This window comes from Methylobrevis pamukkalensis (assembly GCF_001720135.1).
Lineage (GTDB): Bacteria > Pseudomonadota > Alphaproteobacteria > Rhizobiales > Pleomorphomonadaceae > Methylobrevis > Methylobrevis pamukkalensis.
Genome location: NZ_MCRJ01000023.1, coordinates 1 through 42,435 on the forward strand (window position 1 = coordinate 1; position 42,435 = coordinate 42,435).

The following is a 42,435-nucleotide window of genomic DNA, read 5'->3' on the forward strand; positions in this document are numbered from 1 at the left end:
TAGACCGCCGAGGAATTGTAGTTACCGGCGTGTCCGAGACCGAGCGCGTGACCGATCTCGTGGATGTAGGTCTGATAGGAATACGATGTCAGGCTCGTGCCGTACTTCGTGATGACATTCTTGGAAATGTTGACCGAGGACTGGATGATCTCGCCACCTGCGACGGTCGAATTCGCATAGGCCTTGGGCGCCTCGTCGTCGAAGCGGATCTTCGCGGAGCCGCTGATCACGAAGGTGAAGGTCAGGCCGGACACGGCAGTCCATTCCTGGAGCGCGGCGGTTGCCAGTTTCTGTCCGGCGGCCGTCAGTTTCGAGATGTCCACCGTCAGCGGCTGTCCGTCACTGACGTCGAATGTCCGTTGCGTCTGCTGGCGCGCGGTCCAGAAATCCGTCGTGAGTTGCCTGGCGATCTGCTGGACACTGTAGACCGGCAGGGCTGAGGTCGTCGCCAGCCCGGACGCAGACCCCGCATTGAAGACGATGGCGTCGCGCATGGATTTGTTTATCCGACGAAGGCGGCCGCGGGACGATGCCGGCCTGCAATTTTCGCACACTGATCTCGGACCGGGTGAAAATCAACACTTGCCGACGTCCCCCGGACCTGCCCGGTCATCTGCGGTTTTCCCCGGGGGAATTGGCGAAGACAGGGTCTCCAGCTTCGGAAGACGTGCCCCGGCCGCGTCTGCCCGCTCCGCGCGATGTCGCCGCGGTGCACGCACATGCGATCTCCGCTTGACGCCTTCCGCCCCTCGGCTACCGTGACACTCAGTCCGGCCGCGGCCAAACAATTGTGCCGCAGCAGAAAAAACGAGCCGGATCGGGATTTTCGGGATCGACTTCGGAATCCAGGGAGAGGGACGGAAACATGAGTCCACTGTATCTGATCGTGTTCGCGGGGTTGCTTTCCATCGCCTATGGCGTGTGGGCAACCGGCTCGGTGCTGGCGATGGACGCCGGAAGCAAGCGCATGCAGGAAATTGCCGGCGCCATCCAGGAAGGTGCGCAGGCCTATCTCGCCCGCCAGTACACCACGATCGCGATCGTGGGCGTCGTGATCTTCTTCCTCCTGATCTGGCTGCTGTCGCTGCCCGTGGCGATCGGCTTCGTGATCGGCGCCGTGCTGTCGGGTCTTGCCGGCTTCATCGGCATGAACGTCTCGGTGCGGGCCAACGTGCGCACCGCGCAGGCCTCCAGCATCAGCCTCGAGAGCGGCCTCGGCGTCGCCTTCAAGGCCGGCGCCATCACCGGCATGCTGGTGGCGGGCCTCGCACTGCTCGGCGTCGCCGTCTACTTTCTCGTCCTCACGCAATTCATGGGCTACGCGAGCAACGACCGGCTCGTGATCGACGCGCTGGTGGCGCTCGGCTTCGGCGCCTCGCTGATCTCGATCTTCGCCCGCCTCGGCGGCGGCATCTTCACCAAGGGCGCCGACGTCGGCGGCGATCTCGTCGGCAAGGTCGAGGCCGGCATTCCGGAGGACGATCCCCGCAACCCGGCGACCATTGCCGACAACGTGGGCGACAACGTCGGCGACTGCGCCGGCATGGCGGCCGACCTGTTCGAGACCTATGCGGTGACGGTGGTCGCCACCATGGTGCTCGCCGCGATCTTCTTCTCCGGACAGGCGGGTCTCGAGGCGTCGATGATCTATCCGCTGGCGATCTGCGGCGCCTGCATCGTCACCTCGATCATCGGCACGTTCTTCGTGAAGCTCGGCGCCAACAATTCGATCATGGGCGCGCTCTACAAGGGCCTCATCGTCACCGGCGCGCTGTCGGTCGCCGGCCTTGCCCTTGCCACCCACACCACCATCGGCTGGGGCGAACTCGGCACGGAGAAGGGCGTCGTCGTCTACGGCAGCAGCCTGTTCGTCTGCGGCCTCGTCGGCCTGCTCGTCACCGGCCTCCTGGTCTGGATCACGGAATACTACACCGCCACCGGCAAGCGGCCGGTGGTCTCGATTGCCCAGGCCTCGGTCACCGGCCACGGCACCAACGTGATTCAGGGCCTTGCGGTCTCGCTGGAGTCCACCGCGCTGCCGGCAATCGTCATCGTCGGCGGCATCATCTCCACCTTCCAGCTCGGCGGCCTCTACGGCACGGCGATCGCGGTCACCACCATGCTCGGCATCGCCGGCATGATCGTGGCGCTCGACGCCTTCGGCCCGGTCACCGACAACGCCGGCGGCATCGCCGAAATGGCCGGCCTGCCGCCGGAGGTGCGCCACACCACCGACGCGCTCGACGCGGTCGGCAACACCACCAAGGCGGTCACCAAGGGCTATGCGATCGGCTCGGCCGGCCTCGGCGCGCTGGTGCTGTTCGCGGCCTACTCCAACGACCTGGCCTATTTTTCCGCGAACGGGGCGACCTATCCCTATTTCGCGGACATCGGCACGGTCTCCTTCGACCTCTCCAACCCCTATGTGGTGGCCGGCCTGATCTTCGGCGGCCTCATTCCCTACCTGTTCGGCGGCATCGCGATGACCGCCGTGGGCCGCGCCGCCGGCGCGGTGGTGGAGGAGGTGCGCCGGCAGTTCCGCGCCGATCCGGGCATCATGAAGGGCACCAGCCGTCCCGACTACGCCCGGGCCGTGGACATGCTGACCAAGGCCGCGATCCGGGAGATGATCATCCCGTCGCTGCTGCCGGTGCTGGCGCCGGTCGTCGTCTACTTCGGCGTGCTGGCGATTTCCGGCTCCAAGGCCTCGGCTTTTGCCGCGCTCGGCGCCTCGCTGCTCGGCGTGATCGTCAACGGCCTGTTCGTTGCCATCTCGATGACCTCGGGCGGCGGCGCCTGGGACAACGCCAAGAAGAGCTTCGAGGACGGCTTCGTCGACAAGGACGGCGTGCGCCACATGAAGGGCTCGGAGGCGCACAAGGCGTCGGTCACCGGCGACACCGTCGGCGATCCCTACAAGGACACGGCGGGCCCCGCCGTCAATCCGGCGATCAAGATCACCAACATCGTGGCGCTGCTGCTGCTGGCGATCCTCGCGCACTGAGCCGGTCCGAAGCCCCGACCCGTCGGGGCTTCGGAGCCTTCACGCAGCCCTCGAAACGACGACGGCCGGCGAGATCCTCGCCGGCCGTTTCGCTGTCTCTGCGGGGTCGCCGCTGGTCCGGTCAGAAGCCGATCGAGGGCGACGAGCCGAGGATCTGGCCGACGAGGGTCAGGTCCTGGCCGCTGGTGCGGGTGCGGCGGCTGATGAAGTCGAACACCTTGCCGTCCTGCAGGCCATACTGGGCGATCTCGCGCACCGCGCCGCTCTCGTCGAAATAGACGGCGAGCACGCGCTGGTCGGTGATCGAGCGGCCCATCAGCGGGCTCTCGTCGATCACCTGGGTGATGTAATAGTAGGTCTTGCCGCTGAGGGTCGAGGTGGTGGACGGCGTGCCGAGCACCAGCAGCACCTGTTCCTCGCTCGATCCGACCGGAACCTGTTCCAGCGCGTTTTCCGGCATGACGAAGCCATGTTGCCTGGGCGGCGAGCCGCAGGCCGCAAGCGACATCGAGAGGACGAGAGCGAGCGCGGCAACCTTGAGCCCGCCTGCGGTCGAGTCCTTCACCAAGCCACGCTTCGTCATTCCTGTCTCCCGCCCGTTGATCCGGATATGCAGCTTGGCAATCTGCCTAGCCTGCGTTACGTCACAAAGCAATCTCATCGACCATCGACAAGGCCCGTGTACGGCCTCGCGAGTTATCCATGATTCTTGCTTTTTGCGCCGCCCCAGAACCTCGGCTACCGTTGAGCGCCTCTATGGCGCGATCATGACGGCAACCCGGCTTCCGCGCTTCTACACGGATTTCGGTGTGGCCGACACGGTGGAGGGCCGTTTCGATCTGCTGATGCTCAACGTCAGCCTCGTCGTGCGCCGCCTGAACCGGGAGAACGGGGGCGACCGCGAGGCGGCCCGCGAACTGACCGAGGCGTTCTTTGCCGACATGGATCGCACCATCGAGAGATGGGAATCGGTGACCTGTCGGTGCCCAAGCGGATGAAGAAGATCTCCGGGGCCTTCTTCGGCCGCTTCACGGTCTACGACAAGGCGCTCGCCGCCTCCGATGGGGCGCGCTGTCCGAGGCGATCGCCCGCAACGTCTTCGACGGCGCGGACGCCGGCACGCACGCGCCGGCCCTTGCGGCCTATGCCGCCGAGGCCGCGGCACGGCTCGATGCGATGGGGCCGGAACGGATCCTTTCGGCCGATTTCGTGTTTCCCGTACCGGGGCCAGAGGCCGACGGGGTCCGGTCGTCCGGGCTGCCGGGCTCCTGATCCCGAAGCGAGTTCTCCAAGGTGACGACAATGAAGCGTCCGACGCGATTTCCCTTTTCCCGGCCCGTCTCCGTGGCAAACCTGCCCGGCAAGGGCCAGCGCGTCCGGATCGAGGCCAGCGCGGACGAGGGCGCGGCGCTGGCCTCCGATCTCGGAATCCTTGGCGTCTCGGCCCTGTCGGCCGAGCTCGAAGTCTATCCGTTTCGCAGCAGCGGCGTCAGGGTGAGGGGGCATCTCTCCGCCCGCGTCACCCAGAGCTGCGTGATCACGCTGGAGCCGGTTGACCAGACCGTCGAGGAGGACATCGACCTGCGCTTCCTGCCGGAGAGCGAGATCAAGGCGACGCCGGTGGAGATCGACATCGATCCGGAGGCCGAGGATCCGCCGGAGCCGCTGCCCCACGGCGATTTCGACCTCGGCCAGATCGTCGCCGAACACCTTGCGCTGGGTCTCGATCCCTATCCCCGCAAGGAGGGGGTGGCCTTTGCCGAGGGCGACGGCGAGACAGCCGGCGAAGAAGAACCGCCGAAAGCGTCGCCCTTCGCGCGGCTCAAGGCGCTGCGCGACACGCCGGACGAGGCGTGAGGCCGAACATGGCCGCATGTGACCCCAGGGTGATGATGAGTTTCGAAGGGCTATTGTGTCCCGGCGCGAAGCTTGTATCTTCGCGGCGCCTTTCGAGGGCGGTGTGCATTCAACGGACAACTGGCAGGACATGGCGCAGACGATGATGATTTCCGTCGACGCCATGGGCGGCGACCACGGTCCGCCGGTGGTGATCGCCGGATGCGAGCAGCTGCTGCTGCGACGTCCGGACGTGCGCTTCCTGCTGTTCGGCGACGAGACGGCGATCGGGGCCGTGCTTGCGGCCCATCCGAAACTTGCCGCCGCGTCCGAGGTTCGTCACTGCACCGTGGCGATCGCGATGGACGACAAGCCGAGCCAGGCGCTGCGCGCCGGCCGCGGCAAGTCCAGCATGTGGCGCGCCGTCGACGCGGTGAAGATCGGCGATGCGCAGGTCGCCGTCTCGGCCGGCAACACCGGCGCGCTGATGGCGATGTCGAAATTCTGCCTCAGGACCCTGCCAAGCATCGAGCGTCCGGCGATCGCGGCGATCTGGCCGACCCTGCGCGGCGAATCCATCGTGCTCGATGTGGGCGCCACGATCGGGGCTGATGCCCAGCAGCTCGTCGACTTCGCCGTGATGGGCGGGGCGATGGCGCGGGCGCTGTTCCACATCGAGCGCCCGTCGATCGGCCTGCTCAACATCGGCGCCGAGGAAGTGAAGGGGCTCGACGAGGTCCGCACCGCCGGCGCCATGCTGCGCGATGCCAATCTCACGACGATCGCCTACGGCGGTTTCGTCGAGGGCGACGACATCGGCCAGGGCAAGGTCGACGTGGTCGTCACGGAAGGATTTGTCGGCAACATCGCGCTGAAGACCGCCGAAGGCACGGCGCGGCAGGTCGGTTCCTATCTGCGCGCCGCCATGAGCCGCACGCTGATGGCGAAGATCGGCTATTTCTTCGCCCGCGACGCCTTCAACCGGCTTCGGGCCAAGATGGATCCCCGCAAGCTCAACGGCGGCGTGTTCCTCGGCCTCAACGGCATCGTCATCAAGAGCCACGGCGGCACCGATGCCGAGGGCTTTGCCAGCGCGCTCGATCTCGCCTACCAGATGGCGCGCAACGACCTTCAGTCCAAGATCAGATCGGATCTCGAGGACTATCATCGTGGAAAGTTCGGCGGACTTGGGGCCGAACCTGAGAGGATGTCTTGAACTCTTTGAAAACCGTCGTTCTCGGGACGGGAAGCTATCTCCCCGAGCGGGTAGTCACCAATGACGATCTGTCCAAGATCGTCGAGACCTCCGACGAGTGGATCGTCCAGCGGACCGGCATCCGGGAGCGTCATATCGCGGCCGAGGGCGAGACGACGGGCGATCTCGCCGTCGCGGCGGCGATGCAGGCGATGGAGGCGGCGGGCGTCACGGCCGCGGACATCGACCTCGTGATCCTCGCCACGTCGACCCCCGACAACACCTTCCCCTCGACGGCAACGCAGGTGCAGGCCCGGCTCGGCATCACCCGCGGCGCGGCCTTCGACCTCCAGGCAGTCTGCTCGGGCTTCGTCTATGCGCTGACCACCGCCGATTCCATGCTGCAGACGGGTGTTGCCACCCGTGCGCTGGTGATCGGCTCGGAAACCTTCTCGCGCATCGTCGACTGGACCGACCGGACGACCTGCGTCCTGTTCGGCGACGGCGCGGGCGCCTTTGTGGTCGAGGCCCGGGCGGACGCGGACAATCCGGAGGGGCGCGGCGTCGTCTCCTGCCACCTGCGCTCCGACGGACGTCACAAGGACAAGCTCTACGTCGACGGTGGTCCATCCTCCACAGGGACGGTCGGTCACCTGCGCATGGAGGGCCGCGAGGTCTACAAGTTCGCGGTCGCCGCCGTCACCGACGTGATCGAGGACGCCTTTGCCGCCACCGGCGAAAGCGCCGAGACGATCGACTGGTTCGTGCCGCACCAGGCCAACCGGCGCATCATCGAGGGCTCGGCCAGGAAGCTCGGCATCGCGCCGGAAAAGACCGTGCTGACCGTGGACCGCCACGGCAACACCTCGGCCGCGTCGATCCCGCTGGCGGTGGACACCGCCGTGCGCGACGGTCGGATCCGCGAGGGTCACATGGTGCTGCTCGAGGCCATGGGCGGCGGCTTCACCTGGGGTGCCGTTCTCGTTCGCTGGTGAACAATCAAGCAGGATTGCTGCGGGCCGACCACATGTGCCGGCCAGAGGCAACGTATTTCCGGCACCGGCGAGCGGTGGCGGTATGTAATTGATGATGTTGACCTAGACCGCGGGGCGTCATACCGTTCGGCCACTGGTTCTGCGACCAGGAAGCGGCAATTCCAACGAAAAGTGAGTGGCGCAATGGGGGGCAAGACCGTCACACGTGCCGACCTCTGCGAAGCCGTCTACCAGAACGTCGGACTCTCGAGGACCGAGTCCGCCGAACTCGTGGAAGCGGTCCTGCGCGAGATCTCGGACTGCCTGGTTTCGGGCGAGTCGGTGAAGCTGTCGTCCTTCGGCACGTTCAACGTGCGCTCGAAGACCGAACGCATCGGCCGCAACCCGAAGACCGGCGAAGAGGTGCCCATCCTTCCGCGCCGCGTGCTGGTGTTCAAGCCGAGCAACGTGCTCAAGGATCATGTCAACGGCATCACCGGCAGCGAAGCTGCCGGCGAAGACGACTGAGTCGCGGGCGGGACATCGGCGGCCCCGACCATGTTGACGCCGGAACGCCCGGCATTCCGCCTGCGATCATCGACGAATTCTGTGGATAGACTTTGGAAAAGCGACCGGACGCGTTCCGAACGATCAGCGAAGTCGCCGAGGAACTCGATCTTCCTCAGCATGTCCTGCGCTTCTGGGAAACCCGTTTCAGCCAGATCCGCCCGCTCAAACGCGGCGGCGGGCGACGCTATTATCGGCCCGAAGACCTCGACCTCCTGCGCGGCATCCGCCATCTCCTCTACGGTCAGGGGTTTACCATCAAGGGTGTTCAGCGCATCCTGAAGGAACAGGGCGTGCACTACGTCATGGAGATCTGGCGCAACCCCGGCGCGATCCTGCCGGCGGGGGCCGCCGACACGGACGAGGCAGAGGATGCTGGCGCCATGAAATCGCCGTCCGCGCCGAAAGGCCAGGGAGCGGCTCCTGCCGTGCCCGAACGACCGGCATTCTCCGAGCGGCGGATGTCGTTTCCCTCCGCCGACGACGACGAGCCCGAGGCGCAGACCTATCCCGAACGGCCGGACTCCGACCGTCCCTCGTCGGAGCGTGATCTTCTCGGCTACGCCAAGCCCTCGCGCGTCGACACGGGGCGAGGTGCCCCGGCGGCGGCGGCGCAGCCGGTTTCCGTTCCGTCCCCGGCCGACGACGAGCCGCTTCCCGCCGGCATCCTGCCCGACGATGCGCCGGTGCGCTCCGGCTTCCGCTTCATGGACCGCCTGCGCGGCGGTGGCAGTGGAAATGTCGGCTCGGAGCCCCAGGGCAGCGGTGCCCTGTCGCGCGACGACATCCGCCGGCTGCAGTCGACGCTGTTCGAACTGCTCGAGTGCAAGCGGGTGCTCGACCAGACCCGCTGACCTTTCCGCCCTTCGGGCCGGATCGCGGGGCAGGGCGGCACGTGCCTGGGATGGCCTTGCGACCTGGCCGGTTGGGCGCCCGTGCGAGGAACCTCCCCATGACCGATCTTCCCGTGTCTTTTTCCGACGAGCTGCGCAACCTCTGCGCGGACGACTGGCGCGCGGCGACGGAGCACCGCTTCGTCGACGAGCTTCTGGCCGGCACCGTCGACCCCGACGTGATGCGCGCCTATCTCGTCCAGGACTACCAGTTCATCGACGGCTTCGTGGCCCTCCTGGGTTCGGCGATCGCCAACGCCGACCATTTTGCTTCGCGGCTCGCCATCGCCCGCTTTCTGGCCATGATCACCAGCGACGAGAACACCTATTTCGTGCGCGCCTTCGATGCGCTGGGCGTCAGCGAGGCCGACCGCTTTGCCCCGCAGCTGGCGGCACCCACCGCCGATTTTCAGGCGCTGATGGCGCGGGCCACCGCCGGCGGGTCCTATGTCCGCTGCCTCGCCGTGCTGGTGGTGGCCGAGTGGCTGTACATGAGCTGGGCGCAGCGCCGGACCGGCCCGCTGCCCGCCGATTTCGTCCATGCCGAGTGGATCACGCTGCACGACAACGCCTATTTCAACGAGGTCGTCGGCTGGCTGCGGTCCGAACTCGACCGGGCCGCCGGCAACGCCAGCGAGGCCGAGCGCGAGATTGCCGCCGCGCTGTTCACCGAGGCGGTGGCGCTGGAGCGCGCCTTCTTCGATCACCTCTACGCGTGAGGGTTGCCTGCACCTGATCGCCGCGCCATGCAGCCTCCCGGCTGCTGCATGATCACGAAATCGTGTGCCGCATCGCGGCCACGGGCGGGGCTATGACGGGTGCGGCTGCGACATGGCAGCGCACCTGGGACGCAAGAGGGGCTGGCGCATGCAGATCGGCATCATCGGACTTGGACGCATGGGGGGCAACATCGCCCGCAGGCTGATGCGGGGCGGCCATGAGCCGGTGGTCTACGACCGCAATGTCAGCGCGACGGCGGCGGTCGTCACGGATGGCGCGATCGGCGCCGAGGGCCTTGCCGACATGGTCGCGCGGCTGGCCAAGCCCCGCGCCGTGTGGGTCATGCTGCCGGCCGGCGAGATCACCGAGCAGACGGTCATCGATCTTGCCGAGCTGCTGGAGCCGGGCGACATCATCATCGACGGCGGCAACAGCTTCTACAAGGACGACATCCGCCGCGCGCGGACGCTGGCGGCCAGGGGCCTGCACTATGTCGATGTCGGCACCTCCGGCGGCGTCTGGGGTCTGGAGCGCGGCTACTGCATGATGATCGGCGGCGAGGCCGACGTGTTCGCGCATCTGTCGCCGATCTTCGAGGCGCTGGCGCCCGGATACGGCGCGATCGAGCGCACGCGCGGCCGGGAGGACACCCACGTCACCCGCGGCTATGTCCATGCCGGCCCGGCCGGCGCCGGCCATTTCGTCAAGATGATCCACAACGGCATCGAATATGGCCTGATGCAGGCCTATGCCGAGGGCTTCGACATCCTCTATCGCAAGAACAACGAGTCCCTGCCGGAAGACGAGCGCTACGACCTCGACATCGGCGACATCGCCGAGGTCTGGCGGCGCGGCAGCGTGGTGTCCTCGTGGCTGCTCGACCTCATCGCCGAGGCGCTCGCCCGCGACGAGGACCTGAAGAGCTTCAGCGGCCAGGTGGCCGACAGCGGCGAGGGCCGCTGGACGATCGAGGCCGCCATCGAGGAAGCCGTGCCGGCGCCGGTGCTCGCTGCCTCGCTGTTCGCGCGTTTCCGCTCGCGCACCGACCACGCCTATGCGGACCGTCTGCTCTCGGCGATGCGCTTCGGCTTCGGCGGGCATGTCGAGGGCGGGCATGTGGAGGTGACGTTGCCTCAGGAGGCGTCGCGGTAGAATCCATCGATCTTTTCGGCGATCCAGTCCCAGGCCTCGCGTTCCGCGGGGCCTGCGGTCTTTTCCACCGCGGTCCGGTGCAGCGCCATCTCGGTCTCGATCTTCGCGCGCGGCAGCATGGTGAGCCGCGTGGAGAGGATCGCCGCCTCCAGCACCGCCGCCTGCGCCCGGTTGTAGCCGAGGAAGGGCCGGTGCGCGGCCTGATGCACGACCCGGCAGCGGAAGGCAGGGCGAACCTCGTCGTCGGTGAAGCTGGCGACTTCCAGTTCCATGTGGCCGAAACAGTCGGCCAGACGCACGCCGTCCACCCGGTCGGCGGCAACGCTTGCAAAGTCGGTGCGCCCGGTCAGGAAGCCGGCAAGGATCCGTACGTCGGCAGGCGCCGAGACAACCGCAAAGGGATGCCGCTGCAGATTGCCGATCGCCGGCGAGGGGCGGAACGGCAGGAACAGCCAGTCGTCGCCGTCGCGGTGCAGGCCGTAGGGGCGGATGTGGAAGCTGCCGTCGGCATTCTTGGTGGCGACGATGGTCTCGAGGACGAAGGGCATCAGTCGTCCGCCTTCCTGTCCACTGGCGCCTCGTCAGGTCCGCGCACGATCTCCTCCAGCTCCGCGTCCTTGCGCTGCTTGCCCTTCAGGGTGTGGCCGGCCTCCTGGAGGCGGGTCGTGTCCTCCGTGCGCTTGTCGGCGGCGGCCCCCCAGTCGAGCGGGTTGTCCTGCGCATAGCGCTTGCCGAGGGCGAAGGCGATCTCGGCGCGGGCGAGTTCCGCCCCGAGGTAGAAGGCATGGCCGCCGTCGGTCTCGACGCCGAGGTCGGGAAAGAAGTCGAAGGCGTCGGTGTGCACGAGATGGCGGTCGCGGTTGTAGACGTGGATGCCGTCCTCGACCACTTCGATGCGGTAGTTCGGATCGCGCACCTCGCCGGCCGCCGTGCGCACGCCCTCCGGGGTGTTGGCATAGGGCGCGCGCTCGTGGAGCGAGGCGAGGGCGCCGCTGTAGCCCTTCGGCAGCGCGTGATCGCGCCTGGCCGCGAACATGATCCGCCGCGCCGCGTCATGCTCCTCGATGGTCCGGCGGGTGTGGGGACTGACCTGCACCACGAGCACGTTGCCGATCGAGAGTTCCGAGCAGACGCCGAGCAGCATCGCGGTGATTCCCGACGTGTCGGCCTCGGTGAGTTCGGTGAGATTGCCCGTCCCCATCAGCATCCGAGCCTCCGGGACCTTGCGCGAAACGCGTGGTAGCGCGCCAGCGAGGCGGTAAAGCCGAAGTGGATCGGGTCGAGAATCGGGTCGGCGAGATAGGGCAGGCCCCAGTCGTCCATCTGCGCGGCCGCGCGGAACAGCGAGTCGAGATCGCCCTGGCGGAGCGGCACCAGCACCGGCACCACGGCCGGGAATTCGCGGGCGAGCGGCAGCGTTTCCTCATTGAGGCTGAGCAGGAAGTCGCAGCCGGCCTCGGCGCCGGTGCGCAACTCGTCCACGTTGAACGAATCGACGCTGACCCGGAAGCCCTCGGCCTTCAGCGCCCGCACGGTCTCGCCAAGATGTGGAAACGGCGTGTCGGGCAGGCCGCCGATGTCGATCACGTCGGCGCCGGCCGCCCGCAGCCGGTGGGCCTTGGCCACGGTCTCGGCGACGGACAGTTCCGAGGCTTCCGTGATTTCGGCGAAGATGTTGAGGTCGTGGCGCGACAGGTCCGGCGGGCGCATGCCCCGGCCGAAGTAGCGCGGCAGGTCGACGATCTCGTCGGGTCCGCGTTCGACGGGGACCGCGAAATGCTCGGACAGCGCCGCAAGATCGGCGCGGCAGCGGCCGGGCAGGACGACGCGGGTGATGCCTTCGGGCAGCGCAACGCGGCGGCGGATGATCTTCTCGGTCATCAGCGCCGCGACCTTCACGCCGACCTCGACAATCGTCCAGTCGAAGGCGTCGCGGCCGATCTCTTCCATGGTGCGGGCAAGCCGGGCCTCGGCCAGCTGGCCGGTGAGGAGGGCGATGTGTTCGCGCCTCGCCTCTGTCATGCCACCGCCTCGCCGATCTCGGCCATGCGGGCAAACAGCGCCTCTTCCAGTTCCGGCAGCGTCTCGACGACGGTGGTGTAGCTGAAGGCCTTCAGCTTCTCGGTGTTCTCGAGATCGACGGGCCGCGGATAGACCTTGAACCACCCCGACGGCGCCTCGGTGTCCATGATCGGCCGGGTGTCGCAGGCAAACACGATCGCCGGCACCCGCTGCTTGCCGGCCTGGGCGAAGACGTTGGTCGGCAGGGTGTCGGAGATCCCGACCACGCATTTGGCGACCGTGTTCGAGGTCGCCGGGCCGAGAATCAGCGTGTGATAGTGGCCCTTGTAGAAGTTGCCGACCGGCGGCGCGCTGGCGGCACCGTCGCGGAAGATGCGGGTGCCCTCCTGCATGCCGGAGAGGTCCTTGCCATACTGGCGCAGCACCTCGTCGGCAGCCTTGCTGAGGAAGATGTCGAGCTTCGGCATCCGCCGCATCAGGTCGATCGTCTCCTGCACATAGTGGCCCGAGCCGGTGAGCGCCCAGCCGAGCCGCGGAAGGGGAGCGCGGGTGGTCATGCGGCGAGGTCTCCGGCCGGCAGGAAAGCCGAAAGGCGGTCGTAGTCGGCCGGGCCCACGAAGCGGACGGTGCCGGAAAAGGCCGAGGCGTGGAGGGCGAAATCCGCGTCGACATAACCGGCGCGGCCAAGAGCCGCGAAATCGGCACCGGCCGGCGGTTCGGCGGACTTGACGAGGATGAGGTCGGTCGCGGCGACGTCGCGGGCGAGCACGGCACCGAGGCTGTCGCTGGTGACGGACCAGCCGGCGGCGATCTCCGGCCGGTCGAGGAAGCAGCCGAGCCCGCCCCAGACCGGCGTCAGGCCGCGGCGAATCATCCGCAGCGCGGCCTCCGCGGCGCTTACGGCCCGGCAGTCCGGGTAGAGGTTCTCGAGAATTTCGGCGCTGCGGGCCATCGCGTCGATCGCAAGCCGGTGGGCGAGGGCATCGGAGAAGCCGAGGTCGGTCTGGGCGACGCGCACCGCGTCCGCAAGCCGGCCGCCGCCTGCGAGAAGAATCACCGACCGTCCGGCGAGTGCGCCGACGAGGCGGTCGAGGTCGGCGCGGCGCTCGAAGACGCTGCCGCCGATCTTCACGACGGCAAGGGGAGCCGGACGGCTGCGCATGGTCAGCCGGCCTGCGCGGCGCAGGGCATGGCGCGCAGGCGGGCCGCGGCCATGCGGACGAGATCAGGATCGAGCGCGGAGGTGCGCCGTCCGCCGCGGCAGACGCCGCCGCGCATGCCGACGAGGTCCGGCCCGAAGCCGGCCACGGCCGGCAGGTCGGCGATGCGGACCGAGCCGGCAAGGCCGCTGATCAGGCCGCAGGTCCGTGCCGTGGAGACGAAGCCGAAGATGCGCATGGTCGACAGATGGCTGAGCAGCCCAGCGGACTTGCCCGACGTGTCGAGCATCACGCCGTGGAATCCCGCCTCGGCCAGCACCGGCACGAGGCCGAAATCCGGGACGAGGTCGGCAAACAGCACGGCGACGAGCTTCGTGCGCGTGCCAAGCAGGCGACCGGCGGCGCGGATGACGCGGGCATCGGCAAGGTCCGGAACGAAGCCGATCTTGACCATGTCGACGCCGGTGGCGGCCATCGCCTCGGCGCTGTCGAGCAGCGTCTCGGCCCGGAGGTGGTCGCCGCAGACGGCGGTGACGGTGGCCCGGCCATCGACGGCGGCGACGATCTCGGCGACCGTCGCCGGGGTCAGCGCGCCGAGCGCGCCGGCGGCCGGATCCTTGGCGTCGATCAGGTCGGCGCCGGCCTCGACCGCGAGGTGGGCCTCCTCTGCATTGGTGACGCTGACCAGCAGGAGTGTCATGGCCGCGGCTCCAGCCGCACGATGCCCGACGAATCCATGGCCGCCGCGGCCTCGGCCACGCGCACGCCGCGCACGACCAGATCGGGCGCGATCTCGGCCAGCGGCACCAGCACGAAGGCGCGGTCGAGCATGTAGGGGTGGGGCACGTTCAGCGCCGGGAAGGACGGATCCTCGATCACCTCGTCCTCGTAGGCGAGCAGGTCGATGTCGATGACGCGCGGGCCCCACTTCTCGATCCGGATGCGGCCCAGTTCGCGCTCGGTGTCGAGACAGAGCGCGAGCAGGCCCTTCGGCGTCAGGTCGGTCTCGACCAGCGCGCAGGCGTTGACATAGGGCGGCTGGTCGAGCTTGCCCCACGGAGGGGTCTCGTAGTCGGACGAACGGGTGACGACGGTGACGCCGGCGTCCGCCAGCATGTCGAGGGCCGCCGCGATCGCGCGCGGGCATCGCCGAGATTGCCGCCGAGACCGAGATAGGCCTTAGCCATGACGGAACCTCTCGATTTCGACCGCGACGCTGTCCAGCGCATAGGGAACGGGAGCGGACGGCTTTTCCACGCGCACGACCATGGAGTCGATCGCAGCAAAGCGACCAAGACACTCGGCCGCGATCGCCTCGGCCAGCGCCTCGATCATCTCGAAGCGGCGGGCGGTCGCGATGTCGTGGGCAATGGCGGCGAGATCGGCGTAGCTGACGGTGCTGGCGAAATCATCGCCGCGACCGGCCGGCGACAGGTCCATGCGCACCTCGACCGAGATGTAGAAGCGCTGGCCGAGCACCGCCTCTTCGGGCAGCAGCCCGTGATGGCCGAAGACCGCAAGGCGGGTGAGGAAGATGCGGTCGGTCATCGGGTGCCCCCGAGGCCCGAAGTCGTGAGGCCCGACGTGCTGAGACCCGCCTTCATGATCGCCTCGGCGACCCGGGCGGCCTCCACATGGGCGCGCACGTCGTGGACACGGACGATGTCGGCGCCGAGCATGATCGCCGCGACGTTGGAGGCGATGGTACCGTAGAGGCGGTCCTTCGGCTCCAGCTTGTGGTCGGCGAGGATGCCGAGCAGCGATTTCCGCGAGGTGCCGATCAGGATCGGAAAGCCGAGCGTGCGGATCTCCGGCAGACGGCCGACAGCCTGGAGATGCTGGGGAAAGGTCTTCCCGAAGCCCACGCCGGGGTCGAGGATGATGTGCCGCTCCGGAATGCCAGCCTTCAGCGCGATCTCGACCGAACGGGCGAAGAAGGCCTTCATGTCCTCGATGATGTCGATCGAGCCGTCGATCTCGGTGCGATTGTGCATCACGATCACCGGCGCGCCATGGGCGGCGGCGACGGCGGCAATGTCCGGATCGCGCTGCAGGCCCCAGACGTCGTTGACGATCTTCGCGCCCGCGGTCAGCGCGACGTCGGCGGTCGCGGCCTTGTAGGTGTCGATCGAGATCGGGATCGCGGTGCGGGCGGCAACGGCGCGAACGATCGGCTCGATGCGCCGGATTTCCTCATCGGCCGCCACGGCGGTGGCGCCGGGCCGGGTCGATTCGCCGCCGATGTCGATGATGTCCGCGCCCTCGGCGATCAGCACCTCGGCATGGGCCAGCGCCGTCTCGAGGCCGTCGAAGTTGCCGCCATCGGAGAACGAGTCCGGCGTGACATTCAGGATCCCCATCACCAGCGTCTTCCTGCCGAGATCGGGCAGGCAGGAAATGGGTGGGGTCTGGGCGGTATCGGCGGCGGACATCGGGCGGACTCGTGGTGTTAGCTGACGGAGGATAGCAAATCGTCGGCGTACCAGCACGGGCCGCCGCTGGAAAGCGGCCGCGCGGCTGGCGCCGACGAAAGAAGGGCGGTGCGGCGGGGCGTCATGCGGAAATCAGCAGCTCGCCCTTGCCGAGCATCGCCATGTCGCCGCGGAAGCGGCGGGCGCGTGCCGGAACGAGATGGGCCGCGCGGGCCATCTTCGTCTGGAGATGGGCGCGAAGCAGGCCGAGGAACGGCAGTTCGTACATCCCGGCCTCGACGAAGGTGGACGAGGGGATGTCGCCGCTGGTGGCGATCATCGTGCCGCGCCGCATCAGGAAGCCGGCGTTTGCGCCGAAGGAGGGGGCGAGCAGCGTGCCGCCGCTCATCCGCGCGCCGGCGGTGGGGCCGGTGCCGCCGAGGATGGCGATGGTGCCGCGGCGCATGCGGTCGCCGGCCGAGGCGCCGGCCGTGCCGCCGACGAGAACGAGGCCGCCGGCCATGCCCGCCATCGCGCCGGGCCGCGCGCCACCGAGGCAGTCGCCCCGCGTCACCATCGATCGCGATGGCGCCGTGGACGAGGCCGGAGGCGGCATAGGGCCCGAGTGCCGAGCCGGTGACGGCAATGGTGCCGCCGGTCATGCCGGCGCCGAGAAAGGCGCCGACGTCACCGTCGACAATGATCGCGCCGCCGGTCATGCCGGCGCCGAGGGAGTCGAAGCGCCCCGAGCCGCCGACGAAGCGGACCTCGGACGCGTCGCTGCCGGACACGTCGAACAGGTCGGCGACCTTCGGCGCGTGCCGGGTGGTGCCGACCGTGATCCTGCCGATGTCGGCGGCCGAGAGACCGCCAAGGCCCGCCGGGGTCAGCGGCGACAGGTCGAGGCGCTCGGGCACGTCGCCGCGCAGGGTGAAGGTGATCGCGGCCATCAGAGGAGATCCTTGAGCCGGAAGTGGTGGCGCCCGAGATTGCCGCCGTAGTTGCCGGCGGAGATGCGCTGGATGCCCTTGTCGGGGCCGAACGAGGCCGCCGCGTGCATGGCGGCCTTCATCGAGGCGGCAACCGCCTCGGGGGTGAGACCGTCCATCACCAGTTCCAGCACGCAGTTGGTGTCGGGACCGAGCTCGCTGCCCGGATCGCCGCGCAGCACCGGGCAGAAGGCGTTGTTGGTGGAGGCGGGCACGCCGCCGTATTTCGAGCCGACCTTGGAGCCGGAGCGGACGATGCCGCCGGGGAAGGGCAGGATCACGTCGTGCACGGCGGACGCTGCCTCGACGGCAGCCTCGGAGGCGACCAGCACCTCGTCGAAGCTGCGGCCGAGAATCAGGATGTTGCCGCCGCCGACCACGCCCGAGCCCGCTTCGAGGAAACCGGTGTCATGCTCGACGAGGAACTCGCCGTCCATCACCGGAATGCGCCAGTAGCGCGTGCGGCCGAGCTTCTTGGCGATCTGGTTGCCGTCGCCGAACCAGCGCAGCGAGGCGCCGAGGTTGAGGCGCTTCGGGCTGTCGATGCCGGCAAAGCAGGCCGAGCCGGGGCTGGTCAGCACGCACTGGCCGATGCGGTTCATCAGCTGCGTGCCGAGCCCGCCGCCGTCGAAGCCGAAGATCAGGATGCGGTAGCCGGGCCGTCCGTCCGGGGTTTCCTCCGGCGGCATGTAACGGTCGATCGCGGCCTCGCAGCCGCAGGCGATCACCGAGGTGGCAAAGCCGGTCGCGGTCACGGCCGCGATCTTCGCCCACTTTTCGGTCGGCGCGGTGATGATCGCGCCGGTCGCCGCCATGTCGAAGGCTTCGGCGAAGGTGTCGTCGATCACGACGCCGTTGATGGAGAGGCCGGATTTCACTTCAGACATGACTCGACCTTGAAGTTCTCCGGGCTGACGAAGGCGCGTCCGGAACGGAGAAGGCCGTGGGGGAGACGCCGAAGCGACCCTCCAGATAGCTGCCGATCCGGCGCGTCATGGCCGGGTCCGTCTCGGGCGACAGGTGATGGGTCGTGCCGAAGGTCCAGCCAAGCGCCTTGCCGTCGCGCACAACCGGCCGTCCGCCCTTGAGCACCAGCCGTGCGGAGGTGAACATGGCCGTGCGGTCGGGAAGATCGTCATAGACCGCGATGTCGGCGACGGCGCCGGGGCCGAGATGGCCGCGATCGGACAGGCCCAGCACTTTCGCGGGACCGGCCCGGGTCATGATCGCCAGTTCCTCGAACGTGTATTCGCGCTCGATGGCGGCGATCGCGGTCTTGTTGCGGGCTTCCTCGGGCATCGCCTCCACCCAGGCGCGGCGCTCCTCCCGGTCCATCAGCAGATGCATGATCTTCGGATAGGTGGTGAAGGAGCCGCCGTTCGGATGGTCGGTGGTCAGCAGCATGCGCCAGGGGTCCGGCGAGAGCAGGAACAGCTCCATGCCGATCGCCCACTGCAGCTCGTTGACCCAGTTCTTCTTCTTGTAGGCGAGCGGCACGATGCCGCCGCCTTCCGCGTCACCGTCCTGCAGGATCCACTTGCCGGGGCTGGCGAAGGTGCGTCCCGACCACTGCTTCACGAGGTCGAGCGAGATGGTGACGGTCGGGCCATACATGACCTGACCGACGTCCATGGTGATGTTCGGCGCGTCGGCAAACGACCGGATGATCTCTTCGGCGCCCGAGACCATGCCACCGTCCGCGTCCTTGCCATAGGCGTAGAACTGGATGTGGGCGAAATGCAGCGGACGACCTTCGGCGGCGGCGATCGTGTCGGCGATGGTCGCCGGGGCGCCGGGCACGGCAAGATTGTTGGCGTGGAGATGCAGCGGATGCGGGATGCCGATGTCGGCGGCCGCATCGAGCAGGGCGGTGACGATCTGGCGCGAGGTGGCGCCGTAATGCGGCACCTCGTCGTCGAGATCGAAGGCGCGCAGGCCCGAGTGGAAGGCCGCCGGGCCGCCCGCATTGATCACCTTGATGCCGAGCCCGCGCGAGGCGGCAAGGTGGTAGGCGACATGGTCACGCAGCGCGTCGCGGCCCTGCCGGTCGCGCAGCAGCGACAGGAAGTGGTCGTCGTTGCCGACCACGGTCAGCGCGCCGCGATCGATGATCGGAATGTCGGCAAGTTCCAGATGGGTCTGCAGTGCGTTGGTCGGAACCAGCGCCGGCTCGATCACCGTGGTGAAGCCCATCTCGGCATAGAGCCGGCCGGTCTCGTAGGTCGACCAGCGCGCGGTGTCGAAGGGCATGCCCTCGGCGGCCGGATCCTCGCTGACGTGGAGTTCCGGCAGCAGCAGCCGCGACAGGGTGACGTTGCCGCCGGCAATGTGGGAGTGGACGTCGATCGCGCCGGCCATGACGATCTTGCCGGTGACGTCGTGGACCTCGTCCGGCATCTCGCCCTCCGCGGGGCCCGCGATCATGACACCGTCGCGGATGTAGAGGTCGCGGACCGCCGTCGCGCCGTTCACGGGATCGACGACGCGGCCGCCCTTCAGAAGCGTGAGCATCAGGCGTTCTCCCGTCCGGCGTCCAGCGCCGCCGCGATGCCGTCGAGCACGGTCGCGACGGACGGCCATGTGGCGATGTCGCTCGCCTCGACGAAGGTGAAGGCGTCGCGCACCGCGTCGGTCAGCACCGCGTCGTGGTGGATGCCGGGGACGCCGACCTCGATCACGACATCGGCCGTCGCCTGCGCGCCCGGCGGAACGAGGGCGATGGTCGGCAGCGACGCGGCATAGTCCGGAAGATCCGGGACCAGCGCACCGACCCAGATCAGCAGGTCCGCCTCGCCGTCGGCGACAAGCCGCTCGGCGGAGAAGCGCCAGTCGTCCTGTTCGGGGAAGCCGCGGCCGAAGCCGACGCGCAGCCGGCCGCCGGTGGTCCACGCCGAGACAAGGTTGGCGCCGCGGCCATGGGCCGGGGCGGGCACCGAGATCGAGGTGAAGCGCGTCGTCTCGTTGAGATCCTTGACCAGCGCCTGGGCGAGTTCGAGGCCGAGATGATCGAAGTCGCGCGGATCGGTCACGAACACGCCGAAGCGCGCCTCGCGCAGCTTCGCGACGGCTGTTTCGTGGACCACCGAGGACGGACGTCCGCCGATCGCGGCCTTGAGCTCGCGCAGGAGGTCGACGGGATCACCGGCGATCTCCTCCGACGCCGCCACGGCGGCGACCGAAGTGGGCGCCGTGCAGCCGAGGCAGAGCAGGGTCCGCTCGCCGCGCCAGTCGTAAGGGGTCTCGGAGGAGGCGAAGGGCGCCGTCTCCTCGATCCAGCGGCGCGCGCCCTCGCCGCAGACGACGATCAGGTCGCCGCGGTTGCGGGCTTCGGCCAGCGTCGTCGTCATGCTGCCGGCGTCCGCGACCATGCGCAGTTCGCCCGCAATGTGGGCGGCGCCGACATGGTCGACCGCCGCGCCTGTCCTGTGTGCGAGCCGCAGGGCGGCGCGCACTCCTTCAACATCGGTGCCGAGTCCGGCGATCAGAGGCAGTCTCGCCTTCGCGAGTAGGCCGACGGCGCGAGAGGTTGCGGCGTCGAGGCCGGCCATTTCTTGGTTGGTGTCGGCCGACACATGTATCTCCCATCTTCTGCGGGATACTATTCACAAACCGCCGGTGGCGGCAACCGCGTGTCCGGTCGGGGAAAATCCGCCCGAAGGCCGGTGCGCGGGGGTATCGCGGCGCACCTGCGCGGTTCCGCCGCAGGCCGTCGGTCGCACCCCCCGATCACCGGACGGGGCGCGTCGCGGTGTCGCACGAAGGGCCCGTCCGGTGCGGCCGGAATGTCGCGCGCCGGTCAGTTGGGCGTGTCATACTTCACGTAGGAGAAGCGCAGATCGCTCTGGGGAGTGCCTTCGAGACCTTCGCCTTCCCTGGCGGGCTGCCACTGGACGACTTCCTCGATCTTCTTCGCGAGGGCGAAGTCCTTGTCGGTGATGCCCTTGGCGTGGTGGTTCTTGAGGCGCACCTCGACCCAGGCGTAGGAAGCGGTGAGGTCCGGGTGGTGCCAGGCGGCTTCGGCAAGGTGGCCGACGGTGTTGATCACCATCAGCGTTCCCTTCCAGCTCGATGTCTTGTAGGTCCGCCGGATCCAGCCGTCCTCGAGCCGCCACAGCGGCAGGTCGGCGGCCAGGCGGGCTTCCACTTCGGCGTCGGAATATGTCTTGTCGGTCATGGTCGCGCACTCCAGTTGAGCAGGGCCATCCGCCATTCGACGGAATTGAAACGTCTGGTCGAAATGCGAATGCTCCGGATAAGTTCGGTGGGGGTCACGTCGGTCGGGCCGGATCAGCCTGATCGGCCCGGGCTCCGGAGGCAAGCTCGTGCCGGTCGTGACGGCGGGGCGTTGATCGACCCGTGATCGGTCGGAGTGTGGATCAGAATTGGCATGAGCGACATCGATTTCAAGCCGCACGCCGGAGAAGGCGGTCTTCTCGCCGTTCCTGGCAACGCCCCGTTGCCGGAGGCGGTGCGCGTGCGGGCGCCAGCGCGGCTGCATCTCGGCCTGCTCGATCTTGCCGGTGATCTCGGCCGCAAGTTCGGCTCGATCGGTCTGGCGCTGGAGCGGCCCTGCCTCGACCTGACGGTGCGGCGCGCGCCGGCCTTCACGGTACGCGGCGGCGAGACGGACCGGATCGGGCGCTATGTGGACGCCGCGATCGAGGTTCTCGGCCTCGATCCGCGCAAGGCCGGACAGGTGGCGGTGGAGATCAACCGGGCGATGCCGTCCCATGCGGGATTCGGATCGGGCACGCAGATGGCGCTGTCGATCGGCGCGGCGCTGGCGGGCCTTGCCGGTGTTCCGTTCGACGCGGCGAAGATGGCCGCCGGGCTCGACCGCGGCGCGCGCTCGGGCATCGGCCTCACCGCCTTCCGCAGCGGCGGCTTCGTGGTCGACGGCGGACGCGGGCCCCGCAGCCTCGTGCCGCCCACGATCGCCCGTCTCGACTTTCCCGAGGCGTGGCGGATCATCCTGATTCTCGACGAGACCATGGTCGGCTGCCACGGTAGCGCCGAGGCGGACGCCTTCCGCGATCTGCCGCCGCTCGCGCCGGAAGCTGCGGCCTGGCTCTGCCGGCTGACGCTGATCAAGCTGCTGCCGGCGTTGATCGAACACGACATCCACGAATTCGGCGATGCGGTGACCGACATCCAGGAGCGGATCGGCGATCATTTCGCTCCGGCGCAGGGCGGGCGGCGCTTCGTCAGCCCGCTGGTGGCGGACGCGATGGCCGCGTTCCGCCGTGCCGGATCGCCCGGCGTCGGGCAGAGTTCGTGGGGGCCGACGGGCTTTGCGCTGGCGGCGAGCGAGGCCGAGGCGGAGCGGATGGTCGCGGACGTTGTGAAAAACTGTCACACGGTCGAAGGCTTGCACTTCACGATCACACAAGGCAGAAACCGCGGAGCATTGATAACGCCGCTTCACGCGCCCAGGCTCCGGGCGCCGCGACCGACTGAGGGTCCCTTGACCGCGTCAATTCGCGCGTCTCTCCCGGGTCCCGGGCCGTTCCGGGCGCCGTCCGGATCAGGAGGTCGGTCTTCCCCGTGCGATCTCCTCGCGCGAACGGGCGGGTTCTCTCGCTTCGGCCGTCACCGCGGGGGACGCCGGAGGGCTGGCAGGCGACGTGGGCCGATGGCTCCCGGACGCCACATACCAAGAATTCAGTGCGAGGCGTCCGTTCTCCGCAGACCTTCGCAGCAACGAATCAGCCGTGCCACCTCGCCGTGCGAGGGGATGCGGGCCATTCGAGGGACCGAAATGTCGAAGAACATCCTGCACATGCTGACGCCGCTCAAGCACATGAGCCCGTTCGACGTGAACATGGCCGTGGACGCCGGCTTCGACGTGGTGACCAGCTATGCCGCGGTGAACCCCGAGGAGGTGCGCGGCCTCGTCCAGGACGCGATCTTCTCGCGCTCGCCGGCCGACGCGGTCCGCACCGGCATCTTCTTTGCCGGTAAGAACGCCATCCAGGCGCTGGACATGATGAAGGCCGCCGAGGAGGCCTTCGTGCCGCCGTTCGAGATCAATCTCTTTGCCGATCCGGCCGGCTCCTTCACCACCGCGGCGGGCATGATGGCCTGCGTCGAGAAGCTGCTGCAGACGAAGTTCGACACGTCGCTGGCCGGCAAGAAGGTCACGATCTTCGGCGGCACCGGCGTCGTCGCCTTCTCGGCCGCCGTGATCGCGGCCAAGGAAGGCGCGGAGGTCCACCTCGCGGGCTATGACGGCACCAAGCGCGTGTCCGGCATCGCCGCCGACATGAAGGCGCGCTTCGGCGTCGACGTGCATCCGGCGGACGGGTCGACCGAGGAGGCCCGTTCGGCGGTCGCCGGCGGATCGGACGTGATCCTTTCGGCCGGTCCCGCGGGCCAGCAGATCCTCACCGAGGAGCAGATCCGCGCCGTGGACGGGCTGCTGGTGGCGGCCGACGTCAACGCCGTGCCGCCGGCCGGTCTTGCCGGCGTCGGCGTCCACGACAACGGCGAGCCGCTCGGCTTCGGCCGCGCGGTGGGCCTCGGCGCGCTCGCCATCGGCAACGTCAAGTATCAGGCCCAGCATCTTCTGTTCAAACGGATGATCGCCGCCGAGAAGCCGGTCGCACTCGATTTCCGGGATGCCTTCGAGGAAGCCCGCAAGTTCATTGCGTGACCTCGGTGCACGGTCCGGGTCCGATCAGGCCCGGGCGGGCGTTCTGACCGGGAACCGCCGCCTTCCTGCCGTGAGCAGCTTGCGATGGCCGGGCCGTTGCCGATATGGGCAAGGGTTCGGCCAGGCTCGTTTTGGCGACGGGTTCCTGACACATTCGCGCGCGACGCCGTGAGGGACGGCGACGGGCGCATGCGGAGATACCCGTAAGGGTGCCCGCCAGACACCAGACTTTGCAGGGAGGGAACTTGCATGAACTCGAAACGAGAGACGCCCAGCGTCGGACGTCTTGCGCAGCCGCTGGTCGATGCGCTCATCCATGAGGCGCGCGAACTGCGCATCGCCGTCTCGACCGGGCCTCTCGGCTGCCGCCTGATCGACGCCGGCGCGTCCGCGATGGGCTCGATCGAGGTCGGCCGCCGGCTGACCGAGATCTGCATGGGTGGTCTTGGCCGCGTGTCGATCGTGGCATCGCCCACGACGCCGCGCTGGCCCTTCGCCATCCAGGTGGGCGCACTCGATCCGGTGGTCGCCTGCCTCGGCAGCCAGTATGCCGGCTGGAGCCTTGCGGGCGGCGAGGAGGACGGCGGCTGGTTCGCGCTCGGGTCCGGCCCGGCGCGCGCCACCTATGCCAAGGAAAGCCTCTACCAGGACATCGCCTATTCCGACGACGCGGAAACCGGCGTGCTCGTGCTCGAGACCGGTGCGCCGCCGCCCGAGAGCATCGTTCGGATGGTGTCGGAGGCCACCGGCTGCCGGCCGGGCGCCCTGACCTTCATCTATGCGCCGACCCAGAGCCTTGCCGGCGCCACGCAGGTCGTCGGCCGGGTGCTCGAGGTGGCCATGCACAAGGTGCACGCGCTGCATTTCCCGATGGACCGCATCCTCGACGGCCTCGGCGTCGCCCCGCTCAGCCCGCCGTCGCCGGACTTCATGACCGCCATGGGCCGCACCAACGACGCGATCATCTACGGCGGCCGGGTCCACCTCTACGTGAGCGGGCCGGCCGACGACGCGCGCGATCTCGCCGAGCGGCTGCCCTCGCGCTCCTCGCGCGACTTCGGCTCGCCCTTCGCCGAGGTGTTCGCCCGCTTCAACGGCGACTTCTACGCCATCGATTCGATGCTGTTCTCGCCGGCCGAGGTGGTCGTGACGGCGGTCGAGAGCGGCAAGAGCTTCCGCGCGGGCGCAATCGACACAAGCCTCGTCGATGCCTCCTTCGACGGATGAGCCGTCGCCTCGTCACGGCGGCGTCGTCCTCTTCACCGAGGCGCGCGACTGGCACCTGAGACGGATCAGGGCCGCCTTCGCGCGCCGCGGCATCGAGCCGGTGACGGTGCCGCTGCGCGCGGTGTCCTTCGACCTGTCGGCGCCGTTTCCGGTGCAGATCCCGGGGCTTGGCGGCGCACGGCCGCGCGCCGTGCTGGTGCGCGGCGTGACCGCCGGCAGTTTCGAGGCGATCACCTTGCGCCTCGGCGTCCTGCATGCGCTCGCCGCCGAGGGCGTGCCGGTGTGGAACCGGGGCGCGGCGATCGAGCGCTGCGTCGACAAGTCGGCGGCGAGCCTCGCCTTCGCCCGTGCCGGCCTGCCGGCGCCGCCGACCTTCGTCACCGAAGATCCCGCGGCCGCGGCCGCGCATGTGGCGGCCCGCGCCCGGCCGATCGTGCTGAAGCCGCTGTTCGGCTCGCAGGGCAAGGGCATCCGTCTGCTGCACGGCCCGGACGACCTGCCGCCGCCCGATGAGGTGGAAGGCGTCTACTATCTCCAGGATTTCGTCGCGCCGACCGGGGACGGGTTTCGCGATCACCGGGTGTTCGTCTCGGGCGGGCGCGTGCTGGCGGCAATGACGCGCGCCAGCGACGGCTTCGTCACCAACATGCACCAGGGCGCGACGCCGCTCGCGTGGACGCCGTCTGCGCAAGCCGCCGCGCTGGCCGTTGCCGCCGTCGCGGCCGTCGGTGCAGACTTTGCCGGGGTCGACATGATCGCCGACGCCGACGGGCGGCATCTGCTGCTGGAGGTGAACAGCATGCCGTCATGGAAGGGACTGCAGAGCGTTTCGACGGTCGACATCGCGGCCTGCCTCGTCGACAACTTTCTCGAGGCCAGCGGCCTTGCCGACCTGTCCCACGTCCGCGGAGACGCCTGAAATGATCGCCGCGCCGCCGCTGCCCGATTCGGCCGACGTCGACCCGGTGGTGCAGGAGGCGTTCCTGTGGGCCTGCCAGGCGGAGCTTGCGGCGGTGAAGCCCGGCAACGTCCACGTGCATGCGCCCGGCCACCGGATGACGGTTGCCGACTTCGAGACGAGCGCGCGGGTCGCCGCCCCGCACATCGCCCGCCGCGGCGCCACGGTCGGCCGGCGGATTCGCGACGCGATGACGGCGACGGTCGCTGCGGTGGGCACCAACACCAACCTCGGCATCCTGCTGCTGGCCGCGCCGCTGGCCGCCGCCTTCGAGCGGGGAGGCCCGCTGCGGGCTTCGCTCTCGGACGTCCTCGCCGGGCTCACGGTCGAGGATGCCGTTGATGCCTTCGCCGCCATCCGCCTGGCCTCGCCCGGCGGTCTCGGGTCCGCCAGCCGCCACGATGTCGCCGCCCCGCCGGAGGTCGATCTGCGTGCCGCGATGGCCGAGGCGGCCGAGCGCGACCGCATAGCGCGACAATACGTCACCGTCTTCGAGGACGTGTTCGAGATCGGCCTTCCGGCGCTTGGCGCGGCAAGAACGCGCAGGCTGGCGGACGAGCAGGCGACCGTTGCGACCTATCTCGCGCTCGCCGCCGCCTTCCCCGACACCCACGTGCAGCGCAAGTTCGGAGCGGCCGTCGCCAGCCGGATTCAGGAGGAATTTGCGGGGTTCGCGGCCGGCGGAGCGGCCAGCGACCACGAGGCGCTGCTGGCTTTCGACACGTCGCTGAAGGCGCGCGGGATCAATCCGGGCACCAGCGCCGACCTCACGGTCGCGACGCTGATGGTCATGCGACTGTGTTGATTTTCCGACAGATAGAACGTGCCAACAGGCTTGCCGCGACGATGCTCGCGCATTAGGCTCCCCGTCGCCTGGGATCACCCGCGTCCGAGAAACCGGTCTGGCTCGCGCTGGACGCAGACAACAAAAGGCCGACGGGGGAGGATGACGGTCCGCAAGGGATCGTCGAGAAGGTCAATTCGTTCCTTAAGGGAGATTTACCAATGGCGAAGATCAACAAGGTGATGGTCGGCGAGTCCCTCGTCGGCGACGGCAACGAGGTCGCTCACATCGACCTGATCATCGGGCCGCGCAACAGCGCCGCCGAGGTGGCGTTCTGCAACTCGCTGACGAACAACAAGGACGGCTTCACGTCGCTCCTGGCCGTTATCGCGCCGAACATGCCGTGCAAGCCGAACACGGTGATGTTCAACAAGGTCACCATCAAGGGCGCCAAGCAGGCCGTCCAGATGTTCGGACCGGCCCAGCATGGCGTCGCCATGGCCGTGCAGGATTGCGTTGCCGAAGGCACGATCCCGATGGACGAGGCTGACGACCTGTACATCTGCGTCGGCGTATTCATCCACTGGGAAGCGGAAGACGACGCGAAGATCCAGGAGTACAACTACAAGGCGACCAAGGAATCGATCGAGCGCGCTGTCGCCGGCCTTCCGACCGCCGCCACCGCCACCGAGCAGCGCACGATCGTCAAGCATCCCTTCGGCGCCTAGACAAGAGACAACCCTGGTCAGGCCAATGCCCCGGCGATGCCGCAGTCACTGATCCAGCGGTTGTTTGCGAAGTACTTCGGTAGCTGAACTGTTCCCGCAAATGTGCCCTTCGCACTTCCTGAGGGAGTGGCGACGCGCCGAGCCGATCTGACGGTGCCGGACCTCGTGTCCGGTGCCCGGATGCTTGAACAGGCGAATCGGAAGGCCGGGATGCATCGCATCCCGGCCTTCTTCATGAACGGGCCGTGTCGTTCGGCGGAGATCAGTCGAGATCGCGGGCGGACAGCGCCTTGAGAACGGCGGCGTCGATCCGGCCGTCGTGGAGCGCCGTGGAGACGAGGGCGCCGGATATCCCCGCTGCCTTCAGCGCGGCAAGGTCGTCGGCGCCCCGCACGCCGCCGGCCGCCCAGAGCCTCGTGCCCGGACGGGCCGCGCGTCTCAGGCGGCCGAGGAGGTCGAGGTCCGGTCCGGCGCTGCTGCCGACCCGGCCGAGGGTCATGACGATGACGTCGCCCGGCCAGGTATCGGAACTTGCGAGAATCGCGGCGGGGCCGAGGAACCGGTCGGCGCGGAAATCGAGCGACAGGATCGGCTGCCGGTCCTGGAGGGCTGCAAGCGTTGCGCCGTCCGTCTGGCTCTCGCTGCCAAGCACGAGCCGGCATGGATGGACGCCGAGCCAGCCGAGGGCGTCGGCCGTCGTGGACAGGCCGTTGTCGACCCAGATCTCCAGCGCGGGGAAGGCGGCGGCGATCCGGCCGATCACGGCGTCGTTGCGCGGCCGGCCCTCGATGGCGTCGAGGTCGGCGACATAGAGGCGACGGAAGGCGTGCAGCCGCAGCAGCCCGGCGACGACGTCGTCCGGGGCGGAGGAGGCGGCCAGCGGCGTTTCGATCGGTTGATAGGCGGCGCGCTCGCCGAGGCGGGCACGGACGACGACACCGTGCTTGAGGTCGATGACCGGGATGACGTCCAAGGCCTGTCGTCCGTTCTTGTGTTGTGTGACGCGGGGCCGGAGGCGGTCACCGGAAGATCGAAAGCGGAGCACTCAGGATGGCACCCGAAATCGCGGACAGGCAAGGGCAGGGGCCGCAGGCCAGCGTGATCGGCTGGGATGTGGGCGGCGCCCATCTCAAGGCGGCCCGCGTGGAGGGCGGCCGGATCGTCGAGGTGATGCAGCAGCCGCTGCCGCTGTGGACCGGGCTGAAGCGCCTGCCGAAGGCGATTGCCGCCGTCACCGCGCGGATGGGCGAGGCGGCCAGCCATCACGTGACGATGACCGCCGAGCTTTCCGACATCTTTTCCTCGCGCGCCGAGGGCGTTGCTGCCATCGCCGAGGCGGTCGCGGCGGCGCTGCCGGGCCGTGTTCGGATCTATGCTGGGCCAGACGGCCTCGTGGAGGTGGGCGAGGCGGCCGGCAAGGCCGCGGCCGTCGCCTCGGCCAACTGGCATGCGACCGCCCGCCTGGTGGCCCTTGCGTGCCCGCAGGCGCTTGTCGTCGACATGGGCAGCACCACGACCGACATCATTCCGGTCACGGACCGCGCCGTGGCGGCACGGGGCTATTCGGATGCCGAGCGGATGGCGTCCGGCGAGCTCGTCTACGTCGGCGCCGTGCGCACGCCGCTGATGGCCCTTGCCGCGCGGGTTCCCTTCGCCGGGCGCTGGCATGATGTGGCGGCTGAGTATTTCGCCACCATGGCCGATGTGAACCGCCTGCTCGGCCGTCTCGACGAGGACGCGGACCAGTATCCGCCGGCCGACGGCAAGGGCAAGAGCGCGGCGGAGAGCCGGGTGCGGCTGGCGCGGATGATCGGCAGCGACGCCGGCGACGCGTCCGACGCAGCCTGGGCCGACCTTGCCGGCTATTTCGCCGAATGCCAGATCCGCCGGGTCCATGATGCCGCGGCGCTGGTGCTCGGGGCCGTTCTTCTGGGCCCGGAGGCGCCGGTGGTCGGCTGCGGCGTCGGCCGATCGGCCGCCGCCGAACTTGCCCGGCGACTCGGGCGCCCGCATTCGGATCTGGCGCAGTTCATCCCGGCGGACGATCCGGCACTGCGCAGCCGCGCCGCAGGCTTCGCGCCCGCTGTTGCCGTCGCTTTGCTGTGAATTCACCGGGTTTCTACGTAGTCGGAAAGGTGTGCCTGCCTGATCTCTTGTGACGATTCTGCAACATCGTGAAAGATGAACGCAACGGCCCCTGCCGGGGGTGGCAGGTCGCCGCTATTCAGCCACAAACCGGACAGAGCTTGCGGCCGTCGGACACTGGGAGCGCAGACATTTGCGGATCCTGCGTGCGACGCGAGGTTTGACGGCGGAATGCCGGGACGCTGTTTCCACGGCGTCTCAGAAATCCGCCGGAAGATACCGTCAACATTGGATGATACGGATTGCGCGAAATACTTGGCGTCACGACGAAGATCGAAGCGGCAGGGGGCGTTCCGGCCCCTTCCGGCCGTCGGCGCAGCTTTCGCAATCCTGGTTCGAGACGTGTTTCGGACCGTCCAACTGCTGCCGAAATGACCCGTCATCTTGCCGGCCATGGGGCGCGGTATCTTCCCGTTGCGGCATGTGGCCGGGACGTGGTCGATCACCGCGCTCTTGGTTTCACCGTGTGCGAACCCGAAATTTACCCATTTCGGTCTTTTGTTTCGTGCCCGGCGACAATCTGATGCCGTCCGGCCTGCTCTGGCGCGAGCGTGCCGCGTGCAGGATGGCTTCGTACAGGAACAACCGCTGGCAGACCGTCTCGGACGGCCCGGCAGGGACCGCAGGGCACACGGCAAAGCCGCGAACTGCCTGCGGAATGAAGGACAAGGGCTGCGATGCTGACTGAGGCGAGTAAGGGCACAGTGGTGACGTGGACAAGGATGGCGGGCGGCCTCCCGGCGCTCGCGATGGCCGCATTGCTGTGCGGTGCGGTTCCTTCGCAGGCTTTCGACGTCAAGTCGGGGACGATCGAGGCCACGGTCGACGCCACGTCGATCGAGACGCTGATCGACCAGGCGTTTCGCGACGGCACGCGGGCCTATTTTTCCGGTGACAAGGTCGCCGCTCTCGACGGTCTGAAGTATGCGGCCGAATACGGCCATCCGGCTGCGCAGTGGAAGCTCGGGCGCATGTATGCCCAGGGTGACGGCGTGACCGAGAACGACCTGCAGGCCTCGAGTATTTCAGCCAGATCGTCGCCGAGCATGCCGACGATTCGCCATCCTCGCCGCAGGCGCCCTACATCGCCAACGCCTTCGTCGAGATCGCCAACTACTACCGCGCCGGCATACCGAATTCGACCATCCAGGCCAACGGCCGCCGCGCCCGCGAGATCTTCACCTACGCCGCCTCCTATTTCGGCGACGCGGACGCCCAGCTCAACCTCGCCGAGATGTATATCGACGGCGAGGGGGGCGAGCAGGATTCGCATCAGGCCGCCCGCTGGCTGCTGCTTGCGGCCAAGAAGGGCCAGATCGACGCGCAGGTGCGCCTTGGCGAACTGCTGGTCACCGGCGACGGCATCAAGGCCAGCCCTGTCCATGGCCTGATGTGGCTGACGGTGGCGCTGAAGCGCGCCCAGACCCTCGGCTACGACGATCGCTGGATCCGCGAGAAGCACGAAGCCGCCTTCTCGCTGGCCGGTGAGCCCGTCCGTCGCCGGGCGATGGAGATGGCCGACCAGTGGATCGCCAACAATTCCGACCTCGTGTCCGTCGCTGCCCAGTGACCTGAGCGTGACGGCGGGCGCGTAGCCCGCCGTTCGGCAACTTGTTCAGGTCATTCCGGATTATTTTTCAGTCAGCCTCCCCAATCGCGTCTTCGATCAGGTCGAAGGCCGTGGCCACGGTGGCGAGTCGCACGCCCGCGCGACCTCTATCGCCGTAGTGCATCTCGACATGTCGGGTGGGGCGCCCCTTCGCCGCCAGCGCCAGATGCACGAGGCCGACCGGTTTTGTTGCGGTGCCGCCGCCCGGACCGGCGACACCCGTCACCGCGACCGCAAGGCTTGCCGCGGACCGCGCCAGCGCCCCTTCCGCCATTGCGATCGCCACCTCCTCGCTGACCGCGCCGACGCGCTCGATCAGATCCGCCGGCACGCCGAGAAGGTCGGTCTTGGCGGCGTTGGAGTAGGTGACGAAGCCCCTGTCCACCACGTCGGACGAGCCGGCAATCGCCGTCAGGGTGCCGGCGATCAGCCCCCCGGTGCAGGATTCGGCAGTGGCGACGACATGGCCGCCGGCGCGGGCTCTTGCCAGCAGCGTCTCGGCCCGGGTCTCGAGGGCGGCGAGGTCGGTCATGCGTCTCCTCCCGTGTTCAGGCCGGCAGGCGAATGGTGGCCGTGGCGATGGCGGCGATGCCCTCGCGGCGTCCGGCAAAGCCGAGGCCTCGTTGGTGGTGGCCTTGATGCCGACCCGGTCGATGTCGATGCCGGCGATCCGGGCGATCTCCGCGCGCATCGCCTCGCGGTGCGGCCCGACCTTCGGCGCCTCCGCGATGATCGAGGCGTCGAGATGGGCGATCAGGCCGCCGCGGTCGCGCACGCGGCGCGCGGCGTCGGCAAGAAAGATCGAGGAGGGCGCACCGCGCCATTTTTCCTCTCCCGGCGGAAAGTGCCGGCCGATGTCGCCGTCGCCAAGCGCGCCCAGAATCGCGTCGGTCAGGGCATGAAGCACGACGTCGGCGTCGGAGTGGCCCTTGAGCTTCTGGTCATGGGCGATGAACACGCCGCCGAGCGTCACGCCGTCGCCGGGCTCCAGCACATGGACGTCGTAACCGTTGCCGACGCGCACGTCGGGCCGGTCGAGCAGCGCCTGGCGGGCAAGCCGCGTTTCGGCGGCGGCGAAATCCTCCGGCCGGGTCAGCTTCACGTTGTCATCGGGACAGGCGACCATGACGGTGTCTCCTCCGCGCCATTCGTGGACGGCGGTGTCGTCGGTGAAATCCTCGCGGCCGGCGGCGATGGCGGCCTCGTGGGCGGCGGCGATCACGCCGTAGCGGAAGCCCTGCGGGGTGGCGGCGCGCCACAGGCCTTCCCTCGGCACGGTGTCCGTGACCGATCCGTCGTCGCGGCAGCGCTTGACCGTGTCGACGACCGGAACGCCGGCGCAGACGGCGTCCGCCCGTCCGAGCGCGGCGATGACGCGGTCGATGGTGGCGACATCGACGAAGGGGCGTACCCCGTCGTGGATCAGCACGAGGTCGGGGGCGTCGGCGGCAAGCGCCTGCAGGCCGGCGCGCACGGAGGCCTGGCGTTCCGATCCGCCGAGCACGGGCGCGCGCAGGCCGCCGGCGGGCGCCCGAAGCTGCCCGGCCGCCGTCTCGTAGTGGGCGATGTCGTCGGGATGGACCACGGCCATGACCACGTCGATCGCGGGGTGAGCGAGGAAGACGTCGATTGTGTGGGCCAGCACGGGCCGGCCGCCGATCGGGCGGTATTGCTTCGGCGGCAGATCCTCGCCCCCGGCCCGCCGCCCCCGGCCGGCGGCCATCACCAGCGCCGCGATCCGCTGCCGTCCGGCCGCTGCTTGCGTCATCTCCACCGTCCGCTTTCCGCCCGCGCCGCGGTGCCGGCACGGCGTGGGGCCGAAACGGCGATCCGGGGCCGCTCCAGCCTGCAAGAAGCCTTGCATGTGGGGGCCATCCGGCGCTATTGATGTCTAATTGTTGAGCACCGACGAGCGGTGCACACGTGATGAGCAACAGGGATGCTGTGCTTCGAGTGGATGATATACAGCATGGCTCGCGTGACGCGGAAGGGGACATGACCGCGATGGCGCCGATCTCGGTCGGCCCTGTCGCGCTGCCCAATCGCGTCTTCGTTGCCCCGATGTCGGGGGTCAGCGACCTGCCGTTCCGGCGTCTTGCCCACGAGTTCGGAGCCGGCATGGTCGTGTCCGAGATGGTGGCCTGCGAGACGCTCGCCGGCGGCGATCCGGAAACGCAGGTGCGGGCCGAAGGCGAGGGGCTGCCGGTTCACGTCGTGCAGCTGGCCGGGCGCGAGGCGCACTGGATGGCGGAGGGCGCGCGGCTGGCGGTGGCCGGCGGCGCCGACATCGTCGACATCAACATGGGCTGCCCGGCACGGCGGGTGACGACCGGTCTCTCCGGATCGGCGCTGATGCGCGACCTCGACCACGCCACCTCGCTGATCGCGGCGGTCGTGGAGGCGGTGGACGTGCCGGTGACGCTGAAGATGCGGCTCGGCTGGGACGAGCGGAGCCTCAATGCGCCGGATCTGGCGCGACGGGCCGAACAGGCCGGCGTCGCGATGGTGACGGTGCATGGCCGCACCCGATGCCAGTTCTACAAGGGCACGGCCGACTGGGCCGCCGTGCGGGCGGTGGTCGGCGCGGTGTCCATTCCGGTGGTGGTCAACGGCGACATCACCGATGCGGCCGGTGCCCGCGAGGCGCTGACGCAATCGGGCGCTTCGGCGGTGATGATCGGCCGTGGCGCCTATGGCCGGCCGTGGATCGCGGGAGCGGTGGCGAGGGCGCTTGCCGGCGGCGGCGAGGCTGTGGCGCCGCCTGCACGGGAGATCGGCGAGATCGCCATCCGTCACTACGAGGCGCTGCTGACGCTCTACGGGCGCGACCTCGGCGTGCGCATCGCCCGCAAGCATCTCGGCTGGTATCTCGATCAGGTGACCGGTCCGGAGCAGGGTGCCGACCTGCTCAAGCGCGAGATCTTCGCGAGCCTCGACCCGGCGAAGGTGCTCGGCGCGGTCGGGCTCTATTTCGACGAGACGCCGGACGGCGTCAGGAGGGCGGCATGAAGCGTTCCCCGCAGGCGGGCGAATCGGGAGACCTGCCGACAGGGGCGGTGCTCGAGGCCTCGATCCTCAATGCCCTGCCGCATCCGGTCGTCATGGTCGACGGCAAGGGCATGACCATCTCGGCCAACGACGCGGCCCAGGCCTTCTTCCAGGCCAGCGCCAACATGCTGGCGCGCTATCCGCTCAAGCATTTCATTCCCTTCGGCAGCCCGGTGCTGCCGCTGATCGACCAGGTGCGCGAGCGCGAGGCCTCGGTCAACGAATACCGGGTCGACATCGGCACGCCGCGCAACGGCGGCGAGCGGATCGTCGACATCTATGCCGCGCCGGTGGCCGACCGTCCGGGCGCCGTGGTCCTGATGCTCCAGGAGCGGACCATGGCCGACAAGATGGACCGCCAGCTGACCCATCGCGGCGCGGCGCGCTCGGTCACGGGCCTTGCGGCGATGCTCGCCCACGAGATCAAGAACCCGCTGTCGGGCATCCGCGGCGCGGCGCAGCTGCTGGAACAGTCCGCGGACGACTCGGACCGGGCGCTGACCCGCCTGATCACCGACGAGGCCGACCGCATCGTCAAGCTGGTCGACCGGATGGAGGTGTTCTCCGACGAGCGGCCGGTGGAGCGTGATCCGATCAACATCCATGCGGTGCTGGAGCATGTGAAGCGGCTCGCCCAGAGCGGCTTTGCCCGCAATGTGCGGGTGATCGAGGAATACGATCCCTCGCTGCCGCCCGTGCTCGCCAACCGCGACCAGCTCGTTCAGGTGTTCCTGAACCTCGTCAAGAATGCCGCCGAGGCGATGGAGAACACCCCCGATCCGGAGATCACGCTGACGACGGCCTACCGGCCCGGCGTGCGCCTGTCGGTGCCGGGGTCGCGCACCCGGGTCAGCCTGCCGCTGGAATTCTGCGTCCGCGACAACGGACCGGGCGTTCCGGAGGATCTCTACCCCTATCTCTTCGATCCGTTCATCACGTCGAAGACCAACGGCACCGGACTGGGGCTCGCCCTCGTCGCCAAGATCATCGGCGACCATGGCGGCGTGATCGAATGCGATTCCCAGCCGCGCAGGACGACCTTCCGCATCCTGATGCCGGCCTTCAGCGAGAAGGCGGGCGACGACTGACCCCGTCCCGTCCGGGCGGGGAACCACGACCAGAGTTTCAGTGACGCCGGGGACCGGGGACGCGGGCGGACCGGAGACCGGCGGGCAACAGTGAAGGTGACGACGCATGCCGACTGGCAGCATTCTCGTGGCAGACGACGATTCGGCAATCCGGACCGTGCTCAACCAGGCGCTGTCCAGGGCCGGTTACGAGGTTCGCCTGACCTCCAACGCGGCCACGCTGTGGCGCTGGGTCAGCCAGGGTGATGGCGATCTGGTGATCACCGACGTGGTGATGCCCGATGAGAACGCCTTCGATCTCCTGCCGCGCATCAAGAAGGTCCGCCCGGACCTGCCCGTGATCGTGATGAGCGCGCAGAACACGTTCATGACCGCGATCCGCGCCTCCGAGCGCGGCGCCTACGAATATCTGCCCAAGCCCTTCGACCTGAAGGAACTGATCTCGATCGTCGGGCGCGCGCTGGCCGAGCCGAAGACGCGGATGATCGATTCGAACGCGGATGAGGGCGGCGACAACATTCCGCTCGTCGGCCGCTCGCCGGCGATGCAGGAGATCTACCGCGTCCTCGCCCGCCTGATGCAGACCGATCTGACCGTGATGATCAGCGGCGAGAGCGGCACGGGCAAGGAACTGGTCGCCCGCGCCCTGCACGACTACGGCAAGCGGCGCGCCGGGCCGTTCGTCGCGATCAACATGGCGGCGATCCCGCGCGACCTCATCGAATCGGAGCTGTTCGGCCACGAGAAGGGCGCCTTCACCGGCGCGCAGTCGCGCTCGGCCGGCCGCTTCGAGCAGGCCGAGGGCGGCACGCTGTTCCTCGACGAGATCGGCGACATGCCGATGGACGCCCAGACCCGGCTGCTGCGCGTCCTCCAGCAGGGCGAATACACCACCGTTGGCGGCCGGACCCCGATCAAGACCGACGTGCGCATCGTCGCGGCGACCAACAAGGACCTGCGCCAGCTGATCAACCAGGGCCTGTTCCGCGAGGACCTGTTCTTCCGCCTCAACGTGGTGCCGATCCGCCTGCCGCCGCTGCGCGAGCGCACCGAGGACGTGCCGGACCTGATCCGGCATTTCTTCAACCAGGCGGAAAAGGAAGGCCTGCCGACCAAGCAGATCGAGCAGGCCGCGGTCGACCGGATGAAGCGCTATCGCTGGCCGGGCAACGTGCGCGAGCTTGAAAACCTCGTGCGGCGTCTCGCCGCGCTCTATCCGCAGGAGATGATCACCGCCAACCTGATCGACCAGGAACTGGCGACCCCGGCGGTCTCGCCGGCCGATACCGAGACGCCGCCGGAGGACAACCTGTCCAACTCGGTCGAGCGCTTCCTCAACAAGTATTTCGGCGGCTACGGCGAGGCGCTGCCGCCGCCCGGGCTCTACCACCGCATCCTCAAGGAGGTGGAGTATCCGCTGATCGGTGCGGCGCTGGCCGCCACCCGCGGCAACCAGATCAAGGCTGCCGAGCTGCTCGGCGTCAACCGCAACACCCTGCGCAAGAAGATCCGCGATCTCGACATCCAGGTGATCCGCTCGTCGAGGTAGATCGGCGTTCGGAGGGGCCGCGCCGGGGTGGAAAATCCCGGCGAATGCCGCGCTGACGGGCTCCGTGTCGCAATTTTGCAACATTCGTGGTACTCCCTCTTGCCAATAAGCGGGGAAGCGGGAACGGGCGGGTGGTGTCACTTTCGGCAGGACAGAGTGTGGGCGGCGGACGGGCTGCGAGGGCCGGCTCGGGCGAGGGCGCCGGCCGGCGGCTCGTCGGCCTTGTCGTGATCGTCGCGACGTTGCTGTCGTCGACCGGCAGTTTCCTGCTTCTCACCGGCATGGGCCCGATCGACCCGACCACCGACGTCGTCCGCACGGCGCTGGTGCTCAACGGGCTGCTGATTGCCGCGGTGATCGCGCTGATCGGCATCGAGGGCCACAAGCTGTGGCGCGGCTGGAAGGAAGGCCGCGCGGCCGCGCGGCTGCATCTTCGCATCGTCGCGCTGTTTTCGCTGATTGCGGCGCTGCCGGCGGTGCTGGTGTCGATCGCCTTCTCCGTGACCCTCGACCAGGGCTTCGATCGCTGGTTCGAGACGCGCACGCGCCAGATCGTCGACAATGTGCTCACCGTCGCCAGTGCCTACATGGACGAGCATTCCCGCGTGCTGCGCGGCGACCTCGTCGGCATCGCCACGGCCGCGGATGCGGCCAAGGCGCTCTACGACTACGAGCCGACGCGGTTCGAGGCCGGTTTCGAGGCGCAGGCGTCGCTGCGCGGCGTCCAGGCAGCCTATCTGCTCGACCCGTCCGGCAAGGTGATCCTGCGCAGCGAATTCGCGCCGGGAGCCCGGGTGTTCATGCCGCCGCCGGCTGCGTTGAAAGAGGCGGAGAAGGGCGGTCCGGTGCTGATCTCGCCCGGACAGACCACCAGCCAGGTCGGCGGCCTGCTCAAGCTCAAGGCCTACACCGACACCTATCTCTACGTCGTGCGCGACCTCAATCCGGAGGTGCTCGACAACCTGCGGCTCGCCCGCGAAAGCGCCTTCGAATACAAGCAGCTGGAATCGAACCGCTCGGCCGTGCAGACCGCCTTCGTGCTGGTCTTCATGGGCCTGACGCTGACGCTGCTGCTCTGTGCGATCTGGCTCGGCCTCGCCTTCGCCAACGGCCTCGTCTCGCCGATCCGCCGGCTGATCGGCGCTGCCGACGAGGTGGCTGGCGGCAATCTTCTCGTCGAGGTTCCTGTCGGTGGGCGCTCCGACGATCTCGGCAGCCTTGCGGCAACCTTCAACAAGATGACCGGCCAGCTCCGCTCGCAGCGCGAGGATCTCCTGTCGCTCACCGATCAGGCCGACCGGCGCCGGCGCTTCACCGAGGCCGTGCTGTCCGGCGTCACCGCCGCCGTGGTGGGCGTGACCAGCGAAGGGCGGATCTCGATCACCAACCGCTCGGCCGTCGATCTGCTCGGCCACGAGGAAGGCGACCTGATCGGGCGGCGCCTCGTCGACGAGGTGCCGGGCGTCGAGCCGCTGCTGGCCGCGGCGATGCGCGACGACAGCCGGATCTATCAGGGCAGCTTCACGCTGGTGCGCCCGGGCGTGGAGCGCGTCATCTCGGCCCGCGTCGCGAGCGACCGCTCGCCCGACACCGCCCACGGCTATGTCGTCACCCTCGACGACGTCTCCGACCTGATCTCGGCCCAGCGGACCTCGGCCTGGGCGACGTCGCGCGCCGCATCGCCCACGAGATCAAGAATCCGCTGACGCCGATCCAGCTTTCGGCCGAACGCATCCGTCGTCGCTATGGCAAGCTGATCGACGAGAACGACACGGTGTTCAACCGCTGCGTCGACACGATCATCCGCCAGGTGGGCGACATCGGCCGGATGGTCGACGAGTTCTCGGGTTTTGCCCGCATGCCCAAGCCGGCCAAGGAACAGCACGACCTTGCCGATGCGATTCGCGAATCGGTGTTCCTGATCAGCGTCGGCCAACCGCACATCCGCTTCACCACCGATCTGCCCGATGGCCAGATGATCGCCTGGTTCGATGACCGCCTGATTTCCCAGGCGCTCACCAACCTCGTCAAGAATGCCGCCGAGGCGATCGAGGGCGTGCCGGCCGACCAGCTCGTCGACCCGCATGTGGCGGTCAGCGCCCGGCGCTGCGGCGACGACCTTGTTGTCGAGATCGTCGACAACGGCATCGGCCTTCCGACCACCGACCGGCACCGGCTGCTGGAGCCCTACATGACCACCCGCGAGAAGGGCACCGGCCTCGGCCTTGCGATCGTCCGCAAGATCGTCGAGGAACACGATGGTCGCATCGACCTGATGGACGCTCCCTCCGTCGCCACCGGCGGGCGGGGCGCAATGATCCGGCTCACGCTGCCGGTAGGAACCGGCCGGGCGTGACGGCCGGTCTTGAACACCGACTTCCGGTCTGTCCTGGACCAGAGCGAGAATGAAACGACATGGCGTCTGACATACTGATCGTGGACGACGAGGAAGACATCCGGGAACTCGTCTCGGGCATCCTCGAAGACGAGGGGCACGGAACCCGCATGGCGGGAGACGCGGATTCCGCGCTTGCGCTGGTCGGCGACCGGCGGCCTTCGCTCGTCTTCCTCGACATCTGGCTGCAGGGCAGCCGCCTCGACGGGCTCGCCCTGCTGGAGGAGATCAAGGCGATCCATCCGGACCTGCCCGTGGTGATGATTTCCGGCCACGGCAACATCGAGACCGCCGTCGCCGCCATCAAGCGCGGCGCCTACGACTATATCGAGAAGCCGTTCAAGGCGACCGGCTGCTGCTGATCGCCGACCGGGCGCTGGAAGCCTCGCGGCTGAAGCGGACGGTCAAGGAGCTCAGATCCGCTCCGGCGACACGGACTTCCTCGTCGGCACGTCGTCGGCGATCAACCACCTGCGCACCACGGTCGAGCGGGTCGCGCCGACCAACAGCCGCATCCTGATCTCCGGTCCGTCCGGCTCCGGCAAGGAAGTGGTGGCACGCACCATCCACGGCCGGTCGCAGCGCGCGAACGGCCATTTCGTGGTGGTGAATGCGGCCACGATCACCCCCGAGCGGATGGAAACCGCGCTGTTCGGCATCGAGCGGCCGGATGGTTCGATCGAGCAGACCGGCGCGCTGGAAGAGGCCCACGGCGGCACGCTCTATCTCGACGAGATCGGCGACATGCCGCGCGAGACCCAGAGCCGGATCCTGCGGGTGCTGGTGGAGCAGAGTTTCACGCGGGTCGGCGGCTCGCGGCGGGTCCAGGTCGACGTGCGGCTGATTTCGTCGACCGCGCGCGACCTTGAAGCGGAGATCGCCGAAGGGCGCTTCCGCGAGGATCTGTTTCACCGGCTGAGCGTGGTGCCGATCCGCGTGCCTGGCCTCTCGGAGCGCCGCGAGGACGTGCCGGTGCTGGTGGCCCACTTCATGGAGCAGATCTCTGCGGCGGGTGGCCTGCCGCTGCGCCGGATCGGCGACGACGCGATGGCCGTGCTGCAGGCCCACGACTGGCCGGGCAACCTGCGCCAGCTGCGCAACAACATCGAGCGGCTGCTGATTCTCGCCCGCGGCGACGCCGACACCACGATCAGTGCCGACATGCTGCCCGCCGAGATCGGCACGATGCTGCCGTCGCTGCCCAACAGTGCCGGCGGCGAGCACCTGATGGCGCTGCCGCTGCGCGATGCCCGCGAGATCTTCGAGCGGGAGTATCTCACGGCGCAGATCAACCGCTTCGGCGGCAACATCTCGCGCACGGCGGAATTCGTGGGCATGGAGCGCTCGGCGCTGCACCGCAAGCTGAAGTCGCTCGGCATCGCCTGACGACCGGAGACTTCGGGAGCAGGATTGCGCGGCCGGAACGCGTTGAGATCGATCGGATGATATCGCCGGATCACGATCCGCATTAGGTTCGCACGGGCATAGGGGCGTTTCCCGAGGGACGCCGTTCTGGACGAAGGGGCTGGACCAGCATGCGGGTTGTGATTTGCGGCGCCGGGCAGGTGGGCTACGGGATCGCCGAGCGGCTTGCCGCCGAGGAAAACGATGTCACCGTCATCGACACGTCGTCGCGGCTGATCGGCGTCCTGCGCGACAGTCTCGACGTGCGCGGTATCGTCGGCAACGGCGCCCATCCGGACGTGCTCGCGCAGGCGGGCGCCGAGGAGGCCGACATGCTGATCGCCGTGACCCTCTCCGACGAGGTGAACATGGTGGCCTGCCAGGTGGCGCATTCGCTGTTCAACGTGCCGACCAAGGTCGCGCGCGTGCGCGCCCAGAGCTACCTCCAGCCGCATTGGCGCGACCTGTTCTCCACGGACCACCTGCCGATCGACGTGGTGATCTCGCCCGAAATCGAAGTCGGCGAACTGGTGATGCGCCGTCTGGCCATTCCGAGCGCGCTCGACATCGTCCGCTTTGCCGATGGCGAGGTGGTGGTGCTCGGCCTGCGCTGCGGCGACGACTGTCCCGTGGTGGACACGCCGCTGCGCCAGCTCTCGGAGCTTTTCCCCGATCTCGGCGCCATCGTCGTCGGCATCAGCCGTGGCGGATCGGTGTTTGCGCCGAAGGTCGACGATGCGATGCTGGTCGGCGACGTGGTCTACGTGGTGATGGCCAAGGACCAGGTGCGCCGCCTGCTCAAGATCTTCGGCCAGGACGAGCCGGAGGCGCGGCGGATCATCATCGCCGGCGGCGGCAACATCGGCGCCTACGTGGCGGCCGCGATCGAGAAGCAGAATCCCTCGGCCCGGATCAAGATCATCGAAAGCAATGCCGAGCGGGCGGTGGAGATCGCCGACGACTTCGAGCGCACCGTGATCCTGCACGGTTCGGCGCTGGACCAGGCGATCCTCGCCGAGGCCGATGTCGACCAGGCCGACACGATGGTGGCGCTGACCAACGACGACGAGGTCAACATCCTTTCCTGCGTGATGGCGCGCACCCTCGGGGCCCGCCGCACCCTGAGCCTGCTCAACAACCCGAGCTATCCGTCCTTTGCGAAATCGCTCGGCATCGACGCCTACATCAACCCGCGCGGCGTCACGGTCTCCAAGATCCTGCGCCATGTCCGCCGCGGCCGCATCCGCGGCGTTCACACCGTCCAGAACGGCGCGGCCGAGATCATCGAGGCGGAGGCGCTGGACACCTCGCCGATGGTCGGCGCCCGCTGCGCGAGATCGACCTGCCGTCCGGCGTGCGCGTCGGCGCGGTCTACCGCAAGGGGCAGGTGATCACGCCGGATGGCGAGACGCTGATCCAGGCACGCGACCGCGTGATCCTGTTTGCGGTCGCCAACCGGGTGCGGGTGGTGGAGCAGATGTTCCGCGTCAGCCTCGAGTTTTTCTGAGCTGCGCGCTTCCGCCAACTGGCCCGGAAAATGCTACTCTGATACTCAGGCTTGAGGTGTTCCCCGCGTTTCCGAGCCCGGTCGATGCCGCTTTTGGCGGCGGCGGCGGGCAACGGGTGGGGGAGGCGGTCGAGATTTCTGCCTTGGGTTTGCCGTGTGTGCTGAAAGTTTCATCAGCAGAGGTTAGGATGGCGCGTGTTTGCCGCTTTCCTGGCACCACGGCGAAGTCGGGGTCAGGATGTCAGGCTTGTCGATGAGGCGGGCGGCGTTGGCAGATGCCGCTGGCCGAGAACGGTCGCACGATCCTGGACGGGGATCTCGCGGCCCATGCCGAACGGGCGGGCACGGGGCGAATTCGTCCCTGCTTCGGACGCGGAAGATAGACGGCGCCGGTCCTGACGACCGAGTGTCGACGCTC

The 42,435-nt window shown here is 68.5% G+C and carries 38 protein-coding genes and 4 pseudogenes; 24 read left to right on the top strand and 18 right to left on the bottom strand.

Going from position 1 to position 42,435, the window contains the following annotated elements:
* On the bottom strand, nt 1–494 hold a 494-nt coding region (locus A6302_RS05730; protein WP_483428742.1), incomplete at its 3' end, for a zinc metalloprotease.
* A gap of 371 nt (nt 495–865) precedes the next feature.
* Between A6302_RS05730 and A6302_RS05735 the strand changes: the two genes are divergently transcribed.
* Nucleotides 866–3,004: a sodium-translocating pyrophosphatase gene (locus A6302_RS05735; protein WP_069306245.1), complete on the top strand. Its 2,139-nt coding sequence runs from the start codon at nt 866–868 to the stop codon at nt 3,002–3,004.
* A 121-nt stretch (nt 3,005–3,125) separates the two neighbouring features.
* Here the strand turns inward: A6302_RS05735 and A6302_RS05740 are convergent, their stop codons facing one another.
* A complete protein-coding gene (locus A6302_RS05740; protein ID WP_069306246.1) occupies nt 3,126–3,587 on the bottom strand; it encodes an outer membrane protein assembly factor BamE in 462 nt (153 codons plus the stop codon).
* A gap of 262 nt (nt 3,588–3,849) precedes the next feature.
* Between A6302_RS05740 and A6302_RS22740 the strand changes: the two are divergent.
* From A6302_RS22740 to gnd, 9 genes and pseudogenes are all read left to right on the top strand, one after another.
* Nucleotides 3,850–4,001, top strand: a pseudogene (locus tag A6302_RS22740) (ubiquinol-cytochrome C chaperone family protein); the annotation flags it as partial.
* A gap of 74 nt (nt 4,002–4,075) precedes the next feature.
* Nucleotides 4,076–4,276: a ubiquinol-cytochrome C chaperone family protein gene (locus tag A6302_RS26065; protein WP_425349119.1), complete on the top strand. Its 201-nt coding sequence runs from the start codon at nt 4,076–4,078 to the stop codon at nt 4,274–4,276.
* 72 nt (nt 4,277–4,348) lie between these two features.
* Nucleotides 4,349–4,861, top strand: a complete 513-nt coding sequence (locus A6302_RS05750) for a YceD family protein (protein ID WP_245293937.1) — start codon at nt 4,349–4,351, stop codon at nt 4,859–4,861.
* 130 nt (nt 4,862–4,991) lie between these two features.
* Nucleotides 4,992–6,056, top strand: coding sequence for a phosphate acyltransferase PlsX (gene plsX, locus A6302_RS05755; RefSeq protein ID WP_069306248.1), 1,065 nt, complete (start codon nt 4,992–4,994; stop codon nt 6,054–6,056).
* Nucleotides 6,053–7,030: a beta-ketoacyl-ACP synthase III gene (locus tag A6302_RS05760; protein WP_069306249.1), complete on the top strand. Its 978-nt coding sequence runs from the start codon at nt 6,053–6,055 to the stop codon at nt 7,028–7,030. Before plsX ends, A6302_RS05760 begins: the two co-directional genes overlap by 4 nt.
* Nucleotides 7,031–7,213: 183 nt before the next feature.
* Nucleotides 7,214–7,537 (top strand): integration host factor subunit alpha, encoded by a 324-nt coding sequence (locus tag A6302_RS05765; protein WP_069306250.1) that lies wholly within the window; start codon nt 7,214–7,216, stop codon nt 7,535–7,537.
* Between the two features lie 92 nt (nt 7,538–7,629).
* A pseudogene (locus A6302_RS23440) lies at nt 7,630–7,876 on the top strand (MerR family transcriptional regulator); the annotation flags it as partial.
* Nucleotides 7,877–8,528: 652 nt separating this feature from the next.
* A complete protein-coding gene (locus A6302_RS05775) occupies nt 8,529–9,188 on the top strand; it encodes a TenA family protein (protein WP_245293938.1) in 660 nt (219 codons plus the stop codon).
* Nucleotides 9,189–9,336: 148 nt separating this feature from the next.
* Nucleotides 9,337–10,341, top strand: coding sequence for a phosphogluconate dehydrogenase (NAD(+)-dependent, decarboxylating) (gene gnd, locus A6302_RS05780; protein WP_069306252.1), 1,005 nt, complete (start codon nt 9,337–9,339; stop codon nt 10,339–10,341).
* Here gnd and A6302_RS05785 read toward each other — a convergent pair.
* From A6302_RS05785 to A6302_RS05850, 14 genes are all read right to left on the bottom strand, one after another.
* Nucleotides 10,323–10,889 carry a DUF447 domain-containing protein gene (locus tag A6302_RS05785; RefSeq protein ID WP_069306253.1) on the bottom strand — a complete coding sequence of 189 codons (567 nt, stop codon included), beginning with the start codon at nt 10,887–10,889 and terminating at the stop codon, nt 10,323–10,325. The genes gnd and A6302_RS05785 overlap by 19 nt on opposite strands.
* On the bottom strand, nt 10,889–11,548 hold the full coding sequence (locus tag A6302_RS26070) for a hypothetical protein (protein WP_069306254.1): 660 nt from the start codon (nt 11,546–11,548) through the stop codon (nt 10,889–10,891). Before A6302_RS26070 ends, A6302_RS05785 begins: the two co-directional genes overlap by 1 nt.
* Complete coding sequence (locus A6302_RS26075) at nt 11,542–12,363, bottom strand: DUF6513 domain-containing protein (protein WP_069306255.1); 822 nt, start codon at nt 12,361–12,363, stop codon at nt 11,542–11,544. The genes A6302_RS26070 and A6302_RS26075 overlap by 7 nt, the downstream gene beginning before the upstream one ends.
* Nucleotides 12,360–12,920 carry a flavoprotein gene (locus A6302_RS05800; RefSeq protein WP_069306256.1) on the bottom strand — a complete coding sequence of 187 codons (561 nt, stop codon included), beginning with the start codon at nt 12,918–12,920 and terminating at the stop codon, nt 12,360–12,362. Before A6302_RS05800 ends, A6302_RS26075 begins: the two co-directional genes overlap by 4 nt.
* The gene (locus A6302_RS05805; RefSeq protein ID WP_069306257.1) at nt 12,917–13,525 is read right to left on the bottom strand and encodes an amino acid kinase family protein; all 609 of its coding nucleotides are present in this window, start codon (nt 13,523–13,525) and stop codon (nt 12,917–12,919) included. The genes A6302_RS05800 and A6302_RS05805 overlap by 4 nt, the downstream gene beginning before the upstream one ends.
* A 2-nt stretch (nt 13,526–13,527) precedes the next feature.
* Nucleotides 13,528–14,223, bottom strand: coding sequence for a (5-formylfuran-3-yl)methyl phosphate synthase (locus tag A6302_RS05810; protein ID WP_069306258.1), 696 nt, complete (start codon nt 14,221–14,223; stop codon nt 13,528–13,530).
* A complete protein-coding gene (gene folK / locus A6302_RS05815; protein ID WP_342586223.1) occupies nt 14,220–14,639 on the bottom strand; it encodes a 2-amino-4-hydroxy-6-hydroxymethyldihydropteridine diphosphokinase in 420 nt (139 codons plus the stop codon). The genes A6302_RS05810 and folK overlap by 4 nt, the downstream gene beginning before the upstream one ends.
* 63 nt (nt 14,640–14,702) lie before the next feature.
* Nucleotides 14,703–15,071, bottom strand: coding sequence for a dihydroneopterin aldolase (gene folB / locus A6302_RS05820; protein ID WP_069306259.1), 369 nt, complete (start codon nt 15,069–15,071; stop codon nt 14,703–14,705).
* Nucleotides 15,068–15,955 carry a dihydropteroate synthase gene (folP, locus tag A6302_RS05825; protein WP_069306260.1) on the bottom strand — a complete coding sequence of 296 codons (888 nt, stop codon included), beginning with the start codon at nt 15,953–15,955 and terminating at the stop codon, nt 15,068–15,070. The genes folB and folP overlap by 4 nt, the downstream gene beginning before the upstream one ends.
* Before the next feature lie 121 nt (nt 15,956–16,076).
* Nucleotides 16,077–16,511, bottom strand: a complete 435-nt coding sequence (locus tag A6302_RS21105) for a hypothetical protein (protein WP_083255556.1) — start codon at nt 16,509–16,511, stop codon at nt 16,077–16,079.
* A gap of 372 nt (nt 16,512–16,883) precedes the next feature.
* Nucleotides 16,884–17,810, bottom strand: coding sequence for a formylmethanofuran--tetrahydromethanopterin N-formyltransferase (fhcD, locus tag A6302_RS05835; protein ID WP_069306261.1), 927 nt, complete (start codon nt 17,808–17,810; stop codon nt 16,884–16,886).
* A complete protein-coding gene (locus A6302_RS05840; protein WP_069306262.1) occupies nt 17,803–19,434 on the bottom strand; it encodes a formylmethanofuran dehydrogenase subunit A in 1,632 nt (543 codons plus the stop codon). Before A6302_RS05840 ends, fhcD begins: the two co-directional genes overlap by 8 nt.
* Nucleotides 19,434–20,375: a molybdopterin-binding domain-containing protein gene (locus A6302_RS05845; protein WP_141703436.1), complete on the bottom strand. Its 942-nt coding sequence runs from the start codon at nt 20,373–20,375 to the stop codon at nt 19,434–19,436. Before A6302_RS05845 ends, A6302_RS05840 begins: the two co-directional genes overlap by 1 nt.
* Before the next feature lie 344 nt (nt 20,376–20,719).
* Nucleotides 20,720–21,097 carry a 4a-hydroxytetrahydrobiopterin dehydratase gene (locus A6302_RS05850; RefSeq protein WP_069306264.1) on the bottom strand — a complete coding sequence of 126 codons (378 nt, stop codon included), beginning with the start codon at nt 21,095–21,097 and terminating at the stop codon, nt 20,720–20,722.
* Between the two features lie 213 nt (nt 21,098–21,310).
* On the opposite strand from A6302_RS05850, the gene A6302_RS25660 reads away from it, so the two are divergent.
* The 5 genes from A6302_RS25660 (at nt 21,311) to fae (ending at nt 27,272) form a co-directional block, all read left to right on the top strand.
* Entirely contained in the window at nt 21,311–23,575 is a 2,265-nt protein-coding gene (locus A6302_RS25660; protein WP_342586224.1) for a beta-ribofuranosylaminobenzene 5'-phosphate synthase family protein, read from the top strand.
* 249 nt (nt 23,576–23,824) lie between these two features.
* Nucleotides 23,825–24,802 (top strand): methenyltetrahydromethanopterin cyclohydrolase, encoded by a 978-nt coding sequence (mch, locus tag A6302_RS05860; RefSeq protein WP_069306265.1) that lies wholly within the window; start codon nt 23,825–23,827, stop codon nt 24,800–24,802.
* On the top strand, nt 24,783–25,721 hold the full coding sequence (locus tag A6302_RS05865) for a RimK family alpha-L-glutamate ligase (protein WP_083255558.1): 939 nt from the start codon (nt 24,783–24,785) through the stop codon (nt 25,719–25,721). Before mch ends, A6302_RS05865 begins: the two co-directional genes overlap by 20 nt.
* 1 nt (nt 25,722) lies before the next feature.
* A complete protein-coding gene (locus A6302_RS05870) occupies nt 25,723–26,565 on the top strand; it encodes a triphosphoribosyl-dephospho-CoA synthase (protein WP_069306266.1) in 843 nt (280 codons plus the stop codon).
* 200 nt (nt 26,566–26,765) lie between these two features.
* Nucleotides 26,766–27,272 (top strand): formaldehyde-activating enzyme, encoded by a 507-nt coding sequence (gene fae, locus A6302_RS05875; protein WP_069306267.1) that lies wholly within the window; start codon nt 26,766–26,768, stop codon nt 27,270–27,272.
* A 262-nt stretch (nt 27,273–27,534) separates the two neighbouring features.
* Here fae and A6302_RS05880 read toward each other — a convergent pair whose 3' ends face one another.
* Nucleotides 27,535–28,245, bottom strand: coding sequence for a HisA/HisF-related TIM barrel protein (locus A6302_RS05880; protein ID WP_069306268.1), 711 nt, complete (start codon nt 28,243–28,245; stop codon nt 27,535–27,537).
* 77 nt (nt 28,246–28,322) lie between these two features.
* Here A6302_RS05880 and A6302_RS05885 point away from each other — a divergent pair, with 77 nt between their 5' ends.
* Both A6302_RS05885 and A6302_RS24185 read left to right on the top strand, forming a co-directional pair.
* A complete protein-coding gene (locus tag A6302_RS05885; protein ID WP_069306269.1) occupies nt 28,323–29,378 on the top strand; it encodes a hydantoinase/oxoprolinase family protein in 1,056 nt (351 codons plus the stop codon).
* 1,273 nt (nt 29,379–30,651) lie between these two features.
* Nucleotides 30,652–30,987: a tetratricopeptide repeat protein gene (locus A6302_RS24185; RefSeq protein ID WP_245293939.1), complete on the top strand. Its 336-nt coding sequence runs from the start codon at nt 30,652–30,654 to the stop codon at nt 30,985–30,987.
* Between the two features lie 67 nt (nt 30,988–31,054).
* Here the strand turns inward: A6302_RS24185 and ispD are convergent, their stop codons facing one another.
* Complete coding sequence (ispD, locus tag A6302_RS05900) at nt 31,055–32,794, bottom strand: 2-C-methyl-D-erythritol 4-phosphate cytidylyltransferase (RefSeq protein ID WP_342586225.1); 1,740 nt, start codon at nt 32,792–32,794, stop codon at nt 31,055–31,057.
* 236 nt (nt 32,795–33,030) lie between these two features.
* Between ispD and dusB the strand changes: the two genes are divergently transcribed.
* From dusB to trkA, 7 genes and pseudogenes are all read left to right on the top strand, one after another.
* A complete protein-coding gene (gene dusB / locus A6302_RS05905) occupies nt 33,031–34,035 on the top strand; it encodes a tRNA dihydrouridine synthase DusB (protein WP_141703438.1) in 1,005 nt (334 codons plus the stop codon).
* Complete coding sequence (locus A6302_RS05910) at nt 34,032–35,162, top strand: two-component system sensor histidine kinase NtrB (protein WP_069306272.1); 1,131 nt, start codon at nt 34,032–34,034, stop codon at nt 35,160–35,162. Before dusB ends, A6302_RS05910 begins: the two co-directional genes overlap by 4 nt.
* Before the next feature lie 106 nt (nt 35,163–35,268).
* The gene (gene ntrC / locus A6302_RS05915; RefSeq protein WP_069306273.1) at nt 35,269–36,711 is read left to right on the top strand and encodes a nitrogen regulation protein NR(I); all 1,443 of its coding nucleotides are present in this window, start codon (nt 35,269–35,271) and stop codon (nt 36,709–36,711) included.
* A gap of 131 nt (nt 36,712–36,842) precedes the next feature.
* The gene (locus A6302_RS22000) at nt 36,843–38,417 is read left to right on the top strand and encodes a sensor histidine kinase NtrY-like (RefSeq protein WP_141703437.1); all 1,575 of its coding nucleotides are present in this window, start codon (nt 36,843–36,845) and stop codon (nt 38,415–38,417) included.
* Between the two features lie 5 nt (nt 38,418–38,422).
* A complete protein-coding gene (locus tag A6302_RS22005; protein ID WP_245293940.1) occupies nt 38,423–39,067 on the top strand; it encodes a sensor histidine kinase in 645 nt (214 codons plus the stop codon).
* Between the two features lie 59 nt (nt 39,068–39,126).
* A pseudogene (ntrX, locus tag A6302_RS05925) lies at nt 39,127–40,492 on the top strand (nitrogen assimilation response regulator NtrX).
* 149 nt (nt 40,493–40,641) lie between these two features.
* Nucleotides 40,642–42,017, top strand: a pseudogene (trkA, locus tag A6302_RS05930) (Trk system potassium transporter TrkA).
* The last annotated feature ends 418 nt before the right edge of the window (nt 42,018–42,435 follow it).

Excerpts from the sequence above, each read along its gene's own strand:
- A6302_RS05735 (WP_069306245.1), top strand. The coding sequence starts at position 866 with ATGAGTCCACTGTATCTGATCGTGTTCGCGGGGTTGCTTTCCATCGCC.
- A6302_RS05740 (WP_069306246.1), bottom strand. The coding sequence starts at position 3,587 with ATGACGAAGCGTGGCTTGGTGAAGGACTCGACCGCAGGCGGGCTCAAG.
- plsX (WP_069306248.1), top strand. The coding sequence starts at position 4,992 with ATGGCGCAGACGATGATGATTTCCGTCGACGCCATGGGCGGCGACCAC.
- A6302_RS05765 (WP_069306250.1), top strand. The coding sequence starts at position 7,214 with ATGGGGGGCAAGACCGTCACACGTGCCGACCTCTGCGAAGCCGTCTAC.
- A6302_RS05775 (WP_245293938.1), top strand. The coding sequence starts at position 8,529 with ATGACCGATCTTCCCGTGTCTTTTTCCGACGAGCTGCGCAACCTCTGC.
- gnd (WP_069306252.1), top strand. The coding sequence starts at position 9,337 with ATGCAGATCGGCATCATCGGACTTGGACGCATGGGGGGCAACATCGCC.
- A6302_RS05785 (WP_069306253.1), bottom strand. The coding sequence starts at position 10,889 with ATGCCCTTCGTCCTCGAGACCATCGTCGCCACCAAGAATGCCGACGGC.
- A6302_RS26070 (WP_069306254.1), bottom strand. The coding sequence starts at position 11,548 with ATGCTGATGGGGACGGGCAATCTCACCGAACTCACCGAGGCCGACACG.
- A6302_RS26075 (WP_069306255.1), bottom strand. The coding sequence starts at position 12,363 with ATGACAGAGGCGAGGCGCGAACACATCGCCCTCCTCACCGGCCAGCTG.
- A6302_RS05800 (WP_069306256.1), bottom strand. The coding sequence starts at position 12,920 with ATGACCACCCGCGCTCCCCTTCCGCGGCTCGGCTGGGCGCTCACCGGC.
- A6302_RS05805 (WP_069306257.1), bottom strand. The coding sequence starts at position 13,525 with ATGCGCAGCCGTCCGGCTCCCCTTGCCGTCGTGAAGATCGGCGGCAGC.
- A6302_RS05810 (WP_069306258.1), bottom strand. The coding sequence starts at position 14,223 with ATGACACTCCTGCTGGTCAGCGTCACCAATGCAGAGGAGGCCCACCTC.
- folK (WP_342586223.1), bottom strand. The coding sequence starts at position 14,639 with ATGCTGGCGGACGCCGGCGTCACCGTCGTCACCCGTTCGTCCGACTAC.
- folB (WP_069306259.1), bottom strand. The coding sequence starts at position 15,071 with ATGACCGACCGCATCTTCCTCACCCGCCTTGCGGTCTTCGGCCATCAC.
- folP (WP_069306260.1), bottom strand. The coding sequence starts at position 15,955 with ATGTCCGCCGCCGATACCGCCCAGACCCCACCCATTTCCTGCCTGCCC.
- A6302_RS21105 (WP_083255556.1), bottom strand. The coding sequence starts at position 16,511 with ATGGTGACGCGGGGCGACTGCCTCGGTGGCGCGCGGCCCGGCGCGATG.
- fhcD (WP_069306261.1), bottom strand. The coding sequence starts at position 17,810 with ATGTCTGAAGTGAAATCCGGCCTCTCCATCAACGGCGTCGTGATCGAC.
- A6302_RS05840 (WP_069306262.1), bottom strand. The coding sequence starts at position 19,434 with ATGCTCACGCTTCTGAAGGGCGGCCGCGTCGTCGATCCCGTGAACGGC.
- A6302_RS05850 (WP_069306264.1), bottom strand. The coding sequence starts at position 21,097 with ATGACCGACAAGACATATTCCGACGCCGAAGTGGAAGCCCGCCTGGCC.
- A6302_RS25660 (WP_342586224.1), top strand. The coding sequence starts at position 21,311 with ATGAGCGACATCGATTTCAAGCCGCACGCCGGAGAAGGCGGTCTTCTC.
- mch (WP_069306265.1), top strand. The coding sequence starts at position 23,825 with ATGAACTCGAAACGAGAGACGCCCAGCGTCGGACGTCTTGCGCAGCCG.
- A6302_RS05865 (WP_083255558.1), top strand. The coding sequence starts at position 24,783 with ATGCCTCCTTCGACGGATGAGCCGTCGCCTCGTCACGGCGGCGTCGTC.
- A6302_RS05870 (WP_069306266.1), top strand. The coding sequence starts at position 25,723 with ATGATCGCCGCGCCGCCGCTGCCCGATTCGGCCGACGTCGACCCGGTG.
- fae (WP_069306267.1), top strand. The coding sequence starts at position 26,766 with ATGGCGAAGATCAACAAGGTGATGGTCGGCGAGTCCCTCGTCGGCGAC.
- A6302_RS05885 (WP_069306269.1), top strand. The coding sequence starts at position 28,323 with ATGGCACCCGAAATCGCGGACAGGCAAGGGCAGGGGCCGCAGGCCAGC.
- A6302_RS24185 (WP_245293939.1), top strand. The coding sequence starts at position 30,652 with ATGTATATCGACGGCGAGGGGGGCGAGCAGGATTCGCATCAGGCCGCC.
- ispD (WP_342586225.1), bottom strand. The coding sequence starts at position 32,794 with ATGACGCAAGCAGCGGCCGGACGGCAGCGGATCGCGGCGCTGGTGATG.
- dusB (WP_141703438.1), top strand. The coding sequence starts at position 33,031 with ATGGCGCCGATCTCGGTCGGCCCTGTCGCGCTGCCCAATCGCGTCTTC.
- A6302_RS05910 (WP_069306272.1), top strand. The coding sequence starts at position 34,032 with ATGAAGCGTTCCCCGCAGGCGGGCGAATCGGGAGACCTGCCGACAGGG.
- ntrC (WP_069306273.1), top strand. The coding sequence starts at position 35,269 with ATGCCGACTGGCAGCATTCTCGTGGCAGACGACGATTCGGCAATCCGG.